We start from the raw sequence: 55,299 nt of genomic DNA, 5'->3' as shown, positions 1-55,299 counted from the left end.
TACGACCTGCCGCGCAGCGCGGAGAAGGTCACGCTGCGTCGCGAGGAATGGACGTTGCCGGCCGAACTGCCGGTCGGCGACACGCCGGTTGTGCCGCTGCGTGGCGGTGAGTCGATCGCCTGGCGCCTGGTTTGAGGTCGCCTTAGATGCAGGTGCGTGACGCGGCGCGGCCAGGCTTCGCCGATATCGACTGGACGGCGCCGTGGTTCGCGCAGTTCGCCGGGCGCGGCCAGCGCTGGCAGCAGGCCGCGCTGACCAGTTACGCGGCCTTGCTCGCCGAAATGAACGCCGATGCCGGCGAGATGCGGCAGACCACCGGGCGCGGGCAGCGGCTTGCGTTCATCGCGCAAGACGATCTGCCGCCCGGCGCCGCATACGAGGCGCATATCGCGGCCACCGGCTGCGTGCCGACACGCCACAATCTGCATGACTTCTTCAACGGTTCGATGTGGTTTGCATTTCCGCGTATCAAGGCGGCGCTGAATGCGCGGCAGTCGGCGGCAATCGACGTGCTGGGCGTCGGTCCGACCCGCGGCGGCGTACGCGACACGCTGACCTTGTTCGACGAGAACGCGTTGCTGTTCGCCTGCGCCGATCCGGCATTGAGCGCCGCGTTACGCGGATTCGACTGGCGGACGCTGCTGGTTGCCCGGCGCGACGCTTGGGGTGCGAGTTGCGAAGTGCGTTGCTTCGGCCACGCGTTGCTGGAAAAGCTGATCGCGCCGTTCAAGGCCTGCACGGGGCATGCGTGGATCGTCGATGTGCCGTCCGACTATTTCCGATGGGACGCCGTGGCGCGCGACGCGTGGCTCGACGAATCCGTGAGCGCGGCGCTCCTGAACACCGACGCCTTGACGAGCCGTATGTTCGCGCCGCTTCCCGTGCTGGGCATTCCCGGCTGGTGGGCGGAGAACGAATCGCCCGCGTTTTACGACGACATTTCCGTGTTTCGGGCAGGCCGGCGCGCCGGCCAGAGGCTTTAAGGGGCTGGCGCCGGATTTCTACTGGATCCACTCATCGACTTGGCCATTCGGCTATTTCAGCGGTTCAAGCGGCTTGCCGGCTACCCAAGTGTTAAAATCCTCGCCAGCAAAGCAGGCTAGGCAGTCGCGGCCTCCGCGGCTTCGGCCAAAGAGGGCGAGGAAAGTCCGGACTCCACAGGGCAGGGTGATGGCTAACGGCCATCCGTGGCGACACGCGGAACAGGGCAACAGAAAGCAAACCGCCGATGGCCCGGCGCAAGCCGGGATCAGGTAAGGGTGAAACGGTGCGGTAAGAGCGCACCGCGGCTGCTGCAAGGCAGACCGGCACGGTAACCTCCACCCGGAGCAATTCCAAGTAGGCAGGCTAGCATCTTCGAGATGCAGGACGGGGCCCCCGTCACGTCTGCGGGTAGGAAGCTCGAGCGTGTCAGTAATGGCGCGCCTAGAGGAATGGCTGCCACGCGCGTCGCGTTTTCGGACGTGGCGCGTGCACAGAATCCGGCTTATCGGCCTGCTTTGCCACCTGATATAACAAAAATGCCGGCGTCCATGCGGACGCCGGCATTTTATTTCGTGCTTATCTTGGGCGGCGGTTAGCAGCGAGCGCGCCGAACCGCGCGCCGCGCGACTCCTTAGCCCGCGACGATGTCGAATGAGTGCGTGAGCTCGGCGGTTTTCGCGATCATGATCGACGCCGAGCAGTATTTGTCGTGCGACAGATTGATCGCACGCTCGACCGTGGCGGGGTTCAGGTTCTTGCCGGTCACGGTGAAATGAAAGTGAACCTTGGTGAACACTTTCGGGTCTTCGCTGGCGCGCTCGGCCTTCAGCGTCACCGAGCAGCCGGCGATTTCCTGGCGGCTTTTCTTCAGGATCATCACGACGTCGTAGGCGGTGCAGCCGCCGGTGCCGAGCAGAACCATTTCCATCGGGCGCGGCGCGAGATTGCGGCCGCCGCCTTCCGGCGCGCCATCCATCGTGACGAGGTGGCCGCTGCCCGTCTCGGCCGCAAACGCCATCCCGTCCTGTCCCATCCAGCTAACTTTGCATTCCATGCTGTGCTCCACCGCGCTTCGCTATGAGAGACGCATTGTAGCCCGGCGTTTGGGTGTCCGCCCGAGGCGACTTTCGCCCGGAATTATGCGAACTAGCTACTTGCGTGTTGCAGTGCGGCATCCGCAGTCGGTTCGGGGAATGCCTGGGGGCTTTAGGGGTTTTACTCTAGACGGCACGTCCGCATGCGCTGGCAAAAAGGCCTTGTACCTTAATTTCAAAGGAAACTCGACGTCCGGCCTGCAACGATAGTGTTTCTCACATTGCGGGATTGCATTTCGCAATGCAAATGTTCTTGCGTTGCACAAGGGCGTCTCATATAATCGATTTCATCGGTTGCAGCAGTTCGCAACCTCCGCTGTCTCCTCCACCTCCTCCTTTGGTGGATTAAACCCGAACCGCTCGTTCGGGTTTTTTTTCGTCCGCGCCTTTTTCCGTGCGAGGCTGATTTCAGTAGGACAGCGGGTTACATAGCGCGCCTTGCCAGCCAGATCACCGCACATCTCGCGCAAACTCCCGCGCCTTTTGACTTGGTGTAGCAAATTCCTTTATAATTCAGGGCTTTTCCGCATCCGCGCCCGCGGAGGAAGAACAGGGAGAGCCTGCACGCGCCTCGATGCGCACACTACAAGCAGGAAAAAACACATTGGGCGCAGCAATTTTTTTGGATCGATCATGAAGACGTTTTCCGCAAAAGCCCATGAGGTGACGCGCGAATGGTACGTGATTGACGCGACGGATAAGGTTCTCGGGCGTGTCGCCAGCGAAGTGGCACACCGTCTTCGCGGCAAGCACAAGCCTGAATTCACTCCCCACGTCGACACCGGTGATTTCATCATCGTTATCAACGCCGGCAAGCTGAAGGTCACGGGCAACAAGGCTACTGACAAGAAGTACTATCGCCACTCGGGTTACCCGGGCGGTATCTATGAAACGACGTTCGGCAAGATGCAGGAACGCTTCCCGGGCCGTGCGCTCGAGAAAGCGGTCAAGGGCATGCTGCCGAAGGGCCCGCTGGGCTACGCGATGATCAAGAAGCTGAAGGTCTACGCTGAAGCAACGCACCCGCATTCGGCACAACAGCCGAAAGCGCTCGAGATCTAAGGGGAGCCCACATGATCGGTAACTGGAATTACGGCACGGGCCGCCGCAAGAGCGCCGTCGCACGCGTCTTCATCAAGGCAGGCAAGGGCGATATCGTTGTGAACGGCAAGCCCATCGCCGATTACTTCTCGCGCGAAACGTCGCTCATGATCGTGCGTCAGCCGCTGGAACTCACGAACCACGCCGCTACGTTCGACATCAAGGTCAACGTCACGGGTGGCGGTGAAACGGGTCAAGCCGGTGCGGTTCGCCACGGCATCACCCGCGCACTGATGGACTACGACGCAACGCTGAAGCCGCAACTGTCGCACGCCGGCTTCGTGACGCGTGATGCTCGTGAAGTCGAACGTAAGAAGGTCGGCTTCCACAAGGCACGTCGCAGGAAGCAATTCTCGAAGCGTTAATCGCTTCGGGTGCGAACCGGCTTTCGGGCTGGAGCGCTGCAAAAGCCGCCAACGCTTTCGCGAAGGCGGCTTTTTTATTGCTCGCGCGGCGTCGCTCTGTCGCGGTGGATTCAGCGCGTGGCCGGCGATTCATCCGCTCGGGCGGGGTGCTGCCGGCAATCGCGCCGCCCGTCGATTTTCGTGGAAGAACCCATTGATTTTGTGGGCTTCGGCACGATATCGAGATCAGCCCTACAATAGCGGTTAGAAGCTTTTTGGAGAGTTCGAATGAACGCAGTCACCGACACACCCGTGACCGAGATGCCCGCCCCCTTCGTTTTTACCGACGCAGCGGCTGACAAGGTCAAGCAACTGATCGAAGAAGAAGGCAATGCGGACCTCAAACTGCGCGTTTTCGTGCAGGGCGGCGGCTGCTCGGGCTTTCAGTACGGTTTTACGTTCGACGAAGCCGTTAATGAAGACGACACCATCATGAACAAGAGCGGTGTCCAGTTGCTGATCGATTCGATGAGCTACCAGTATCTGGTTGGCGCCGAAATCGACTACAAGGACGACATCAACGGCGCGCAGTTCGTCATCAAGAACCCGAACGCCACGACCACCTGCGGTTGCGGCTCGTCGTTCTCGGTTTGATGGCCGGTTAGGCGAACAAGTTGTAAATGGAAACGGGGCTTCGGCCCCGTTTCCATTTGTCAGCGAGGATAAATCGCCCCCAGCACGCGTTCCGCGGCCGCACCGGTGACCGCCGGCAGATTGCCCGGCAGGCGCGCCACGCAGCGCATCGCCAGCCAGGCGAACGCTAGCGCCTCGACCTGGCTCGGCGGCACGCCGAGCGCGTCGGTCGTCATTACCGGAACGCCGCTGACGCCGCTGTCCTCCAGCGCCTGCTGCAGCGCCTTCAGAATCTCCGGGTTGCGCGCGCCGCCCCCACATACGTAGACCGCTCTCGCATCCGACGCATGCCGCTCGATTTCGCGTGCGACCGTCACCGCCGTGAGGGCGACCAGGGTCGCTTGCACATCCGCGGGGGCGAGCGTTGCGAACGGCTGTAGCTTTGCGTCGAGCCATTCCGCATTGAACAGGTCGCGGCCGGTACTTTTCGGCGGCTGCTGCGCGAAAAACGGCTCATCGAGCAAAGCGTTGAGCAGCGTGCGGTCCACCTGGCCGCCCGCCGCGAAATGACCGTTCTCGTCGAAGGGTTTGCCGAGATGGCGTTCGGCCCACTCGTCGAGCAGCGCGTTCGCCGGCCCGCAGTCGAAGCCGCGCACGCTGCCGGTCGCGTTCAGAACCGTGATGTTGCTGATGCCGCCGAGATTGCAGACCACCCGCGTCTCGTCCTTCATGCCGAACACCGTGGCATGAAACGCCGGCACGAGCGGCGCGCCTTGGCCGCCCGCCGCGACGTCGCGGCTGCGGAAATCGGCGATCACGTCGATATGCATCATTTCCGCGAGCAACGCGGGGTTGTTGATCTGCCGCGTGTAGCCTTTTTCCGGCCGATGCCGCACCGTCTGCCCATGCACGCCGATCGCGCGCACCTCCGGGGCGGATAGGCGTCCGCCGCGCAGCAGTTCGTGGCAGCACACCGTGTAACGGGTCGCGAGCGCGTTGGCGGCCAGCGCCTCGCGTTCGATTTCGTTGTCTCCCGGCTGTTGCAAGGCGAACAGCGCTTCGCGCAAGCCCGCCGCGAAGCCGACAAACGCCTCGGCCAGCACCTCCGGCGGTTTCCCTTGGGCAAACCTGACGGCCACACCGTCCACGCCGTCCATGCTCGTGCCTGACATCAATCCGAAGTAGATGCCGTCTGCGGGGTCTTGCGCCACGTTGCTGCTCCTGTCGATGGTTCGTTGCGTTGGTTGTAGCAGATTCTTGGCGCAAGCGCGGCTGAAGAAAAAGCGCGGCCGCGCTCACCGCCACGTCCGCACATGGAAATCGTGCGCCGCCGCGCCCGTTGTGGCCGACTCAGTGGGCGCGGCGGCGTGCATCTATGGGACAATCACCCTTTTTCGCGACTTCAAGTTTCCAGCATGAGCACCGAGTCCACCAAGCCCAGTCCCGCTTTTCCGATCACCGACGAAGTCCGTCATGCGCTCGCCGTCACCAAGCGCGGCGTGGACGAATTGCTGATCGAAGAGGAATTCGCGCAAAAGCTCGCGAAGAGCGCGGCGACCGGCACGCCACTGCGCATCAAGCTCGGGCTCGATCCCACCGCGCCGGACATTCACATCGGCCATACGGTCGTGCTGAACAAGATGCGTCAGTTGCAGGACCTCGGTCACACGGTGATCTTTCTGATCGGCGATTTCACGTCGCTGATCGGCGATCCGTCGGGCCGTAACGCCACGCGGCCGCCGCTCACGCGCGAGCAGATCGAATCGAACGCGAAAACCTATTTCGAGCAGGCCGCGCTCGTGCTCGACCGCGACAAGACCGAGATCCGCTACAACAGCGAGTGGTCGATGCCGCTCGGCGCGGACGGCATGATCAAGCTCGCGTCGCGCTACACGGTCGCGCGGATTCTCGAGCGTGAAGATTTCACCAAGCGTTTTCAGAGCGGCGTGCCGATCTCGATCCACGAGTTCCTGTACCCGCTGATGCAAGGCTACGACTCCGTCGCGCTGAACGCCGACCTCGAACTCGGCGGCACGGATCAAAAATTCAATCTGCTGGTGGGCCGTGAGTTGCAGAAGCAGTACGGCCAGGAACAGCAGTGCATCTTGACGATGCCGCTGCTCGAAGGTCTCGACGGCGTCGAGAAGATGTCGAAGTCGAAGAACAACTACATCGGCATCAGCGAAAAGCCGAACGACATGTTCGGCAAGCTGATGAGTATTTCCGACGTGCTGATGTGGCGTTACTTCGAGCTGCTCTCGTTCCGCCCGATGGAAGAGATCGCCGGCTTCAGGAAAGAGATCGAAGCGGGTCGCAATCCGCGTGATTTCAAGGTGATGCTCGGGCAGGAAATCGTCGCGCGCTTTCACTCGCAAGCCGACGCCGAGCGCGCGCTCGAAGACTTCAACCATCGCGCGAAGGGCGGGGTGCCGGACGATATTCCGTCGCTCACGCTGGCCGGCGCGCCGCTCGCGATCGGCCAGTTGCTCAAGCAGGCCAACCTCGTGCCGTCGACGAGCGAAGCGCTGCGCAACATCGAGCAAGGCGGCGTGAAGATCGACGGCGCGACCGTGTCCGACAAGGGTCTGAAGGTTGAGGCCGGCGAGTACGTCGTGCAGGTCGGCAAGCGCCGTTTTGCGCGCGTCACGCTGACGGCCTGATGAGCCGGGCATTGCATTCGGAGCCGCGCCGATGATCGCGCTGATCCAGCGTGTGCGGCATGCGGAAGTGCGCGTGAACGATCGCGTGACCGGCGCGATCGAAGCGGGGCTGCTGGCGCTCGTCTGCGCGGAGCGCGGCGACACGGAAGCCGCAGCCGACCGGCTGCTCGCCAAGGTGCTCGGCTACCGCGTGTTCAGCGACGCGGCCGGCAAGATGAATCTCTCCGTGCAGAATCTCGACGGCGCGGGCCGCGCAGGCGGTTTGCTGCTCGTTTCGCAGTTCACGCTGGCCGCGGATACGAACAGCGGCTTGCGCCCCAGCTTCACGCCAGCCGCGCCACCGGATGAAGGCAAGCGGCTCTTCGATTACTTCGTTGCGGCGGCCCGCGCGAAGCATCCGATTGTGGAGACAGGCGAATTCGGCGCTGACATGCAGGTGTCGCTCGTCAATGATGGGCCGGTCACCTTCTGGCTCCAGGCGAACGCCTGAAGCGCGCGTCAACACGAGGCGCGCAACGGCGCCCGCGTCTACTCTCCAGCCGGATTTGCGACAATACCGGCTCGGCATAACCGGCGAATAGCGCCCACTTCATCCCATGACCACGCAGATTCTATTCATCCGCCACGGCGAGACCGACTGGAACCGCATCAAGCGCATTCAAGGTCACATCGACATTCCGCTTGCGACGACCGGGCTCGAGCAGGCGCAACGCCTTGCGCGCCGCATCGCGAATGAAGCGAAGCAGGGCGCGCGGCTCGATGCGATTTATTCCAGCGACCTGCAGCGCGCGCGGCAAACCGCGCAGCCGATTGCCGAGATGCTCGGCTTGCCGCTGCAACTGCGCGAGGGTTTGCGCGAGCGCTCCTATGGTGCGTTCCAGGGGCATGACAGCGACGAGATCGCCGCTCGTTTCCCCGATGAACACACGCACTGGCAAACCCGTGATCCGGGTTTCGCGCCGCCGGAAGGTGAGTCGCAACGCGTCTTCTACCATCGCGTGCTGCATGCGGTCGAGCCGCTAGTGGCCGCGCATCCTGGCGGACGAATCGCGTGTGTCGCGCATGGCGGCGTGCTCGATTGCGTGCGCCGGTTCGCATGCGCCTTGCCGCTCGATGCACCGCGTGATTACGCGTTGCTGAATACGAGCGTGAACGTGGTGGATTTTGACGGCGGCAAGGCGTCCATCGTGTCGTGGGCGGACGTGTCGCATCTCGATGCGCCCAGCGCGGACGATAGTTTCAAGAAGGTGCTGTAACCCGTCGATCGGCGCGCCGCTTCCAACTGCATGCGCCTGGCTCAGGTCGCGGCCGAATCCCACAAGCCCGGCAGTCCGCTCGACGAGTCCGGCGCGGCGAGACCGAAATGCCGGTAGGTCAGCAGCGTGGCGACCCGCCCACGCGGCGTGCGCTGCAGGAAGCCTTGCTGGATCAGATACGGTTCGAGCACGTCTTCGATCGTGTCACGCTCTTCGCCGATGGCAGCCGCGAGATTGTCGACGCCGACGGGGCCGCCGTCGAACTTGTGCAGAATCGCCTCGAGCAGCTTGCGGTCCATCAGGTCGAAGCCGACCGCGTCCACGTCGAGCATTTTGAGCGCCGCGTCGGCCACTTGCGCGGTGATGTTGCCGTCGGCTTTCACCTCGGCGAAATCGCGCACGCGCCGCAGCAGCCGGTTGGCGATCCGCGGCGTGCCGCGCGCGCGCTTGGCGATTTCAAACGCGCCGTCCGGATGGATCTGTGCATTCAGCAGCGACGCCGAACGCGTGACGATGCGCGAGAGTTCCTCGGCGTTATAAAACTCCAGCCGCGCCACGATGCCGAAACGGTCACGCAGCGGATTGGTCAGCATGCCCGCACGCGTGGTCGCGCCGACCAGCGTGAACGGCTGCAGGTCCAGCTTCACGCTGCGCGCGGCCGGCCCTTCGCCGATCATGATGTCGATCTGATAGTCCTCCAACGCCGGATACAGAATTTCCTCGACGACCGGCGAGAGCCGGTGGATTTCGTCGATGAACAGCACGTCGTTGGCCTCGAGATTGGTGAGCAGCGCGGCGAGATCGCCGGCGCGTTCGAGCACTGGGCCGGACGTTTGCCGCAGATTCACGCCCATTTCCCGCGCGATGATGTGCGCGAGCGTGGTCTTGCCCAAACCAGGCGGCCCGAACAGCAGGACGTGGTCGAGCGATTCCGAACGGCGCCTGGCGGCCTCGATGAAAATTTCCAACTGGCCGCGCACTTTTTCCTGCCCGACGTATTCCTCGAGCTGGCGCGGGCGCAACGCGCGCTCGAACGCTTCTTCGTTCGGCGAGACGGGCGTGGCCGCGATGATGCGTTCGGCGGCGAGTTTGTCGGTTTCGATCATGGGTTCATTGTACCGCGCGCGCCTGGCTTCAACCCTTGGACAGCGCCTTCAACGCGAGCTTGATGCCCTCGGAAACGCCGGTGCCGGCCGGCACGTTTTTGACGGCCGCCAACGCTTCTTTCTCGGAGTAGCCCAAGGCAAGCAGCGCGTTAAGGATATCGGGGGCGTGGCCGGATGCCGACGCCGCGCCGGCCATCGCGCCGAGATCCGCGCCTAGCTTGCCCTTCAGTTCGAGCAGCAGCCGCTCCGCCGTTTTCTTGCCGATGCCGGGCACGCGCGTGAGACGCGCCGCATCCTGCAGCGTGACGGTCTGCGCGAGTTCGTGCACGCTCATGCCCGAGAGCACCGCCAGCGCCATGCGCGCGCCGATGCCGGAAATTTTCAGCAGTTCGCGGAAGGTCGAGCGTTCCTCGGCCGTGCCGAAGCCATACAGCAGATGCGCGTCCTCGCGCACGATCATTTGCGTGAGCAGCACGACACGTTCGCCGGTCGACGGCAGGTTGTAGAACGTGCTCATCGGCACGTCGACTTCATAACCGACGCCGTTGCAGTCGACGAGCAAATGCGGCGGATTTTTTTCCAGCAGAACGCCGGCAATGCGACCGATCATGGGGAGTTCATTCTTGAGAGAAAGGGCGAGTGTAGCGCAGCGAGCGGGCGGCGCGTCGTGCGCTTTTTCGCTTAGCCGACGAGGCGTCCGCGCCTGACGCGCAGCCCTTTCTTCGCCAGCGAAGGCGCGATGCCGCCGAGCGTGCTCAGCGTCGATCCGCCGTGAGCGTGGCAGATCGCCATGCCGAGCGCGTCGGCGGCGTCGGTGCTGGGTACGCCGGAAAGACTGAGCAGCCGCACCACCATCTGCTGCATCTGCTCCTTGGTTGCGCGCCCGTAGCCCACCACGGCCTGCTTCAACTGCAACGCGGTGTATTCGGCGACCGGCACGCCGCCCGCCACCAGTCCGCAGATTGCCGCGCCGCGTGCCTGGCCGAGCAGCAAAGTGGATTGCGGATTGACGTTGACGAACACTTTTTCAATCGCCGACTGATCCGGCGAATGCTGGCGAATCAGCGTGGAGATGCCTTCGAAAATGGTGCCGAGACGCGACGGCAGATCCGCGTCGGCGGTCTTGATGACGCCGCTCGCGACATAGCTGAGCGTGTGACCGCTTTGATCGATCACGCCGAAGCCGGTCACGCGCAAGCCGGGGTCGATGCCGAGAATTCTCATGGAGTGCCGCACGCGCGGTAAAAAGCTGGTGCCTGCGATACTACAACGAACGTGCCGCGCGGCGGCCGGCATGCGGCGATGTCGGCGGAATAAAAACTGCTGCTGCATGCGTACAGGGAGGTCATCGCGGATGGAGCGCTATCGGAATGTCAGTGGCGATTCGGGCGTCGCGGCGTATGAGATTGGCGACGACTATGTCGCGGTCCGTTTCAAGACCGGCGTCGCGTATTGGTACACGGAGGCGAGCGTCGGTGTGAAGCACGTTGCCGCGCTCAAGCGTCTCGCGCGACGAGGGCAGGGGCTCAGCACTTACATCAGCCAGCATCCCGATGTCAGCGGAGGTTACGAGAGAAAGGACCCGGACGATTGAACGGTGCAGCGCAGAGGGAAGGCAACAAAAAACGGCCTGATGGAAGTCTCCACCAAGCCGTCTCATTCAAGCCAACTGGGTGACCGATGCGCCAATCGAACCGCGCGCCGTGCCCCAAAAGCCGGAATCAATGCCGGAAGTGCCGCACCCCGGTCAACACCATCGCGATGTTGTGCTCGTCCGCCGCGCCGACCACTTCGTCGTCGCGCATGGAGCCGCCCGGCTGGATCACGCAGGTCGCGCCCGCGGCCACCACCACATCCAGACCGTCGCGGAACGGGAAGAACGCGTCCGACGCCACGGCCGAACCGGTCAGCGTCAAACCGGCGTTCTGCGCCTTGATGCTCGCGATGCGCGCGGAATCGACGCGGCTCATCTGGCCCGCGCCGACGCCGAGCGTCATGCCGTTGCCGCAGAACACGATGGCGTTCGACTTCACATACTTCGCGACGCGCCACGCGAACAGCAGATCGTCCATTTCCTTCGGCGTCGGGTGACGCTTCGTGACCACGCGCAATTCACGCGGCTGCACGTTCTTCGAATCGAGCGACTGCACCAGCAGACCGCCGCCGACGCGCTTCAGATCGAACGCGTTATGGCCTTCGCCCAGAGCGATTTCCAGCAGACGCACGTTCTGCTTCGCCGCGAACACTTGCCGAGCCTCGACGCTGAACGACGGCGCGATCAGCACTTCGACGAACTGCTTGGCCACGGCTTGCGCCGCCGCTTCGTCCACTTCGCGGTTGAACGCGATGATGCCGCCGAACGCCGAGGTCGGGTCGGTCTGGAACGCCTTGGCATACGCTTCGTTCGCGTCCGCGCCCACCGCCACGCCGCACGGATTGGCGTGCTTGACGATCACGCAGGCCGGCACGTCGAAGGTCTTCACGCATTCCCACGCCGCGTCGGAATCCGCGATGTTGTTGTACGACAGTTCCTTGCCTTGCAACTGGTTGTAGTTCGCGAGCGCGCCGGCCGGCACGGACAGGTCGCGATAGAACGCGGCGCTCTGGTGCGGGTTTTCGCCGTAGCGCAGGTCCTGCACCTTGTCGAACGCGAGATTGAAGGTGGACGGATACGTGTTGCGCGACGCGTGTTGCAATTCGTCGGTCAGGCTCGTCAGGTAGTTCGTGATCGCGCCGTCGTATCGCGCGGTGTGCGCGAATACCTTGGTGGCGAGGCGGAAGTTCGTCTTGTACGACACCGCGTTGCCGTTCGCGCGCATCTCCTCGAGCACCACCGCGTAGTCCGCCGGGTCGACCACCACCGTCACGTCGCGATGATTCTTCGCAGCCGAGCGCAGCATGGTCGGGCCGCCGATGTCGATGTTCTCGATCGCGTCTTCCAGCGAGCACGCTTCCTTCGACACCGTCTGCACGAACGGGTACAGGTTCACGACCAGCAGGTCGATTGTCGGAATGTCGTGCTTTTCGAGCGCGGCCATGTGCTCCGGCAGATCGCGGCGCGCGAGAATGCCGCCGTGCACCTTGGGGTGCAGCGTTTTCACGCGCCCGTCCAGCATTTCCGGGAAGCCGGTGTAATCCGCGACTTCGGTGACGGAGAGGCCCGCGTCCGCGAGCAGTTTCGCGGTGCCGCCGGTCGACAGGATCTTGACGCCGAGGTCCGACAGCGACTTGGCGAAGTCGACGATGCCGGACTTGTCGGAAACGGAGATGAGCGCTTGCTTGATCATGATGAAGACGAAAAGCCGAAGGGAAACGTGGCAGGGCGCGAAGAAATGACGACGCGCTACAACAAACCGTGCTGTTGCAGCTTCTTGCGCAGCGTATTGCGGTTGATGCCGAGATACTCGGCGGCCAGCGACTGATTGCCGCCGGCCTGCTCGAGCACCACTTCGAGCAAAGGTTTTTCCACACATGAAATGACCATGTCGTAGACGTCGTGCGGATTGGAGCCGTCGAGATCCTGGAAATAGATGCCCAGGCTGTCGCGGACAGATTGTTCGATGTTGTTCTTGCTCATGCTGCTAGTCGGTCGGTATGGTCCGGCTCGCCGTCGTTGTTGTCGAGCGTTTCGTCGACGTAGACGAGGCGCTCGGAGATCGCCTTCTGTGCGTCGAAGAATTCGTTGACGGCGAGGAGTTGTTCGCGCGTGGTGTCCAGCGTATTCATGCGATGCCGGAACACGTTGGCGCCAGAAAGGCCGCGAGTGTACCAGCCGATGTGCTTGCGCGCAGTGCGCACACCGGTAAATTCGCCGTAGAACGCGTAGTGATCCTCGAGATGCTCGTTCATCACCTGCTGGATTTCGTCGATGCGCGGCGGCGGCAGCAACTCACCCGTTTGCAGGAAATGCTCGATCTCGCGGAACAGCCACGGGCGCCCTTGCGCGGCGCGGCCGATCATGATCGCGTCGGCGCCGGTGGCGGCGAGCACTTCGCGCGCTTTTTGCGGCGACGTGATGTCGCCGTTGGCGACCACCGGAATGCGCACCGCCGCCTTCACCGCGGCGATGGTGTCGTACTCGGCCTCGCCGTGATACAGGTCGGCGCGCGTGCGGCCGTGCACGGTCAGCATCGAAATGCCGGCGGCTTCGGCGAGGCGCGCGATGGTGAGCGCGTTCCGGTTGTCGCGATCCCAGCCGGTGCGGATCTTCAGCGTGACGGGCACCGCGTCGGGCCCGACGCCCACCGCGCCCACCACCGCCTCGACGATGCGCTGCACCAGCGGTTCGTTCTGCAACAGCGCCGAACCCGCCGCCACGTTGCACACCTTCTTGGCCGGACAGCCCATGTTGATGTCGATGATCTGCGCGCCGTTCGCCACGTTGTAGCGGGCCGCCTCGGCCATCATGGCCGGATCGGCGCCGGCGATCTGCACGGCGATCGGCTCGACCTCGCCCGCGTGATTGGCGCGGCGCATGGTCTTTTCGCTTTTCCACAACTGCGCGTTCGAGGCGACCATTTCCGACACCGCATAGCCCGCGCCCAGCCGCTTGCAGAGCTGCCGGAACGGCCGGTCGGTCACGCCGGCCATCGGGGCGACGAACAGGTTGTTACGCAGATTGTGGGAGCCGAGAGTGGGCATGACGTGGACGCGCGCGCAACCGATTGTTCAGCTTCGTCAATCGGAGCGTTCGCGAAATGCAAGGGAAAACCGCTATTTTAGCGTTAACAGGTAACCGGGATTCGACATGTGTCGACCGTAACCTATTAAATCTTCTATGAAAGCGGGCCGGTTCATAGAGCCGCCGCCGTTTGCGCCGCTTGCTCCAAGCGCCCGGAAAACCGCGCAAAAAAACCGCGCGGCGCAAGCGGGCGGTGCACTCAGCGGCGCTGTCCGAACATCATCTGACGCGCCAGCGCGGTTTTCACCGGCGGCACGAATTCGAGCGCGGTGAGCGCGAGGCCGCGCATGATCGCGAGCGGCGCAAAGTCGATGGTGAACAGTCGCGCGAGCGTGTCGGTGGCGCCGATCGTCATGCGCCGGTCGAGCGCGCGGCGTTGCGCGAAGGTCGCGAGGGCGAGCGGCGTCGGGCCTTCCGCGGATAGCGCGTCGGCGAGCGCGTGCGCGTCGCGCAGGCCGAGATTCAAACCCTGGCCCGCCACCGGATGCAGCGTCTGCGCCGCGTTGCCGATCGCGACGATGCGGCCCTTCACGAGCGTATCCACCGCGTTCAGTCCGAGCGGAAACGACGCGCGTCCCCGGATCTGCGTGAAGCGGCCCATCCGGTCGCCGAAGGCGGCGCCGAGTTCGCGCAGGAATTCGTCGTCGGAAAGCTGCGTGCGGCGCGCGGCTTCCTCGGGCGCGCAGCACCACACCAGCGCGTAATCCGCGCCGCGCACGCCGCCCATCGGCAGGAGCGCGATCGGCCCTTGGGACGTGAAGCGCTCCCACGCCACGTGCGGCTGCGGCGCCGATGCGCTGACCGTGCCGACCAGCGCGGTTTGCCCGTAGTCGCGCGTGTCGCCCGCCGCCGCGCTCTTGCCGGCTTTCTTCTGATCGCCGAACAGGCCGCCTTCGGCGTTCACCAGAATGCGGCTGCGCAAATGCCGCGTGACGCCCGCGGTTTCGATCGGCAGCGTGACGCCGTCGTGTTCCTGCGTCGGCGCGGCGGCGGAGGTGGAGCGGAACCAGTGCACGGGCGTGGCATGCACCGCTTGCGCGAGACCGTGGACGATCGAGCCGTAGCGCAGCACGTAGCCGAGCGCCGGCAAGCCGTGCTCGCGCTGGTCGATCAGCGTGCGGCCGAAGTGTCCGCGCTGCGACACGTGAATGCGTTCGATCGCGGTGGCGTCGGCGGGCCAGTTCAGCGGCTCCAGAATCATCCGGCTGCCGTGCGACACGGCGATCGCGCGCGGATCGGCGATCGAATCCTCCGGCTCGCGCGCGTCGACGAGCGCGATCTTGAGCGCATGCGTCGCGCTGCGGCGCGACAGCCAGCCGGCGAGCGCCAGTCCGACCGGACCGGCGCCGACGATCGTCACGTCGAAATCGAATGACTGAGCGGAGGCGGCGGGCTTCAGAATCACCGCCGACTGGGAAACGTCGTTCATCGCGGATTACGTCCTCGTTTCATGGGTCGCGCGGGCTTCCTGCATGAGCGCCTCGATCTCGTCGGCGGCCACCGGCACGTCGCGCGTCATCAGCTCGCAGCCGGTCGGCGTGACGATCGCGTCGTCCTCGATGCGGATGCCGATATTCCAGTAGCGCTCCGGCACGCCTTCGGCCGCACGGATGTACAGGCCCGGCTCGACGGTCAGCGTCATCGACGCCTGCAGCGTGCGCCACGGCAGCGCGCCCGCTTCGTCGCGCGGCGCGCCGCGCTCGCGGTAGTCGCCGACATCGTGCACGTCCATGCCGAGCCAGTGGCCGGTGCGGTGCATGTAGAAGGGCGCGTAGGCGCGCTCGGCGATCACGTCGTCGACCGAGGCGAACTTCGTGCGTTCGACGATGCCGGTGTCGAGCAAGCCTTGCGACAGCACGCGCACGGCGGCCTGGTGCGGCTCGTCGAAGCTGGCGCCGGGACGCGTGGCGTCGACGGCGGCCTGCTGCGCGGCCAGCACGATGTCGTAGAGTTCGCGCTGCGCCGGCGTGAAGCGGCCGCTCGCCGGAAAGGTGCGGGTGATGTCGGACGCGTAGCCGTCGAGTTCGCACGCCGCGTCGATCAGGATCAGGTCGCCGTCCCGGGCAATCGCGTTGCCTGCCGGGTAATGCAGCACGCAAGCGTTGGCGCCCGCCGCGACGATCGACGTGTAAGCCGGCGCCTGCGCGCCGAATTTGCGGAACGTGTAGAGCAGCTCGGCTTCGAGTTCGTACTCGCGCACGCCGGGGCGGCACGCGGCCATCGCGCGGCGATGCGCTTGCGCGGAAATCCGCCCCGCGCGGCGCATGACGGCGAGTTCGTGGTCATCCTTGAAGAGCCGCATGTCGTCGAGCAGCGGCATCAGGTCGCGCGCGGCGCCGGGCGCCGCGACGCCGCTGCGGCCCTGCGCGCGCACCGCCTCAAGCCAGCCGCGCACTTGCTCATCCAGTTGCGCCGACGTGCCGAGCGCGTAATGCACCGACGGCTTGTCGGCGAGAAGCCGAGGCAGTTGCGCATCGATTTCGCCGACGGCGAATGCGGCGTCGAAGCCGAACGCCGCGCGCGCGCCTTCCGGGCCGAAGCGGAAGCCTTCCCACGTCTCGCGCTCGACGTTTTTCTCGCGGCAGAACAGGATCGACGCCGGCTCGCCGGTCGCGGCGCTGGCGTCGAGCACCAGCAATGCCTCGGGTTCGGTGAAGCCGGTCAGGTAATAGAAGTAGCTGTCGTGCCGGTACGGATAGTCGGCGTCACGGTTGCGCACCGTTTCGGGCGCGGTGGGGACGATGGCGACGCCGCCGCCCGCGGCGCGCAGCGCGGCGAGTACGCGCTCGCGGCGCGTGCGGTAGACGTCGATGGCGATGGTGGGTTCGGTCGGCTGGTTCATCGTGCGATTGTAGCGCCCAATGCCGCGACCTATTTGGCGGGGCTACTGGCGCGCAGGCCCGTGACGGCGGCCGAGCCCACGACGTGCTGGAGGCCGCCGCCCGGCCCCCGTGGCCGCTGCACCGCGCCAACCGTAAGACAGCGCGATGGCCGCCCGTGCATGCCGTCCGCGCGCCCCTTGCCGCCGCGTTGGCCGTTCGGCCGGCTAGACGCAGCGCGAGCGACGGGGCAATGTTGCAATCCATCCACAGCGAGTCTGCATGCGGCTCGCGAACATGCGGCGTGCTGCTCGGGAATGCCGCCAAGCCCTTATACTTTCGCCGAATTCAAGAAAAGGCAGATGGTCATGATGAAACTCATCGGTTCGCTCGCCAGCCCCTTCGTGCGTAAAGCGCGGATCGTGCTGGCCGACAAGAAGATCGACTACGAACTGGTGCCCGAGAACGTCTGGGCGCCGGACACGAAGATTCACACCTTCAATCCGCTCGGCAAGGTGCCCTGCCTCGTGATGGAAGATGGCGAAGCGGTGTTCGACTCGCGGGTGATCTGTGAATACGTGGACACGCTGTCGCCGGTCGGCAAGCTGATTCCCCAGTCGGGGCGCGAGCGTGTCGAGGTGCGTTGCTGGGAGGCGCTCGCCGACGGCATGCTGGACGCGGCAGTGCTGATTCGTCTCGAAGGCACGCAGCGCGCGCCCGAGCAGCGCGTGGAAGCCTGGGTCGCGCGGCAGCAGCGCAAGATCGACGAAAGCCTGATCGCGATGTCGCAGGGTTTGGGCAGCAAGCCGTGGTGCGCGGGCAATCACTACACGCTCGCGGACATCGCGGTGGGCTGCGCGCTGGGCTACCTCGACTTCCGCATGCCCGAGTTGAACTGGCGTGAACCGTATCCGAATCTGGACAAGCATTTTCAGAAGCTTTCGCTGCGCCAGTCGTTTATCGACACCGTGCCGGCGAATTGAACGGGCGGTTATCGGCGTACACGGGGAATAAGAAGCGAATCAGAACCGCATAAGCAGCGAGTAAGCACCGCGCCAGCGATGCGGCCGTCGTGAACGAATGCTTGCCCGAATTCGCGGCAACTTTGAAAATTGAGGTCACTCAAGCTTGCAAAAGCATGAATAAAACCTTGCATCGTGGTAAAAAACGCCTGCTCGTCAGGCGTTTTTTTTGTCTGCGCGCGTGGCGCAATGGCTGATGCAATCGACATACACTGATTTTATTTGTCGGCAGTAGGCGGCCATTGCGAATGGGGCGGCGCATTAAAAGCGCGTCGCCGAAATCAATAACATCGCAAAGAGACTTCCACGATGAAACAGTATCGCCTCGTCATCGCCGCTTCGGCGTTCGCGTTGCTTGCCGCATGCTCCAGTGTCGGCAATGTCGATCCGTCCGCCTTGATCCAGTCCGGCCAGTTGGCCACCCAGGCCGCCACCTTGAGCGACACCGACGTGCGCGCGCTGAGCGACAAGTCCTGCGCGCAACTGGACAGCGAAAACAAGATCGCCGCGCCGAACAGCAAGTACCAGAAGCGCCTCGACAAGATCGCCGCGCAACTGGGCGACAACATCAACGGCACGCCGGTGAACTACAAGGTGTATCTCACGAAGGACGTCAACGCCTGGGCAATGGCCAACGGCTGTGTGCGCGTCTATAGCGGCCTGATGGACATGATGAACGACAGCGAAGTGCGCGGCGTGGTCGGCCACGAAATGGGCCACGTGGCATTGGGCCATACGAAGAAGGCGATGCAGGTCGCATACGCGACCTCGGCGGTGCGCTCGGTGGCGTCTTCAACGGGCGGCGTGGCGGCGGCGCTGTCCGGTTCGCAGCTCGGCGAGTTTTCCGAGAAGCTGATTAACGCGCAATTCTCGCAAGCGCAGGAAAGCGCGGCCGACGATTATTCGTTCGATTTGCAGAAAAAGAAGAAGCTCGATCCGTCGGGATTGGTGACGGCATTTAACAAACTCGCGCAGGCGGACGGCGGCAAATCGAGCATATTGAGTTCGCATCCCGCTTCACCGGCGCGTGCGCAGCATATTCAGCAGCGGATCGCTTCGAATCAGTAACGCCTGATTTATGGAAAACGCGCGCTGGCGGAATCCCGTCAGCGCGCGTTTTTCTATTGACGGTTGATGTTCGGCGATGAATTCACCGCGCCGCTTTCACGTATAAACGGACGGCGCGGTGACGCAGGATTTACTGCGGCTTATTGTTTCCATTCCGGCGCCGCGTTATCCCCGGCCCGAATGCAAACCCGAACGCCAGCAGCAGCAACGAAACGGCCAGCACCGTATTGTTGCCGCTCGTCACATAGGGCGTGCTGCCCGAAGTGCCTTGCACCGTCAGATCGAGCGAGCCGATCGTGTACGGCGTCAGCCGTCCGAGCACCTTGCCGTTGGCGTCGATCGCGGCGGTCATACCGGTGTTGGTGGCACGCAGCATGGGCCGGCCCGTCTCCAGCGAACGCATGCGCGCGATCTGCAGATGCTGGTCGAGCGCGATGGTGTCGCCGAACCAGGCGAGGTTGGTGGAGTTGATCAGCACGCCGGCCGGCGTGTCGCTCTCGCGGATGGTGCGCGCGATCTCCTCGCCGAAAATGTCCTCGTAGCAGATGTCGACCGCGACCGGCTGGTTATGCACGATGAACGGCTTCTGCACCGGCGCGCCGCGCGCGAAATCGCCAAGCGGGATGCTCATCAGATTGACGAACCAGCGAAAGCCCCACGGCACGAATTCGCCGAACGGCACGAGGTGATGTTTGTCGTAGCGATACACGTCGCGGGTGCCGGGCGTGACGCCGAACAGACTGTTCGTATAGTCGACCACCCGGCCTTCCGGCGTGATGGTGCCGCCGATCGCGCCGAACAGGATCGCGCTGCCGGTCGAATCCGAGAAATCGCGCACCGCCGACGCGAACCGCGGCGGCAACTGCTGCGCGAGCACGGGAATGGCGGTTTCCGGCGTGATGATGAGGTCGGCGGGCTTCGACGTAATCATCTGCTGATACTGCTCGATCGCGGCGCGCATGCCGGATTCCTCGAACTTCATTTCCTGTTTGACGTCGCCTTGCAGGAGGCGCACCGTCAGTGGCGCGTTGGCGGGCACCGTCCATTGCACGAGCGGCAGCAGCAGGCCGGCCGCGATCAGCGCCAAGGCCATGCCGCCGGGAACCGCGATGCGCGCAATGCTGCGTTCAGAGCCGGTGGGCTGACTGCCGCCGCTGTCGGCCAACACGCGCGCGGGCAGCAGCGGCAGCAGCGCCTGCACGATCAGCGCCGCCGTCAGCGCCAATATCCAGCCGACGCCATACACGCCCGCCACCGGCGCGAAACCGGCGAACGGTCCATCCACTTGCGCATAACCGCTCGCGAGCCACGGAAAACCGGTGAATATCAGGCCGCGCAGCCATTCGCTAATCGCCCAGGCGCTCGCGAAGGCGAGCGCGCCGTGCCACGTCGGCGAAAACGGTTTGTCGGAGGCCGACGCGCCGTTGCGCGCGTGGCCGGCGCAAAACGACCATACGCCCGCAGCCAGCGCGGGATAGAGCGCCAGATACAAGGAGAACAGCACCACCGCCGCGCCCGCGAGCGGCGCGGCCATGCCGCCGTAGTCGTGCATGCTGACGTACAGCCACCAGACGCCCGAGACGAAGTTGCCGAAGCCGAAGGCGCCGCCCGTCAGCGCGGCGCTTTTCCAGCCGGTGCTGCGCGTGAGCCACGCGAAAAAGAACGTGAAGATGACGAGTTCGAGCCAGCCGCCATGCGGCGTGGGCGCGAACGACAGCGTGTTCGCCGCACCGGCGGCCAGTGCGACGAGGTAATGCCAGCGGGGGAGTGCGCGGCCGCGGGTGTCGGCGGCAGCGGCGCTCACGCCGCTGCGCGAACGGGTGGTAATCGGGTCGGCCATTATTGCGCGGTCGGCGTGAGGAGTTGGGAAGCGAAGAAACGAAGCCGGTCAGGTCTGAACGTGCTGGGCTTCGCGCTCGCGCTGGCCGGCGAGCGGATCGCGGCGCACCAGCAGCATGTGAATCTGGCGGGCGTCACCGCGCAGAATTTCGAAGATCAGGTCGTCGAGGCGGACCTTTTCGCCGCGATGCGGCACTCGCCCGAAGTGATGCGTGACGAGGCCGCCGATCGTATCGACTTCCTCGTCCGAGTAATGGGTGCCGAAGGCCTCGTTGAACTGCTCGATCTCGGTGAGCGCGCGAACGCGGAAACGCCCGTCCGGCGACGCGATGATGTTGCCGCTTTCCTCGTCGAAATCGTATTCGTCCTCGATGTCGCCGACGATCTGCTCCAGCACGTCCTCGATCGTGATCAGGCCGGCCACGCCGCCGTATTCGTCGACCACCACCGCGAGGTGATTGCGATTCACGCGGAAATCGTGCAGCAGCACGTTCAGGCGCTTCGATTCAGGAATGAAGACGGCGGGGCGCAGCATGCCGCGCACGTCGAATTCCTCTTCGGCGTAATAGCGCAGCAGGTCCTTGGCGAGCAGCACGCCGATGATGTTGTCGCGATTGCCTTCGTAGACCGGATAGCGCGAGTGCGCTTTTTCCAGCACGTAGGGAATGAATTCCGCAGGGCTTTCCGCGATGTTGATCGCGTCCATTTGCGCGCGCGGCACCATGATGTCGCGCGCGCTGAGTTCGGAGACCTGGAATACGCCTTCGATCATCGACAGCGAGTCGGCGTCGATCAGGTTGCGCTCGTGCGCGTCCTGCAGGATTTCCAGAAGTTCGGCGCGCGAGTCGGGCTCGGGCGAAATGAAGTCGGTCAGACGCTCGAGAAGTGAGCGTTTTTCGTGCGGTTTGTCGAGTTGGCGTCGACTGGGATACGTGTCGTTCATGGTAGTGCGCCCGGCAAGACTGGGCGCGCTGTTGCAGAGCATTAAGGATACACCACGCACATGGCAGGACCGTGTCCCGCCTGGCTGGCGATGAGTGAAGCAACGGTGAAACCGCCCCGTCGCGCAGGCGAAGCGTAGGTCAATCCTAACTGATTACGCGGGGAAAAGCGTTCCGAAGCAAAAAAGCGCGGCTGGTTACGCGATGAGCATGCTTGCGGCGGGCGCGTTCCGTTCGGCAGGCGGGCGGCGCATCGGCGGTTACCGCGTTCGGCGACCGCGCAGGGGTTTCACACAGGCCTCACCGGCGGCGCGCCGATGAGCGCGCAAACAACTCACTGGTTCGAGCGGCGGCCGTCCGCTTGCCCGGCCGCCTGACACCGTTCGAGCAGCGCTTCGAGCGCACGGTCGGGCATGCCGCTTTCGCGCAGCGCGTGGACCGTGCGGCTGACATAGTCGAGCGTCGTGCCGTAGCGTCCGCACGCGCAGCCGAATACCGTTTTGACGACCTCGTCTTGCAGCTTGCCGGTGTAACTCGGCACGTCGCGGCGCATCACGAAGGCGAGCGCGTCGACGCGCCGGCCGTCGGCGAGCACGCACGGCAGCCATGCCGGGCGGTACGAACCCATCGCCATTTCGCGGCGCCAAAGCGCTTCCAGATGCGGCATCGCGCCCTCCGCGGCGAGGCGGAACGCGATGCCGGTGCACGAGCCGCCGCGATCGAGCGCGAGCACGAGGCCAGGCTGCTCGGGCGTGCCGCGATTCACGCGCGACCACAAATACAGCCCGCGGTGATAGCCGTGCACCTTGGAGCGGGTGGCTTCGAGCGTCGGCAGGCCGGGGTTCCAGATCAGCGAGCCATAGCCGAACAGCCACAGATCGCTTGCGCGGTCCCAATCGCGCAACGTGCATTCGAGCGACGCGCGCAGTTCCTCGTCCGTCAGGAGCCGCGATTCGCCGAGCGCCGGCGGATAGTCGGGGCAGGGCGTTCGCGTGTCGGCTTCGGGGGAAGAGGTGCTCACGGTCGGTTTGAACGGGGTTGGCGGCGGCTATTGGTACGGATCGGGAAAACCCAGCTTGCCGAGGATTTCCGTTTCGAGCGCTTCCATTTCCTCGGCTTCTTCCTCGACTTCGTGGTCGTAGCCCTGGGCATGGAGCGTGCCGTGCACCAGCAGATGCGCGTAGTGCGCGATCAGCGGCTTGTTCTGCTCGGCGGCTTCCTGTTCGACCACCGGGCAGCACAGGATCAGGTCGCCCGTCACCGGATCGTCTTCCGATTCGGCGTAGGCGAAGGTCAGCACGTTGGTCGGATAGTCCTTGCCGCGATAGGTGCGATTCAGCGTGCGGCCTTCTTCGGCATCGACGAAACGCACGGTCAGCTCGCCGTCCGCGAAAAGCGCCGCCTTGATCCAGCCGGCCACGGCGGCGCGCGGCAGCAGCGCCTTGTGTTCCGGCCAGGCTTTGGCGGCGGGGAATTGCAGATTCAACGTCAGTTTCGGGGCGCGGCTCATGCGTGATGGATTTTGTTGCTCTTGTTGCTTTGTTTTCCGCGGCCTATGCCGTGGCATTCGGCGCGGCTCGACGCAAATGGGCGCGGCTCAGCGCGAATCCGCCGGATTGGCCGTTTTCTGCGAATGCGCATCGTACGCCTCCACAATTCGCGCGACCAGCGGATGCCGCACCACGTCCGCACTGGTGAAGCGCGTGAGCGCAATGCCGCGCACATCCGACAGCACCTGCTGCGCTTCGATCAGCCCGCTCTTCGCGCCGCGCGGCAAGTCGACCTGGGTCGTGTCGCCCGTGACCACCGCCTTCGAGCCGAAGCCGATGCGCGTGAGGAACATCTTCATCTGTTCGGGCGTGGTGTTCTGCGCCTCGTCGAGAATGATGAACGCATGATTCAGCGTGCGCCCGCGCATGTATGCGAGCGGCGCGATTTCGATCATCTGCCGCTCGAACATCTTCGCGGTCTTGTCGAAGCCGAGCAGGTCGTACAGCGCGTCGTAGAGCGGGCGCAGATACGGATCGACCTTCTGCGCCAGATCGCCCGGCAGGAAGCCGAGACGCTCGCCGGCTTCGACAGCCGGCCGCGTCAGCACGATGCGCTTGACCTGATCGCGCTCCAGCGCGTCCACTGCGCAAGCCACCGCCAGATAGGTCTTGCCCGTGCCCGCCGGACCGACGCCGAAGGTCACGTCGTGCGAGATGATCTGCTTCAGATAGTCGCGTTGCGCCGGCGTGCGGCCGCGCAGATCGGCGCGCCGCGTGTACAGCTTCGGGCCCAACTCTTCGAGGTCGTCCTCGCCGTTGTCGGCGGGTTCGTCGAACGGATGATCGGGATTGCCGGGAAAGCGCGGATCGACCGCCGCATCGCCATGGCCGTTGCCGTTGCCGTTCGTGCGATGCCGCGCCGGGTGGCGCACTTCGACGAGCGCGAGCTGGATGTCGTCGACCGACAGCGGCTCGCGCGCGTTGTTGTAGAAGTTTTCGAGCGCGGTGAGCGCGAGTTTCGCGCCGCGCCCGCGGATCGTGATGCGGTGGCCACGGCGTTGCAGCGTCACGTCGAGCGCCTGCTCGATCTGCCGCAGATTTTCGTCGAGCGGGCCGCAGAGGTTGGCGAGCCGCGCGTTGTCGTCGCGCGGTGCGGTGAATTCCAGATGCTGCTGAGTGGTCTTCAAGGCGGAGGATCGATCCTGTCGGTTCGTGACGCTGGCGCGCGTCGCTCAGTGAGTGGTGGCCGCTGCCGCAAGGGCGCTTGCTTCGGGACGAACGTCGTCGTGCACCAGCACGAGTTCGCCGCGCAGCGAATGCGGGTACGCGTGGACGATCTTCACGTCGACCATCTGGCCGATCAGCCGCGCGTGCGAAGCCAGCGGCGCGGGGAAGTTCACCACACGGTTGTTCTCCGTGCGGCCAGCGAGTTCGTTCGGGTCCTTGCGCGCCGGGCGCTCGACCAGAATGCGCTCGATCTTGCCGACCATCGAATCGCTGATGCGCTGCACGTTCTGTTCGATCGTAGCCTGCAAATGTTGCAGGCGCTTGAGCTTCACCTCGCGCGGCGTGTCGTCGTGCAGATTCGCGGCGGGTGTGCCCGGTCGCGGGCTATAGATGAACGAGAAACTGGTGTCGTACTTCATCTCGTGCACCAGCGCCATCATCTTGTCGAAGTCTTCTTCCGTCTCGCCGGGAAAGCCGACGATCATGTCCGTGGACAGCGACAGGTCGGGGCGGATCGCGCGCAGCTTGCGGATCACCGACTTGTATTCGAGCACCGTGTAGCCGCGCTTCATCGCCATCAGAATGCGATCGGAGCCGTGCTGCACCGGCAGATGCAGGTGGCTGACGAGCTTCGGCACCTTTGCGTAGGCGTCGATCAGGCGCTGCGTGAATTCCTTCGGATGCGACGTGGTGTAGCGAATCCGTTCGATGCCCGGAATCTCTGCGACGTATTCGATCAGCGTCGCGAAGTCGGCGATTTCGGCGGCGCCCAACGTGAGCGCGCCGCGATAAGCGTTCACGTTCTGGCCGAGCAGCGTGACTTCGCGCACGCCCTGATCGGCGAGACCGGCGATCTCGGTCAGCACGTCGTCGAGCGGGCGCGACACTTCCTCGCCGCGCGTGTACGGCACGACGCAGTAGCTGCAATACTTGCTGCAGCCTTCCATGATCGACACGAATGCGCTCGGACCTTCCACGCGCGCGGGCGGCAGATGGTCGAACTTTTCGATTTCGGGGAACGAGATGTCGACTTGCGCGCGGCCGGTTTCGCGGCGCTTGTCGATCATTTGCGGCAGACGGTGCAGCGTTTGCGGACCGAACACCAGATCGACATACGGCGCGCGCGACACGATCGACGCGCCTTCCTGGCTCGCCACGCAGCCGCCCACGCCGATGATCAGGTTGGGATTCGCTTCTTTCAGTTCGCGCACGCGGCCCAGGTCGGAGAACACTTTTTCCTGGGCTTTTTCGCGCACCGAGCAGGTGTTGAACAGAATGACGTCCGCGTCTTCCGGCGTGTCGGTCTTGACGAGCCCTTCAGCCGCGCCGAGTACGTCGACCATCTTGTCGGAGTCGTACTCGTTCATCTGGCAGCCAAAGGTCTTTACATAAACTTTCTTGGTCATCGAATTTCGCCGGTCGCAGTGGTTAACCTGGGGGCGTCAATTAAAAGGTGAAGAGGGGCGAAACATGCGGGCGGGCCGCGGAGCGGCGCTGCCGCCTTTTCAATGCAGGTTTGCCGCGTAGCTCAATATTATAGCCCTTCATCGGATGGGGTTTCGGGCGCTCCGTTCGCGCGCGGCCGCTCCGGCGGCAGGCCCAGCAAGCCTTCCAGTTCGTCCGACACCTGCGCGAAGCGCTCGCTCAAGAAATCCAGCAGCGCGCGCACGCGCGGCGCCATGAAGCGGTTGCGATGGTAGAGCGCGTGCAGCGGCGCATCGGGATAGCGCCACTCCGGCAGCAGGGTTTTCAGGCCGTCGGTGCGCAGATCCGCTTCCACGTCCCACATCGACTTGATCGCGATGCCGTAGCCGCGCAGCGCCCATTCGCGGGCGACCGCGCCGTCGTTCGTCTCGCGGGCCGTTTCGAGCGGCACCGTGTAGCTCTGTACTTCATCGCCGCGGGTGAAGCGCCATTCGTTGACCGGGCCGGACGCGGTGCCGAGCACGATGCAGTCGAAATTCGCGAGGTCGTGCGGATCCCTGGGTTCGCCCTTGCGCGCGATGTAGTCGGGCGATGCGCACAGCACGCGCCGGTTCGGCGCCAGCTTGCGCGCGACGAGCGAACTGTCCTGCGGCACGCCGAAGCGGATCGCCAGGTCGATGTCCTCCTGCACCAGATTCGACAGCGAGTCCGACAGCGTGAGCGCGAAGGTCACTTCCGGGTAGAGCGCGTTGAACTCGTCCAGCCAATGCATCAGCAGATTGCGGCCGAAGTCGGACGTCGCGGAGATGCGCACCTTGCCGCGCACCACGCCCTGGCCCGCTTGCAGCGCGGCTTCGGCGTCGTCGAGCGATTGCAGCGCCTGGCGGCAGCAGTTCAGGTACAGGCGGCCTTCGTCGGTGAGCCTGAGTTGCCGGGTGGTGCGCTCGAAGAGCCGGGCTTTCAGGCCGGCTTCCAGCTTGGCGAGGCGTGCGCTCGCCGCGGCGGGCGTCAAACCCAGCTTGCGGCCCGCCGCCGACAGGCTGCCCTGCTGCGCGGCTTCCACGAAGAGGCGGATATCACCGAGGTTATCCATCGTCATCCGACTTTCAATTTGGATTTGATAATGCTTCAAATGCTACGCCAATTATCAAAACCACGCGTGGCGGCGACAATCCAGTCCTCGAAAACCCTGGTGCGGCCAGCCGCTCACGCCATGCAACTCGATCACGCGACGATCGTCACCGCCGAACCCGACGCCGTCCGACGTTTTTTCGTCGGCGTCGTCGGGCTGGCGGACGGCGCGCGTCCGCCGTTTTCGATCGATGGCCATTGGCTGTACGCGAATGGTCGCCCGGTCATCCATCTGATCGAGGCGACGGCGCCCGGGCAAGCGGGACGTTCGACGCCGCGCATCGACCACATCGCATTCCGGCTGGAGGGCGCCGCCGAATGGCAGGCGCTGCTCGACCGTTTGCATGCGGCCGGCGTGGACTATCGGCTCGCGCGAGTGCCTCGGATGCGCGCGCAACCCGCCGAACTGCAACTGTTCGTCGCGCTCGCGCCGGGCGTCGTCATCGAATTCGTGACCGCGCTGCGCCACGGCGATCACGCTCAACTTGAGAACCTGGAGTAGAAGCATGCCCATTCCATTGCTCGCGCTGGCCATCAGCGCATTCGCGATCGGTACGACCGAATTCGTGATCATGGGGTTGTTGCCCGAGGTCGCGCACGACCTGGCCGTGTCGATTCCATCGGCCGGCTTGCTCGTGAGCGGCTACGCGCTGGGCGTCGCGGTCGGCGCGCCGCTGCTCGCGGTGCTCACCAGCAAGATGCCGCGCAAGCTGGCGTTGCAGTTGCTGATGGGCGTGTTCATCGTCGGCAATACGCTGTGCGCGATCGCGTCCAGCTATTCGGTGCTGATGATCGCGCGCGTGGTGACGTCGTTCGCGCACGGCTCGTTCTTCGGCATCGGCGCGGTGGTCGCGGCTTCGCTCGTGCCCGCCGAGAAGCGCGCGAGCGCGATTGCGCTGATGTTCACCGGCCTGACGCTGGCGAATGTGCTGGGCGTGCCGTTCGGCACGTTCATCGGCCAGCAATTCGGCTGGCGCGCGGCGTTCTGGATCGTCAGCGCATTGGGCGTGCTGTCGCTCGCGGGCGTCACGGCGCTGGTGCCGAATCGTCACGATGCCGGGCCGCTCGGTCTCGGTCATGAAGTGCGCGTGCTGAAAGACCCGCAAGTCTGGACCGCGCTCGCGATGACGGTGCTCGGCTTCGGCGGCGTGTTCGTGGTGTTCACCTATATCGCGCCGATTCTCGAACAGGTGAGCGGCTTCTCGCCGCGCGGCGTCACGTTGATTCTGGTGCTGTTCGGCGTGGGCCTCACGATCGGCAATACGGTGGGCGGCAAGCTCGCGGACCGCGCGCTGATGCCTTCGCTGATGGGCATTCTGGTCGCGCTCGCGGTGGTGATGGCGATCTTTGCGCGCACCAGCCATTCGCAGGTGGCCGCGGCGATCACGATCTTCGTGTGGGGCATCGCGGCATTCGCGACGGTGCCGCCGCTGCAGATGCGCGTGGTCGAAAAAGCGGCTGCCGCGCCGAATCTGGCCTCGACGCTGAACATCGGCGCGTTCAATGTGGGCAATGCGGGCGGCGCGTGGCTAGGCGGTTTGGTGATCGATCACGGCCATTCGCTCGATACGTTGCCGTGGGTCGCGGCGGCGGTGAGCGTCGCCGCGTTGCTGCTGACGTGGTTCGCCGCGCGCATGGATTCGCCGGAAGCGGTGGTGACGCAGCGGGCTTGACCGCGCGTGCGCCGCTCAGTCGCGGCGCTCGGCCCATATAAAGAATTCGCACAAGCTTTGCGGGAAGCGTCCTCCGCAATGCTGATAACAGTGTGAAGATAACTTCGTTGGGCGCGGCGGGACCCGATGCTATCTTGCTTCCACTAACCGCTTGCCCGCCGTCCGGCGGCGCTACAGGAGGCAATCATGCATTCCCCGCTTGCGCTGGTTCGCGATCCCGCCGCCGACCCCGGCACGTCGCCGCGTGCATCCGAACCCTTCGATGCACTGGAGCATCTGGTCGGCGTGAATCTCGCGCGTTTGCGCGCCGAGCGGCAACTCTCGCTCGACGCATTGGCTCGCGCTTCCGGCGTGTCGCGCGCGATGCTCGCGCAGATCGAATCGGCGCGCAGCGTGCCGTCCATCAAGGTGCTGTGCAAGGTGGCGGCGGCGCTGAAGGTGTCGGTGGCGGCGTTCTTGCGGCGGCATGCGACGAACGGCTTCGAGCATCTGCCGGCGGAGCGCTCGTCGCGCGTGGTCAGCTCGAACGGGCGCTATTCGGCGCGGCCGCTCTATCCCGACGCCGAACCGACCGCCGCCGAGTTTCACGAGTTGCGCATCGCGCCGTTGCACACCGAAGCCGGCACGCGCCGCGCGCCGGGCACGACGGTGAATCTGGTGGTGAGCGAAGGCACGCTGGAAGTCAGCGTGCACGATCAACGCCAGTTGCTCGCCACGGGTGACGCGATCGTGTTCGACGCCGATCAGCCGCATAGCCTGCGCAATCCCGGCGACACGGAAGCGCGCGCGTTTCGCGTCACGCTGAAGGCGGAGACGCCGCCGCGTTGGGACGTGCCCGCGCCGCACGAGACGACGCGCGAGGCCGCGCCGGTTTGATGGAATGGTGTGGGCGGACGCGGGCGCCGCGGCGCTGCCCTGGCGATGCCCGTCTGTCCAGTAGGGTTGCGCTGCGAGCCGGGCGCGACTGCTGTATGCTTTGCCAGCCGGTCGATTCCGGCAATCAGTGCGTCTTCAGGGCGGGGCGAAATTCCCCACCGGCGGTATGCCGGCAGCGCGAAAGCGTGAGCCGGCGAGCCCGCGAGCGCCCGCGTCGTTCAGGTTCTCAGCGTATCGAAAGCCGTAGCGGGGTCAGCAGATCTGGTGCGAAGCCAGAGCCGACGGTCAGAGTCCGGATGGAAGAAGATGTGCAGATAGTCATCTACGTTTTCCGTGGCGCCGCGAGTCATTCGAGCGGTGCGTGAACGGCGCTTCGGGCGGCGTTCAACGGCGCGTCCTTGTCTGTTTGCAATGCCCTGAAACGTTTCTCGCCCAACTTTTGCGATGAGCGTTTCAACCATGTCTTTTGCTGCTTTTCCCGCACCGTCGACGATTGCACCCGATGCATTCCTCGATCTCCCGCTGCTCGCCACCGAAGCCGTTCCGCCGCGCATCGCCGCCGCCTTGCAAGCCATGCGCGATGGCCGCGCCGTCGTCCTGCAGGACGACCACGACCGCGAGAACGAAGCCGATCTGATCGTGTCCGCCGAGCGTCTTTCCGTCGAAACCATGGCGCTGCTGATCCGCGAATGCAGCGGCATCGTCTGCCTGTGCCTGCCCGACGAGAAGATCCGCGCGCTCGAACTGCCGCCGATGGCCGTCAACAACGAAAGCCGTCACGGCACCGCGTTCACCGTGTCGATCGAGGCGCGCGACGGCGTGACCACCGGCGTATCCGCGCTTGATCGCGTGACGACGATTCGCGCCGCGATCGCCGATACGGCGAAGCCCGCCGACATCGTGCGGCCGGGCCACGTGTTCCCGTTGCGGGCGATGCCCGGCGGCGTGCTCGCGCGTCGCGGCCACACCGAGGGGACGGTCGACCTGGCGATTCTCGCGGGTCGGAAGCCGGCCGGCGTGCTGTGCGAACTGATGAACGCGGACGGCACGATGACGCGCGGCGCGGACGTCGAGCGCTTCGCACGGCAACACGATCTGCCGATGCTGACGATCGCCGAACTGGTGGCGTTTCGCGAGGCGCTGGCGGCGGCGCGGGAATGCGTGGCCGAAGCCTGAAGCGCGGCATGTGCGGCGCCGGATGATCCGGCACGCCGCTCAAACGACAAGGCCGACTGTTGCGCAGTCGGCCTTTTTTGTGGCTCGTGCCGCGAAGCGAAACGGCTACGACTGCACGTCTTTGAACTCGCCGCGCACGCCCGCCTCGATCAGCGCGGGCAGTTGATCCATGTGCTTCATGATGCGCGTCATGCCCATGTTGCGCAGCGCGTCCGCGTACCCGTCGGGAATATGGCTCGCGCCGACGAACGCGATCGTCTTCATGCCCGCCGCGCGCGCCGCGTTCAAACCGGCCACGCTGTCTTCCACGACGATGCATCGCGACGGATCCACGCCCAGCGTCTGCGCGGCGAAGCGATAGACATCGGGATAAGGCTTGGGCCGCGCCACCTGTTCGGCGCTGAAGATCCGCTCGCCGAAAATCTGCTGCAAGCCCGCGCGCCGCACCGAGGCATGCACGCGCGCCATCCGGCTATTCGACACGACCGCGGCCGGCAGCGTGACGCGTTGCAATGCGTCACGCACGCCGTTGATCGGGCTGAGCGATGCGGCGAGCGCGAGTTCGACCTGATGTTCGACGGTCGCGAGAAAGTCCGCGGGCAGCACGATATCGAACGACTTCTCGATGCCTTCGAGAAAGCGCGAGGTTTGCTGGCCAAAGGCCGTCTTGACGACCGCTTCGAAGTCGAGACCGGGGAAGGCGGCGGTCAGCGTTTCGACCATCACGCGGTCGGCGATGATTTCGCTGTCGACGAGCACGCCGTCGCAGTCACAGATGAGGTGGTCGATCATGCCTTGAAACGGAAAGCGGAAAGCGCGTGAGCCAGGCGAAAGCAAGCTCGGGCGCGGATTGAAAAGCGCCATGATACGTGCTTTGGCGCGGGCTGCGCGACGCCGCTGCTTTGCGTTCGCGCGCTTCTTGACCGCGGCTTCGTGCCCGCTCTTTAACTACCGCTTCTTAACCGCATTGCCTGGCCGCAAGGTCAGTGCGTGTGCAGGTACAAATACAGCCCCGCTGCCACCGCGCCGCCCACCAGCGGACCGAACACCGGAATCCACGCATAACGCCAGTCGCTGTCGCGCTTGCCGGGAATCGGCAGCAGCGTGTGCATCAGACGCGGCGACAAGTCGCGCGCCGGGCTCATTGCATAGCCGGTCGGGCCGCCGAGCGAGATGCCGATGCCGAGCACCAGCAGGCCGACCGGCAACGCGTCGAGCGCGCCGAGACCCACTTCGGGCGCAGCCAGATACAGCACGCCGAGAATCAGCACGAAGGTCGCGATCATTTCAGTCAACAGGTTGTGCGGCACGCTGCGAATCGCCGGCGACGTGCAGAACACGCCGAGCTTCACATCGGCATCGCCTTCTTTCGCGAAATGCTGGCGATACGCGACCCACACGAGCAGCGCGCCCGCCATGCCGCCGAGCATCTGCGCCGCGATGTAGCCGGGCACCTTGGCCCAGGCGAACTTGCCGGCCAGTGCGAGACTCACCGTCACGACAGGATTCAGGTGCGCCCCGCTAAACGACGCGGTGACGTAGACGGCGATGAACACGGCCATCGCCCAGCCCATCACGATGACGATCAGGTCCGCGCCTTTGCCTTTGGTGCGCGCGAGCAGCACATTGGCGACGGCGCCGTCGCCGAGCAGCACCACCAGCGCCGTGCCGATGAATTCCGCAATGTAAGGAGACATCGAAGGTTGATCCGAAACAGGGTTGTCAGGAAGCCGCCGGATAAGCGGCTTCGTTGCATCGAGAGGTTGGGGTCAAGCGGGTTTGGGCCGCGCGGGTCGGTCAGGACGCTCAGGACGCGTCGGCCCAGGCCTTGGCGGCGCGGATCGCGCGTTGCCAGCCGTCGAGGCATTGCTTGACGTCGGCGTGCGGCAGCGCGGGTGTGAAGCGGCGCTCCAGCTTCCACTGCTTCTGGAGTTCGTCCACGTCCTTCCAGTAGCCGACCGCGAGGCCGGCCAGATAGGCCGCGCCCAGCGCGGTCGTTTCGGCAACCTTCGGACGTACCGCGTCGACGCCGAGAATGTCGGCCTGGAATTGCATCAGCAGATTATTCGCGCAAGCGCCGCCGTCCACGCGCAATTCGCCGATGCGAATGCCGGAATCGGCTTCCATGGCCTTCAGCACGTCGAGCGATTGATAGGCGATCGAATCGAGCGCGGCGCGTGCGATATGCGCGGAGGTCGTGCCGCGCGTCACGCCGAACAGCGTGCCGCGCGCGCGTGCATTCCAATGCGGCGCGCCGAGCCCGGCGAAGGCCGGCACCAGATACACGCCGTCGCAATGTGGCACGCTGCGCGCCAGCGTTTCGATTTCCGCCGCGCTCTTGATGATGCCGAGGCCGTCGCGCAACCATTGCACCACCGCGCCGGCAATGAAGATGCTGCCTTCGAGCGCGTAGTTGATCTGGTCGCCGATTTGCCAGGCGATCGTGGTGACGAGATTGTTCTTCGACTCGATCGGCTTATCGCCGGTATTCATCACGAGGAAGCAGCCCGTGCCGTAGGTGTTCTTCACCATGCCCGACTGCGTGCACATCTGCCCGAACAGCGCGGCGTGCTGATCGCCGGCGATGCCCGCGAGCGGAATCTTGGAGGCGAACACGGTGGTCCTGGTCGGCCCATAGACTTCCGACGACGCCCGCACTTCCGGCAACATGCTGCGTGGAATGTCGAGCGCGTCGAGCAGTTCGTCGTCCCACTTCAGCGTATGGATGTTGAAGAGCATCGTGCGCGATGCGTTGGTCACGTCGGTGACATGCAGGCCGCCCTTGGTGAAATTCCACACCAGCCAGCTATCGACCGTGCCGAATGCGAGGCGGCCTTGCCTCGCCTTTTCGCGCGCGCCTTCGACGTTGTCGAGAATCCAGCGAATCTTGGTGGCCGAGAAGTACGAGTCGATCGGCAGGCCGGTTTTCGCGCGGACCTTTTCCTCCAGACCTCGCTCCTTGAGCTGGTCGCAGAAGTCGGCGGTGCGGCGGTCTTGCCAGACGATCGCGTTATAGACGGGATGGCCGGTTTCGCGGTCCCACACGACGGTGGTTTCGCGTTGATTGGTGATGCCGATCGCGGCGATGGAGGTGCCGTTCATGCCGGCGCGCGTCACGGCTTCGGCGGCGACGCCGGCTTGCGTCGACCAGATTTCCTGCGCATCGTGCTCGACCCAGCCCGGATGCGGATAGATTTGCTGGAATTCCTTCTGAGCGGTCGACACGATATTGCCGAGCCGGTCGAATAGCATCGCACGCGAACTGGTGGTGCCTTGGTCGAGCGCGAGGATGTACTGATCCTGCATTGTCTCTTCTCCATGCGTTTTATGGATCGCCGGACTGCGGACCGGCGACGGGAACGGCTTGTTGTTTTGAGCGGGCCGCAATGGTTTCGTGCGTGCCGGCTTCGTCTAGCCGAGGGGTGAATCGGTCGGGTTCACGCGAGCCACGAGCGCGGTGGGCTGCGACGGCTGCGCCGAGAGTCTAACTATGCGCTCTGTCGCACCGGTTCGCGTGCGAACCACGCGTCGATGTCGTGCGTGATCGAATCGAGCGTGCCCGGCTCGACATGCAGCCCGAGTTTCGACCGGCGCCACAGCACGTCCTGAGCGCTGCGCGCCCATTCGGTGTCGCGCAGATAAACCAGCTCGGCCTCGTACAGACCCGGCGCGAATGCACGGCCGAGATCGGCCACCGAGCGCGCGTTGCCGATCACGCGCTCGACGCGCGTGCCGTATGCGCGGGCGAGGCGGTAAGCCAGGTCGGCCGGCAGCCACGCATGCTGCTGCTTGAATTCGGTGACGAAGCGCTCGAAGTTCGCGTGCGCGATGTCGCCGCCGGGCAAGGGCGCGCCGGCTGTCCACGAGGGTGCGGCGTTCGCGTTGCCGCCCAGCGCTTGCGCGAGTTTGTCGACGGCTTCTTCAGCGAGCTTGCGAAAGGTGGTGATCTTGCCGCCGAACACCGAGAGCAGCGGCGCTTCGTCCGCGGGCGCGTCGAGTTCGAGCGAGTAATCGCGCGTGACCGCCGACGGATTGTCCGCGCCTTCTTCCTCGAGCAGCGGCCGCACGCCCGAATAGGTCCAGCGCACGTCGGCCGGCGAAATCTTTTCCTTGAAGTAGCGGTTGATCGAATCGCACAGGTACTGGATTTCCTCCGCGTTGATCGCCACCTGCGAGGGGTCGCCGCGATATTCGATATCCGTCGTGCCGATCAGCGTGTAATCGTGCTCGTACGGAATCGCGAAGATGATCCGCTTGTCGGGATTCTGGAAGATGTACGCGTGATCGTGTTCGAACAGGCGCCGCGTGACGATATGGCTGCCTTTCACGAGGCGCACGCTATGCGACGCCTTGCGGCCGAGCGCGCCTTGCAGCAGTTCGCCGACCCACGGGCCCGCGGCGTTGGCGATCGAGGCTGCGCGAACGTCGAGCAGCGTGCCATCCGCGCGCTTGAGTTGCGCGCGCCATTCGCCGCCCGCGCGCACCGCGCTGACGAGCTTCGTGCGCGTGAGGATTTTCGCGCCGCGCTCCTGGGCATCCAGCGCGTTCAGGACGACGAGTCGCGCGTCGTTGACCCAGCCGTCCGAATACACGAAGCCGCGCTTGATCGAATCGACGAGCGGTGCGCCCGCCGGATGATTGCGCATCACGATGCCGCGCGAACCGGGCAGCAGTTCACGCCTGGCGAGGTGATCGTAGAGGAACAGGCCGGCGCGAATCAGCCAGGCCGGCCGCAGATCGGGCATGTGCGGCATCACGAAGCGCAACGGCCACATGATGTGGGGCGCTGCGCGCAGCAGCGTTTCGCGCTCCTGCAGCGCCTTGCGCACGAGACCGAACTCGCGGTACTCGAGATAGCGCAGGCCGCCGTGAATCAGTTTGGTGCTCGCCGACGACGTGTGCGCCGCGAGGTCGTCCTGTTCGCACAGCAGCACCGACAGGCCGCGGCCCGCCGCGTCGCGAGCAATTCCCGCGCCGTTGATCCCGCCGCCCACGACGAGCAAATCGTATCTCGAGCCTTGCGTCACCTGCTGTGTCCCCTAGGTGTTGTCGGAAGTCGTATGGAAAATCTATCGAACCGCTGGTGTTCGTTTTCGAACTTTAATGAACATATTCGAAAAAGTAAAGTTCGGTTTGCCGGGTCACCTCTTTGTCTCGCGGGTGGAGTGGTGGCGCAACGCGCGGCCACGGACGATACTCTGCGCAGTAGCCATTTGGAGGGGAATTCATGCGTGGACTTTTGATGATCGGCGCCGCTGCGCTTCTCACGGGGTGCGTCGGCACGCCAAGCCTGAACGGGACGATGGGCGCGCCGTCGTTCGCGTCGTTGCAGCAGATGTGCAGCGCCGAGCCGGTCGATTACGGCAACGACGCCCAAGGCGTGTATGCGACGTTATTCGATGCTTATGTGGCGAACCGGCGCGGCAAGCTATCGAAAGACCAGTACTGCGCGTTTCAGGCCACGATCGCGCAGCGCTATGCAAGTCAAGGCATGAGCGCGGATCCGCAGGTGCGCAACCAGTGGGTCGCGTTCTTCACCGATCAGCGGGCCAGGGCGCTGAGCTGGCGCGCCGCGGTCGATCCGACCTTGCGCAGCGGTTGAGGCTCGGCTTCGGCCGGGGCCGCGGGGCTTTCGCTCGATAGAGCTCGATAAAATCCACGCGGCATTGCGGCGTGACGGCGCGCGCCTGGCTCGGGGCGCGACGAAGCGGCCGCGCCCCACGGCGGCGGCCGAATCACTTGAAGAAAATAGATGCATCGTCAAGGCGACGCGGGCGCGCCACGTCTGCGGCGCAACCCATGCTCACGCCTCCGGATGTCGGCTGGCGACTCCGGTGGCTGCAGCCATAACCCAGAACGTAGCTAGGAAAAACGTTTGATGGCCCTCAGTGCGCTATCGCCGCTTTCAGTGACGCGCCATTGTTCATTGCCCGATGCGAGCCGTTCGAGTTGCACCAACTGGCGTTCCAGTAGTGCATCGAGTTCTTCCCGCTCCATGTCGACCTGATTGGGAGCGTCCTTGACGAGCAACAGCGTGGCGAATTCATGCGGACTCAGCATCGTTCTCTCCATGTCAAGCAAACGCGGACGGCCTTGCCGGCAACTGGCCAGAGGCCAGTGAGGTCCGCTACAGGATCAGGCGGGAAGTACGGCTTACGCGACGGGTTCACGCAACCGGCGCTACGCGGAATGCGAAACGAACGTCGGGGAACTGGAGTGTAGTCAACCGCACGTTAAACACCAAAGGAGCCCCAGTAAATTTTCCCTTTGACAATCCAGCGCCGTCGAGGCGGTTCAAGGCAGCGGGCAAATCCTTGAATTCACTCGAAGTTTCGCGTGCGCTGCAACATGGCGGAGAACGCCTGGCTTTACCCGGCGACGTACACCTGGCAATTGGCGGCGGTGAGCGTTTCCATCATTTCGGCGGGCGGCGCGGTGTCGGTGAAAAGGGCGTCGATCTGGTCGAGATGACCTTGGCGAACTAGCGCGGGCCGGCCGAACTTCGAGTTGTCGGCAGCGAGAAAGACGGTGCGCGCATGCTGGATGATCGCCTCGGCCACGCGCACTTCGCGGGTGTCGAAATCGCGCAGCGTGCCGTCCGTTTCGATGCTCGACGTGCCGATGATCGCGAAGTCCACCTTGAACTGGCGGATGAAATCGATCGCCAGTTCGCCGACGATCCCTTTGTCCCACGGCCGCACGATGCCGCCCGTCACCAGCACCTCGCAATCCGGATAACCGCTCATCATGCTGGCGACATTCAGATTGTTGGTGATCACGCGCAGGCCGCGATGCCGGTTGAGCGCGCGGGCGACTTCCTCGGTGGTGGTGCCGAGGTTGATGAACAGCGAGGCCTGGTCGGGAATGTGCGTGGCGACCAGCGCCGCGATGCGCCGTTTCTCGTCATGGAACATCCGCTGACGCGCCGTGTAGGACACGTTCTCGGAACTGGTCGGCAAACTGGCGCCACCGTGATAGCGGCGCAGCAGGTTCATGTCGGCGAGCCAGTTGACGTCGCGGCGAATGGTCTGCGGCGTCACGTCGAAGTGAGCCGCGAGGTCGTCCACGGTCACGAAGCCGTCGCGTTGCACCCACTCCAGCAGTTCCTGTTGCCGGGCATTGAGAGTCAGGCGGGGGTCTCGGGTCATGTGTCTCGGGTCGTGGGTTTTTATCGGCGCTGCCCGCCGCCGGCGGGCTCAGCCGGGCCGGAAACGAGCGATGCGTGAACGGGGTGAGCGTATTGTAAGACCATCGCGAGCCGTGTCCGTCATCTCGCGCAACATGCGTGCGATCGGCGACGATGCGTGACGGCATTCAGCCTCGCCATGCATTGATTCATTTCGCAAATGAATTTGTTTTTTGTGCCGGATCGCGCTGCAATCCGGGGTTCCGTTTTTTTTACCCGTTCCTGTGGCTGCGGCGATGTTCACGCGCCGGGCCGCGCTTTCGAGAGTGTTCGACCATGACTGGCTTCAACTGGCAAAACCCTTATCCAACGCCGCGTCTGCCCGTATTCGCGCGCAACATCGTGTCGACGTCGCATCCGCTTGCCGCGCAGGCGGGGCTGCGCATGCTGTGGAAAGGCGGCAATGCCGTCGACGCGGCGATCGCGGCGGCGGCCGCCATCACGGTGGTCGAGCCGGTGTCGTGCGGCTTGGGCGGCGACGCGTTCGCGTTGGTGTGGGACGGCGCGAAGCTGCACGGCTTGAACGCGTCGGGCGTGTCGCCCTCGGCGTGGAACGTCGACTATTTCAAGCGCAAGTACGGCGAGCAAAACGGCCTCGCGAAGCAGCCCGTGCGCGGCTGGGATGCCGTGACGGTGCCCGGCGTGATCGCGGGCTGGGAAGCGCTGCATCAAAAATTCGGCTCGCTGCCGTTCGCCGATCTGATGGAGCCGGCGATCGAAATCGCCGAGCGCGGTCACGCGGTGGCGAGCATCGTCGCCCATAAGTGGGCGGCGGCCGTGCCCGACCTGAAAGACCAGCCGGGCTTCGCGCAAACCTTCATGCCGCGTGGCCGCGCGCCCGAAGTGAGCGAACTGGTGCGCTTTCCGGGCCACGCGAAGACGCTGCGCAAGCTCGCCGAGCAAGGTCCGCGCGCTTACTACGAAGGCGAGATCGCCGAGCGGATCGCCGCATTTTCGCGCGAGGGCGGCGGCGCGCTGACCATCGACGACCTGCGCAACTATCGCGCGGATTGGGTCGAGCCGATCGGCAAGGCGTATCGCGGCTACACCGTGCATGAGATTCCGCCGAACGGGCAGGGCATCGCGGCGCTGATCGCGCTGGGCATCCTCGAAAAATTCGATGTGAAGGCGCTCGCCGTCGACAACGTCGAATCGCAGCATTTGCAGATCGAAGCGATGAAGCTCGCGTTCGCCGACGTCTACCGCTACGTGGCCGATCCGCGTTCGATGGAAGTCACGCCCGAGCAGATGCTCGACGACGCCTACCTCACTTCGCGCGCGAAGCTGATCGACCACAAGCGCGCGACGCCGTTCGACTTCGGCATGCCGAAAGCGGGCGGCACGATCTATATGTCGGTGGCCGACGAGCGCGGCATGATGGTCAGCTTCATCCAGTCGAACTACATGGGTTTCGGTTCGGGCATCGTGGTGCCGGACACCGGCATCTCCATGCAGAATCGCGGCTGCGGTTTCTCGATGGACCCGAAGTCGCCGAACGTCGTGGAAGGCGGCAAGCGGCCGTTCCACACGATCATTCCGTCGTTCCTCACGCAGCAGGTGGACGGCAAGCAGGAAGCGGTGATGAGCTTCGGCGTGATGGGCGGCGACATGCAGCCGCAAGGTCATCTGCAATCGATCGTCAGGATGCTCGACTACGGTCAGCAGCCGCAGGCCGCTTGCGATGCGCCGCGCTGGAAGGTCAACCGCGACTTCACGCTCGACGTCGAAGCGACGCTCGATTCGAACACCGCCGCAGCCTTGCAGAAGCTCGGCCACACGATCAAGTCGGTTGACGATCCGTACATGGACTTCGGCTCCGGCCAGTACATCTGGAAGCTCGATCGCAACGATCCCGAGCGCGGCTATGTGGCGGCGAGCGACAGCCGTCGTGACGGACTGGCCGCCGGGTTCTGAGCGGTTCCATCCGCGAAGCGCGGCGCCGTTCAAAGGGGCGCTTCGCATGCGCAATCCGCGGGGCGCTTCATGCAGGCTCAAGCCAGCTCGCCGAGCTGGCTTTTTTACGCCTCACGCACGGCGCTCCCGTTCGACGGTGTCATCGACTACCCTGGGATTGAACTGCGACGTTCCGGCATGGTCTGTGCTGGGTTATCTGCAGAGTTGCGAAACACCGGCTAAGATGCAAGATACAAGGGGTTAACTCTAATTCACGACGCTGTATCAGACACGGCGGACCACCTGGCGAGAGCGGGCGGTTGCGAGCATGCTCCACGAGTCGATACAGCTTTCGGAGCAAGACACGATGCACACAGAGCCGAACCACGCCATGCCCTGGCGGATCGAGGATATCGACCTCACCCGCATAGATCGCCAGAAGGCTGTCGCCAACGAAGATTTGCTGTTGCTGCTGTGCGCCGCTTCGTTTATCGAAAGCGGCACCGATCTTTACACGAGTAATCTGAGCACGTTCTTCGACGGCGATCCCGAGGTCTCCGCCTGGCTCAACAACGAGTGGGAGCCGGAGGAAATGCAGCACGGCCGGGCGCTCAAGACGTATATCGCTTACGTCTGGCCCGAGTTCGATTGGGACACCGCGTTCCGCAATTTCATGGACGAGTATTCGCTCACGTGTTCGGTGGAAGATTTCGAAAAGACGCGTGCGCTCGAAATGGTCGCGCGCTGCGTGGTCGAAACCGGCACGGCAACGCTGTATCGCGCGATCGGCGAATGCTCGGACGAACCCGTGCTCAAGCAGATTACCGACAACATCCGCATCGACGAAGTCCGTCACTACAAGCACTTTTTCAAATACTTCAAGAAGTACAACAAGATCGAAGGCAACGGCCGTCTCGCCGTGCTCGGCGCGTTGATGCGCCGGGTAATGGAGATCAAGAACGAAGACTCGGAGATCGCGCTGCGCCACGTGTTCGCAATTCGCTATCCGGAGCGTGTGCACGATTCGCTCTACAACCGCGAGCGCGCGGCGCGCATCAATGCGCTGGTGCGGCGCAATCTGTCGGCCGATATGTGCGTGAAGATGCTGCTCAAGCCGCTCGATCTGCCCGCGAGGATTCAGCCGGGCGTGCATTATCCGCTCGCCAAGATCACGCAGCACGTCTTCTTCCGCTGAGTTTTCAGTTGGCTTGCCGCATGAACACCAATGGCCCGCTCGTGCGGGCCATTCGCTCTTCGAGGCATTTTTGAGCCTGACCGACTTACTCGACGGATCGACACGATGAGCGACTCTCCCGCGCCCCCCCGTCCGCTCGAACAGAACGTGTTCGACGAATGGCCCGATGCCGTGCGCGCGCTGTTCGACGGTTCGTCGCTGGCGAGCAAGACGGGGTTCACCGCCTCGCTGCTGAGCGTCGATACGAATGGTCATGTGCGTACGTCGCTGCTCGGCGTCGGCGAACTGTATGCGCCGGATTCGCGCACGCTGTGCATCGCGTTGTGGCCGCAAGCGAGGGCCACGCGCGCGATCGAGCGCAACGGCCGGGCCGCATTGACCTTTGTTTGCGATGAGGCGTTTTATCAGGTGCAGTTGCGGGTCGCGCCGCTGCCTTGCGTTGAAGGCGACGACAGCGGACTGGTCTATCTGATCTGCTCGATCGACTCGGCGGAGACGCAAAGCGTGCGTTATGCGCGCCTGACGAGCGGCATCACGTTCGAACTGGAAGAAGAGGGGAAAGAGGCGGTGCTCGACCGATGGAAACGGCAGATCGAGCACCTGAAGCGAACGGCGGCCAGCCGTTAGTCCCTTGTTGCGCTAAATCAGGACGACGGCTGGCGAGCCTTGAAGTTTACCGGCCGCGCTGGCCGCTGCGTGTCGGCTGGCCGCCGCGCGGCGCGTCGTTGCGCTGCTTGGTGCCGCCGAGCAAAGCGCCGGGGTTGCCGCCTTGCGGTTTATTGGCCTGCGGCTTGCGCGGCGCATGCTGCGCGCCGTTGCCTTCATGCGCGACAGCGCGCGGCCGGTCGTCTTGACGCTGACCGTCGCGGCGCGGCTGGCCGCCGTTGCCGGCCGGCTTTGCGCCTTGCGGCCTCGGTTGCTGCTGACCGTTCGCCGGGCGCTGACCCGAGCGCTGCGCCGGTTTCGCGGACGAAGCGCCATCGCGCTTCGGCGCACCTTGGCCCTGGCGCGGCGAACGTCCGCCGCCACCGCCACCGCCTTGACCGCGGCGCAGGATCGGCTCCGGCTTCGCAGTCGGATCCGGTTCGAAACCGGCGATCACTTCCTGGGGCACCGCGCGCTTGATCAGCTTCTCGATGTCCTTCAGCAATTGCAGTTCGTCGACGCACACCAGCGAAATCGCTTCGCCCGTCGCGCCGGCGCGACCCGTGCGGCCGATGCGGTGCACGTAGTCTTCCGGCACGTTCGGCAAATCGTAGTTGACCACGTGCGGCAACTGGTCGATATCGATGCCGCGTGCGGCGATGTCGGTGGCGACCAGCACCTGCAGCGTGCCGTCCTTGAACTCGGCGAGCGCGCGCGTACGAGCCGACTGGCTCTTGTTGCCGTGAATCGCCAGCGCACTGATGCCGTCTTTCGTGAGCTGCTCGGCGAGGCGGTTCGCGCCGTGCTTGGTGCGCGTGAACACCAGCACCTGGAACCAGTTGTGTTGCTTGATCAGGTGCGTGAGCAGTTCGCGCTTCTTGTCGCGATCCACCGGGTGAATCTTTTGTGCGACCGTCTCGGCGGTCGTATTGCGGCGTGCGACTTCGATCAGCGCCGGCGAGTCGAGCAGGTTGTCGGCGAGCGTTTTGATCTCGTCGGAGAACGTGGCCGAGAACAGCAGGTTCTGACGCTTGGGCGGCAACTTCGCGAGCACGCGCTTGATATCGTGGATGAAGCCCATATCGAGCATGCGGTCGGCCTCGTCGAGCACGAGAATCTCGAGATGCGACAGGTCGATGGTTTTCTGCTGCATGTGGTCGAGCAGACGGCCCGGCGTGGCCACGACGATATCGACGCCGCTCCTCAACGCGCCGATCTGCGGATTGATGCCGACGCCGCCGAACATCACGGTCGACTTCAGCTTCAGGTACTTGCCGTAAGCGCGCACGCTTTCTTCGACCTGGGCCGCAAGCTCGCGCGTGGGCGTGAGGATCAGCGCGCGCACCGCGCGCTTGCCCGAAGCCGTGGCGACTCCCGGCATGGTGTTCAGGCGCTGCAGGATCGGCAGCGTGAAGCCGGCGGTCTTGCCGGTGCCGGTCTGCGCGCCGGCCAGCAGATCGCCGCCGTTGAGTACGGCGGGAATCGCTTGTGTCTGGATCGGAGTCGGCGTGGTGTAGCCGAGTTCGTGTACAGCGCGGACCAAGGGTTCGGACAAGCCGAGGGAATCAAAAGACATAAAAACTCTTTGCAATGCAGTGTCGCGAACGGCACAACGGGGCCCAAGTGGGCAAAACGCGGCATGAATACGCCTTCGTGGCGTATTCGAGGCCAGAGCCCAGTTCCGGTCGCGGAGAAATCGGCGGCACGCGGGAACGCGTGCCGAATGCTTCAACGCGCTATGCAGACACGTTGACTGGCCTTAAGTTGCATTTCGCCGCCGTGGCGTGTCACGCGACGTAGCGCGCGACACTGACGAATTGACACAGACTGCCCGCCAGTACGAACAGGTGCCAGATACCATGTCCGTGCCGGATGCGCTCGTCGTTGATGAAGAAGTAGATGCCGGCGCTGTAAATGACTCCGCCGGCCACGAGCCAGGCGGTACCCGCGGTCGGTAAAGCCGTGACCAGCGGACGGATGGCAACGAGCGCGAGCCATCCCATCAATACATACAGCACCATCGAAACGCTGCGGGTGCGACGCCCGAGCGTCAGTTCCTGCACGATGCCGAGGGCGGCAAGCCCCCAGCTTACGCCGAACAGCGACCAGCCCCACGGCCCACGCAACGTGACAAGCGTGAACGGAGTGTAACTGCCGGCGATCAGCAAATAGATCGCCGAGTGGTCGCATTTCTGCAAGACAGCTTTCACGCGCGGGTTGCGCACGCTGTGGTACAGCGTCGAGATAGCATACAGCACGAACAGCATCGCACCGTACACGCTGAAGCTCACCACCTTGTACGCGTCGCCCGCGAGCGCGCCCATCGTCACGAGCGTAGCCAGCCCCGCCACCGACAGCACGGCGCCGACGAGGTGGGTAATGCTGTTGAAACGCTCACCGACATGCACGGCTCTTTCCTCCTGCGCGGCGTCATCGAGGCCAATGTGGCCCACATGATACCGGTGCTGAAAAAAACGAAGGGCGCGGCCGCGAGTTTCGCCGGCCGCGCCCAGGGTGCATCTCACGCTGCTTAGTCGAGCGGCGCCGAACGCAGTTCAGCCACTTGCTGCGGCGAGACAGCCGTGCCGTGGTTGCCCCACGACATACGGATGTACGTCACGACGGCGGCCACTTCCTGATTCGACAGCGACTGCGCGAACGGCGGCATGCCGTACGGATGCGGGTTGCCTTCCGTGCTCGGCGGATAACCGCCGTTCAGCACCATGCGGATCGGGTTCACCGCCGACGACATCTGAATCGACTGGTTGTTCGCGAGCGGCGGGAAGGCCGGCGGCATGCCGAGGCCGTTCTCCGCGTGACACTTCGCGCAGTTGTCAGCGTAGATCTTCTGACCTTGCTTCAACAGTTCGCCACCGAACTTTTCCGACGTTTCGAACTGCAGCGGTTCCGGCGCTTCGCTCTTCTGCGGGATCGTCTTCAGGTACGTGGACATTGCGTTGATGTCCGCGTCCGTCATGTACTGCAGGCTGTTGTGAACCACCTCAGCCATCGGACCGAATACCGCGCCGCGGTTCGACACACCGGTTTTCAGCAGATCGGCGATGTCTTTGGTTTCCCAGTCGCCGAGGCCGGCTTCCTTGTTCGACGTCAGCGACGGTGCGTACCAGTTCTGCAGCGGGATCAGGCCGCCGGCGAACGCAGCCGAACTGACCGGACCGCCCATCGCGTTGATCGAGGTATGGCACATGCCGCAGTGGCCGAGGCCTTCGATCAGATACGCGCCGCGATTCCATTCGACCGACTTGGTCGGATCAGGCTTGTACTCGCCTTCGCGGAAGAACAGCGTACGCCAGCCGATCAGCATGTTGCGCTGATTGAACGGGAACTTCAATTCGTGCGGACGGCTCGCCACGTTGACCGGCGCGACCGAGCGCAGGTACGCGTAGATCGCATCCGAGTCGGCGCGCGTGACCTTCGTGTAGCTCGTGAACGGGAAGCCCGGATACAGCAGGCTGCCGTCTTTCGAGCGGCCCGTATGCATCGCGCGATAGAAGTCGTCCTGGGTCCACTTGCCGATGCCGTACTGGTCGTCAGGCGTGATGTTCGGCGTGAACATCGTGCCGAACGGCGTGGCCATGGGCAGGCCGCCGGCGAACGGTTTGCCGCCGCGCACCGTATGGCAGGCGATACAGTCGCCGGCGCGGGCGAGATACTCGCCCTTCTTGATCAGCGCTGCCTGGTCGGCGGGCGTTGCCGCGACGGCCGTGCCGTTATGCAGGTTGTCGCCGCCCGACCACAGGACGGGAACGAGTGCGGCAGCCGCAACGACGACGACTGCCGAGAGGGCGAACAAAGACTTGCGTTTCATGTGAGTGTCTCTCCTGGTGCCTTATTGCGGTTCGCTGCCGCAGGCAAGCGGAGTCTTCATCGAGCGGGCCGGAGCCGGCACGGGGTTTTGTGGGGCCTGTTGCGTGGAAAGCCATGCAGCGACGGCGTTCACGTCTTCATCGGTCAGGCGCGTTGCGATGGTCTGCATGCAATCAGGCGCGATGGCGTGGCGCGAACCCGAGCGCCAGGCGCCGAGCTGGGCGCTGATGTAATCGGAGTGCAGGCCGACCAGACCCGGAATAGCGGGTTCCATGCCGGTCAAGCCCTTGCCGTGGCAAGCCGCGCAAGCCGGAATCTGTTTCGATGCGTCGCCCTTCAGCACGATCTGCTGACCGCGCGCAAGCGTGGCCGCCGACACCGTCGGCTTGGCCGGTTGCGGATACGGCGGGCGTTGCTGCGAGAAGTACGTGGCGATCTGATGGAGGTAGTCGTCCGAGAGATACGTGACGAGGTAGTTCATCGGCGGGTACTTGCGGCGACCTTCGCGGAAATTCTGCAACTGGTTGTACAGGTAGTCGGCCGGCTTGCCGGCGAGACGCGGGAAATAGTCGTTATCAGTACCTTGACCATGCGTGCCGTGGCAGGCCGTGCAACCTTGCACGCGCGCTTCCATCGTATCGGGGGCCTTCGGTTGAGTCTGCGCTTTCGCAGCGCTATAGACACCCGCGGAGCCGATCAGCAGAAGGGCAAGCAACGGGCGGAAAATGCGTCTTGAAGACACGCGTAACTCCATCAAAATCGGGGACCTGACCGAACTTCGAGCGGCTCGGTGTGAAGGGCAGCCGGCGCTGCGGCGACGCAGCATTCTATCATCGAAGGCTCATGGTGACTATTTGCCACATTAGAGAAGGTTCCAGTCCTCACAGTCGTGCGACAGTTTGACGCGCAGTGTCGGATCAGGACGAATTTGACGTTGTCGCGGACCAATCCGCGCGATCGCGGACGCCGGCGTTGTACCCGGCGTCTCGCGTGATAAAGCAGGTTGAACCGAGCCGCGAGGGCGGCATCGAAGCGTACACTTGCGGGCTCGCAGTGTCCCCGTGGCTCAGACCGCGCTGGTTCCGCCTCCATCGTTTTCCTGTTTATCCGCTATCGGCCTTACATGAAGCTATCCAATTTCTCCCGCCCGAGGCTGCTTGTGTTGACGCTCGGCGCCACGGCGCTGCTTGCGACGTCCACGGCTTTCGCGCATGCGCATCTGGTGTCGAGCGAGCCCGCGGCGAACGCCGAAGTGGCCGCGCCCACACAAGTGACGATCCGCTTCACCGAGCCGCTCGAACCGGCTTTCAGCAAGATTGCGCTCGCCGACGCGAGCGGCAAGTCGGCCGCACCGGCTGCGTCCCAGGTCGACAGCCAGGATGCGAAGGTTTTGCACCTGCCGCTGCCGCAGTTGAGCGCGGGCCGCTACGCGGTGCATTGGACGGCGGTCGCCACGGACGGCCACCGTACCCAGGGCGACTTTGCGTTTACCGTCAAATGAGCATGGACGGACTCTGGATCGGGCAGGTCGCCATGGCCGCGCTCATGAACGTCGCGTTTGCGTTTGCCGTCGGGTCGGCGTTGTTCGGCGCGTGGCTCGCGAAAGATGCCCAAGCCAAGATCGCACCCGCGCGGCCAGGCTGGTTGCGCGCCCAACGGGCGATGTTGACGGCCACCGTCGTGCTGGTGCTCGCGGATCTGGGCTGGCTGCTGTATCAGGCGGCCTCGATGAGCGGTGTGGGGCTGGCTGCCGCGATCGGCGTGGTGCCGACGGTGCTCACGCAAACGCATGTCGGATATGGCTGGAGTGTTGCGTTCGCGGGTGCCCTCGTATTGCTCGGCACGGCGATGGCGAGTCATACGGGCATGCTGCGCAATGCGCTGCTGTGGCTCGCGGTGGTCGCGATCGCGGCGGGCAAGGCATCGCTCGGTCATGCGGCCGACGCCGGGCTCGCATCGGCGGCAATCGCCATGCAAACACTGCACGTGCTCGTGACGAGCGTGTGGGGCGGGCTCGCGATGGCGGGCGGGCTTTCGGTGATGCCCGCGCTCGGCACGTCGACCGCGCGCGGAATGCTGATCCGCACGGCGACGCAGATGTCGAACGTCTCGGTGGTGGCGGTCGTGCTCGTGCTGTTTTCAGGCGTATTCAATGCGGTGCGCGGGTCGGGCGGCTCGTTCGAAGCGCTCGAATTTAGCGCATGGGGTCACGTGCTGATGCTCAAGCTTGCGCTTGTCGCGCTGGCGCTCGTGCTCGGCGGGCTCAACCGCTTCGTGGCGCTGCCGCGCCTGCGTCGCACGGCCGCGACAATCGACGCGCATACCTTCGCAAACATCCTGTATCTGGAAGCGCTGGCGATCATCGGCGTGTTCGTCGCGGCGGCGGCGTTGTCGCATAGCGTGCCGGCGTTTGCCGCGCTGGGTTGAGGCCGGGCCGATCGCGACGTAAGGGCCTTTGTTGTGTAAGGCTCTGCGGAGCAGGGGCCGCGCGGCGTAACGGCCGGAAAACACGTGTTCCGACCCGTGTTGCGGCGTGTCGCGTGACGGTCGCCGCGCGTGCGTCCCGTCACCGTAACGTGCCCGCTAATACGACAACGCCGCCCGCGGGCGGCGTTGCTTCACACAATCACCATTCGGCGACGCTGCCATCTTCGTGGCGCCACACCGGGTTGCGCCAGCGGTGCCCGACCTTCGCCATCTCGCGCACCTTCTCTTCGTTCACTTCGATGCCGAGACCGGGGCCTTGCGGAATCGACACGAAACCGTCTTCGTATTTGAAGACTTCCGGATTCTTGATGTAGTCGAGCAGATCGTTGCCCTGGTTGTAGTGGATGCCGAGGCTCTGCTCCTGGATGAACGCGTTGTAGCTCACCGCGTCGATCTGCAGACAGGTGGCCAAGGCAATCGGGCCGAGCGGGCAATGCAGCGCGAGCGCGACGTCGTAGGCTTCGGCCATCGACGCGATCTTGCGGCACTCGGTAATGCCGCCCGCGTGCGACGCGTCCGGCTGGATGATGTCGACGTAGCCGCCCGCCAGAATGTGCTTGAAGTCCCAGCGGGAATACAGGCGTTCACCCAGCGCGATCGGCGTGTTGGTCTGATTGACGATGTCGCGCAACGCTTCCGCGTTTTCCGAGAGCACCGGCTCTTCGATAAAGAGCAGCTTGTACGGATCGAGTTCCTTCGCCAGCACCTTGGCCATCGGCTTATGCACGCGGCCATGGAAGTCCACGCCGATGCCGATGTTCGGCCCCACCGCCTCGCGCACCGCCGCGACGTTGTTGATCACGCCTTGCACCTTGTCGAAGGTGTCGATGATCTGCAGCTCTTCCGAGCCGTTCATCTTCACCGCCTTGAAGCCGCGTTCGACCACGGCGCGCGCGTTGTTCGCGACGTCGCTCGGACGGTCGCCGCCGATCCACGAATACACCTTGATCCTGTCGCGCACCTGGCCGCCGAGCAGCGCATGAACCGGCACGCCGTGATGCTTGCCCTTGATGTCCCACAGCGCCTGGTCGACGCCGGCAATCGCGCTCATCGTGATCGGGCCGCCGCGGTAGAAGCCCGCGCGATACATGATCTGCCAGTGGTCTTCGATCAGCAGCGGATCCTTGCCGATCAGATAGTCGGACAGTTCCTCGACGGCTGCCGCGACCGTATGCGCGCGGCCTTCGACCACCGGCTCGCCCCAGCCGACGATGCCTTCGTCGGTCTCGATCTTCAGGAAGCACCAGCGCGGCGGAACGATGAAGGTTTCGAGCTTGGTGATTTTCATGGTGTGCGTCTCCTTGCGGCTTGCGCGTCTGCTGACGATTCGGGGGATCCACATGCTACAACAAAAGCGCGCTTCAGTACTATTAATAGTACTATTTGCCACATAGTGGCGAAGCGCTGGTCGTTGCGGGCACCGGGCCGAAGCAGTGCTGGTGAGCCTCGAAGTGCCGGCTGATCTCGAACGCTCCGCCTGCCGATGTCGATAGAGCCGCAAGGCCGTTTGGAGAAACCTATTCAGCACGATCTGCATGGGCGCGTTGCCCATATGCTGGCGACCGCGATTTTGCGCGGCGACTACGCGCCCGATTCGATCCTGCCGCGCGAAGCGGAATTGATGGACACCTTCGGCGTGAGCCGCACGGTGTTGCGCGAGGCGCTGCGCACGCTGACCTCGAAAGGACTGATCGAATCGCGTCCGCGGGTCGGCACGCGCGTGCGGCCGAAGCACGCGTGGAATCTGCTCGACGTCGATGTGCTCGACTGGTACTCGCGAGTCGCCGAGCCCGTTGCGTTCGCGCTCAAATTGCAGGAGATGCGCGAGATGATCGAGCCGTATGCGGCGGCTCTCGCGGCGGCGTCGCGCACTGACGAGGCTTTCAATGCGCTCGCGGCGGCTCATGCGGCGATGGTGGCGGCGCGCAACGTCGACGAATGGGTGCGTGCCGATCTGCAATTTCATTTGAGCGTGCTGATCGCGTGCAGCAACGAATTGCTGATCCCGCTCGGCACGCTGATCGAGCGCACGCTCGAAGCGCAGTTACGCCTTAATGCCAAGCGCGCGGAGGTGTTCAATGCGTCGCTGAGTGAACATACGGCGGTGTTCGAGGCCATTCGCGATCGCGACGCCGCCGCGGCGCGCGAGGCGATGGCGGGTTTGCTCGGCGTGACGCGCGGGCGGATCGAGGCGTGAGTCTCGGCTTGCGGAAGGTTGAGCGGAGCGCGAGCGTGGGTTGAGCGCGCAACCGCTCTTGCGCCGCTCACGCTGACGCGCTTACTTTGCTTCGGAAGCAGCGGCCGCTCCCGACGGCGGCACCAGTTCGAAGCACCCTGGCGGCGGTGTCGACGGTTTCGCCTTGGCGTCCGGCTGCTGTGAGTCGATACATTTGAAGGCGCTCTGGTCGCGCTGAACGAAGATCGTATCGGCCGGACCGGCAGCGCCTTGCGCGCCGTTGACGACCGCAACGATGCGGTAGCCGTTCTGCAGCAAGGTGGGGAGTGTCATCGAACTCGGACGCCATTGGCTGTCGGACGGCGTCTGCGCGTGAGCCGTAAGCGCGCAAGCACTGCCTGCGAGCGCGATGGAAGCGGTGGCCGCGGCAAGCGCGGCAGTGCGGAACGTCATCAAGAAACCTCCTTGAAGTTGCTGTTTGGAAGGCCAAAACAGGAAAGCCGCTGAACCTTGCGGATCAGCGGCTTTTTCTTGCAACTGGTGGCGAATCAGGGACTCGCGGCAGATGGCCGGTGACCCTTGTCCGGCTTGGCTTCGCGGCTACCATCGTTCTCAAGATAGCAGCTTCGGGTAGCCGTTGCGCCTGGTTTTACAATCGGTTTCAGGGACGGCTCTAGCGCCGCCTCGATTTGATTAGGTGTCTTCGTCGGCTGTAGTGATGTCAGTTCGTCGGACTTCGCGCGCGGTGTCCGCAGCGTTTGTCCACAGCCGCGCGTGAGCGCTACGGGATCGTCCTCGCTGGTCACGGCCCCGCGTCGTGCCAAGGCGTTTTCCGGTCACTCGTTGCGAATCGCAATAGCCGCCTTTGTGCCCCGAGCATGACGCCGACAGGCGTACTCGCCAACTGCTGGTCATGGAGCGCCAGCAGCCGTTCCAGACTTGCCGCATCGTCCGGGCTAACCTGCCAGACATCGGCTGCTGTCGCTCGTGCCGCGCTGCGCTCAAGCGCCTCGGCAGCTTCGTGAAACAGTGCGTGGTCGGCGGTTCCGAAGCCGGCCTCCCGTAGGTACCAGGCCATGTACAGCACGTGTATCAGGTCGCTGAGCAGGTGTCCGTTTCCGTCGCCTGCACGCAATGCCGCGAGCGCCAGGTGATTGCGTAGCGAAACCGAACGGACGGACTCCAGCGTCGCGGGTAAAAGCGTGGCCTTTGCGGATGTCCTATTGGACGCGCAACGAATTCCCTTTCTCTTTCTATTCATTTTGTATAAACGGCAAAATTCGATTGATTCCCGTGCTGGTCCTTGAAATCCGTGTCCGCTGTTTCCGTTTTCAATTTGTGCAGCCTTTGGCTAATGCCAAACCGGAAACGAAGGCAGTATGAAGCGATAACGAGAAGCGGAGCCTTGAATTGCAATATTTAACAATCTGAAGGTGCTGATTGCATGAATACATATGTAATTTAGTGGGCGTCACGTTCGTGAAACGGTATTTCTGGAAGCTACCGATAGAGCAATGAATATTGGTTGGAATATGTAATTCACGTGCCATTCGAAGCGCGGCGCGCACGCAGTATTGTGCGATATTCGCGTTCATCATATGATTTCGGACGCTTCGAGATTTGAACTTTCCGGAGACCAGAAAGATGGGTGCGCAGGACCTTGCTGCGGCAATCAACGCGGGCATCAATCAAACCGAAAGGCTGCTGAGGCTGGACACGCCCCTTGGCGCCGACGTTCTGGTGCCTCAACGGGTTATTGGCAAGTCGCGTATCGGCCGAAACTTTGAATTTATGGTCGATGTGGTCTCATTGCGCGATTCGCTTGAACTGAAAACGCTCATTGCCCAGTCTGTCACGCTCTGGATTCAACAGACCGACAAGACTTATCTGCCTCACCACGGTTATGTGCATACCGCACGGCGGCTTGGGTCTGACGGCGGCCTTGTCGGCTACCAACTGGTTTTCTCTTCGTGGTTGCATTTGCTGCGATTCCGGAAGGACGCACGCATATTTCAGGAAAAGACCGCTGAAGACATTCTGATCGAAGTATTCAACGGCCATCCGCAGGCACAAGGCGCATTCCGCTTCGACCTGCAAACGCAGCTTCCTTCGCGCTCGTTCTGTGTCCAGTATGAAGACGACTGGAACTTCGTTCATCGCCTGATGGAGTCCGAGGGCCTGTACGGATATTTCGAGCAGGCGGCGGACGGCAAGTCGCACATGCTTGTTATCACCGATCGAGTGTTTTCGTTGCCGGCGTTATCACCGCAGAGCGTGCCGTTTTATCGGGCCGGCACAGGCGGCGAGGCGGACGCGTTGGTGCAGTGGAGCGGCACGCGCGCTCTGCAGAGTACGACGCTGACGACTCGTACGTTCGATTACAGGTCACCGCCGACCTCCGGGAACCCGAAAGGTACGAGTGTTCCCACGCTGGACAATCAGGGCAACCTGCCGCAGCAGGCCGAAGTATACGAATACACGGGCGCGTATACCTACGGTGAGCAGCAGCGTGGCGACCAGCTCTCCAAAATCCGCATGGAGGAATGGGAATCGCGGGCAAAGCGTTTTTACGGCGTCGGTGGGTTGCGGCGGGCGGATGCCGGCCGCTGGTTCGAACTGACCGACCATCCGGAACACGACCGGGATAGCGAGCAGGACCGGCAGTTCGTCGTTATCGAGACCGCGTGGTTCATCGAGAACAACTTGCCGGTGTCCAGCCAAACGCCGGATTCCCCGCATAGCCTGAAGCGGGAGCTTGAGACGAAGCGGGCCGTCAAGGCCGCGACGACGGATTCGCGTCTCGTGCCTCATGCGGACGGCAGCGAGGGATTCTTCCTGGTCGAAATCGAAGCCCAACGCCGCGCCGTGCCGTTTCACAGTCCCCTCGAACACCGTAAGCCGGCTATGTATCTGCAGACGGCAACCGTGGTCGGGCCAGCGAACGAGGAGGTTTATACCGACTCGTTGAATCGTATCAAGGTGCGAATGCACTGGGACCGCCTGAACGATGGCGATGAGAAAGCATCTTGCTGGGTGCGGGCGGCCTATTCGGACACCGGTGGCGGATATGGTGCCGTCCACATTCCGCGCATTGGCGAGGAGGTCGTGATCGACTGGGTCGGGGGCGACTGCGACCGCCCGATTGTGACAGGACGCGTGTACAACGGTGCGACCAGGCCGCAATGGCACTCGAACGGACTGCTCTCAGGCTACCGGTCGAAAGAATACCAGGGTAGCGGTTACAACGAGATGGTCATGGATGACGCGACCGGCCAGAATCGCGTCCGCCTATATTCGTCGAGCACCAACGCACACCTGCATCTGGGCTATCTCATCGAGCAGACCGGCAATACGCGGGGCGGCTATCTCGGCAGCGGCTTCGACCTGAAGTCCGACGCCTACGGCGCCATTCGGGCAGCAAAAGGGCTGTATGTCTCGACGCACCCCGGCACGGGGAGCGCGGTTCAGCAGCTTGAAGCGCGGCAGGCGCAACAGCAGTTGGTTAACGCGGAAAGCGTGCTCGAAGCATTGTCGGATGCAAGCACCACCCATCAGGCCGCGAGCCTGAAGGATGGGCGCGACGCGCTGAAGGCATTTACCGAAGCCACGCAGGACAGCGTGTCGGGCGCGACATCGGGCGGCCGGACGGCAGGCGGCGGCACCGGCAATGCGAATGCGTTCAGGCAACCTGTCATGCTGTTCGCCAGCCCGGCCGGCATCGCCCTGTCGACGCAGCAAACCGCCCACATCGCCGCCGACGAACAACTGAATATCGTGAGCGGCCAGAGCGCTCATATTGCGACCGGCAAGTCGCTTATCGCGAGCGTTGCCGAGCGCATCAGTCTTTTTGCACAGCATGCTGGGATGAAGCTCTTTGCCGCGAAGGGCAAGGTCGAGATTCGGGCCCATACCGACAATGTCGAGTTGACCGCGCAGAAGACGGTCAAGCTGTTGTCCGCGACCGAAAAAATCGAAATGGCGGCGAAGCAGGACATCCTGCTGACTTCGGGCGGCGCTTACATCCGCATCTCGGGCGGAAACATCGAAATTCACGCCCCCGGAAAGATTGACATCAAGGGTAGCCAGCATTCGTTCAATGGTCCGACGCAGGGCAATTACGACATGCCTGTGCTGCCGAAGGGGGACTTGCACAACAGGCTTGAACTGAATCTCGCCGACGATTCGCTGAAACCCGTACCGAATGCGCCGTACAAGGTGATGTTCGAAAACGGTGGGGTGATGTCCGGCAAGCTCGATGCGAATGGCTATGCAGTGCTGCACGATGTACCGCCGGGCCCCGTGAAGGCATTCTTCGGTGAGGATGCGCGTCCCTTCACCCGGGCACCGCTTCCGGCGGCAACGGAGCTTGCGCCGGACGACGTTCTGAAGGAACTCCACGCAGCGGGCCATGACGGAATCACTCACGAGAATCTCGCAAGTCTTTTTAACCGTTTCTCTGGCCGGCCGGACGTGCAATGAGCGATAACGACCAACAGGCGATCGAGGACGCGGTCGAGCAGATTGGCCTGTCGATGGCTTCGAATGCGTTTCCGCTCTTCTACGTCGCACAGAACGTGTACGACACGAGCGAGAGTGTCTGGACAGTGTGGAACAGTCGCGACAGCACCGACGAGATGGTCAAGGTCGAGGCGGGCATCGACCTCGTGTTTGCCGTGGTCGGATGGGTGCCGGTGGTCGGCGCCGGCGTGAAGCGCACGTTCCGCCTCGTCAATCACAAGTCCGACATCTACGGACCGCTGCTCTTCGATATCCTCCGGCTGGTGCTGCAGCGCGCGGGCGTTCACACGAGCCCGGAAGAACTGGTCGACAAGCTGTTCGACGCGTCGGGCCTGAAGACCGTGCTGACCGGTGCGCGTGAGCACATCGAGAAATCCTGGTTGTTCAGGGAGATGCCGGTCGCGGCGCAGGCTACGTTCAGGCAGGCGCTCGTATGGGTGGAAACCAACCTGCCGTACTGGCTGACGCAGTTCCTCGAGCGCAAGCTCCTTCATTGGAAGAAGAAGCAGCCGAACTCGTCGGCGCAGACGACGCTCGAGCGTCGCAAGGAAACTGACAAGCCGGGGAAAGTGGGGGTCGAGGCTGAAGAGGGGCATAACCGGCCATCGGCATCGTCGAGTCCGGGTGTGGTGAACGCAAAGCTCGCGGTGGCCGACATCACAAACGGAGTCACCGGCGTCCTCGGCGAGCATATTGCTGACTATTATTGCTATGAGACTCTGGGATGGGGAAAGGGATGGGAAGCGCATGACCAGGGGCTGCTTGGCAAATGGTCGCATGAGCCGGGCGCCGATGTGCCGGGGAAACTGAATGACCACGGCAAGC

55 protein-coding genes, 1 other RNA gene and 1 riboswitch (2 of these 57 running past the window's edge) are annotated in these 55,299 nt (G+C 64.0%); of the genes, 25 read left to right on the top strand and 31 right to left on the bottom strand.

Annotated features, from left to right (window positions below):
• The 3 genes from pyrC to rnpB form a co-directional block, all read left to right on the top strand.
• Nucleotides 1-135 carry the 3' end of a dihydroorotase gene (pyrC, locus tag BUE39_RS13135; protein ID WP_073429101.1) on the top strand. Its footprint begins 927 nt before the window's first position, so the window shows 135 of its 1,062 coding nt (coding positions 928-1,062); the start codon falls outside the window, past its left edge; the stop codon is at nt 133-135.
• 11 nt (nt 136-146) lie between these two features.
• On the top strand, nt 147-983 hold the full coding sequence (locus tag BUE39_RS13130) for a DUF3025 domain-containing protein (protein WP_073429100.1): 837 nt from the start codon (nt 147-149) through the stop codon (nt 981-983).
• A gap of 108 nt (nt 984-1,091) precedes the next feature.
• Nucleotides 1,092-1,505, top strand: an RNA gene (gene rnpB / locus BUE39_RS13125) — RNase P RNA component class A.
• 110 nt (nt 1,506-1,615) lie between these two features.
• Here the strand turns inward: rnpB and BUE39_RS13120 are convergent.
• Nucleotides 1,616-2,038, bottom strand: coding sequence for an OsmC family protein (locus BUE39_RS13120; protein ID WP_073429099.1), 423 nt, complete (start codon nt 2,036-2,038; stop codon nt 1,616-1,618).
• 673 nt (nt 2,039-2,711) lie between these two features.
• Between BUE39_RS13120 and rplM the strand changes: the two genes are divergently transcribed.
• The 3 genes from rplM (at nt 2,712) to erpA (ending at nt 4,177) form a co-directional block, all read left to right on the top strand.
• On the top strand, nt 2,712-3,140 hold the full coding sequence (rplM, locus tag BUE39_RS13115) for a 50S ribosomal protein L13 (protein WP_020069304.1): 429 nt from the start codon (nt 2,712-2,714) through the stop codon (nt 3,138-3,140).
• Nucleotides 3,141-3,151: 11 nt separating this feature from the next.
• A complete protein-coding gene (rpsI, locus tag BUE39_RS13110; RefSeq protein WP_073429098.1) occupies nt 3,152-3,544 on the top strand; it encodes a 30S ribosomal protein S9 in 393 nt (130 codons plus the stop codon).
• A 267-nt stretch (nt 3,545-3,811) separates the two neighbouring features.
• Complete coding sequence (erpA, locus tag BUE39_RS13105) at nt 3,812-4,177, top strand: iron-sulfur cluster insertion protein ErpA (RefSeq protein ID WP_073429097.1); 366 nt, start codon at nt 3,812-3,814, stop codon at nt 4,175-4,177.
• A 59-nt stretch (nt 4,178-4,236) separates the two neighbouring features.
• Here the strand turns inward: erpA and BUE39_RS13100 are convergent, their stop codons facing one another.
• Nucleotides 4,237-5,367, bottom strand: coding sequence for an anhydro-N-acetylmuramic acid kinase (locus tag BUE39_RS13100; RefSeq protein WP_073429096.1), 1,131 nt, complete (start codon nt 5,365-5,367; stop codon nt 4,237-4,239).
• A gap of 204 nt (nt 5,368-5,571) precedes the next feature.
• Between BUE39_RS13100 and tyrS the strand changes: the two genes are divergently transcribed.
• From tyrS to BUE39_RS13085, 3 genes are all read left to right on the top strand, one after another.
• Nucleotides 5,572-6,816 carry a tyrosine--tRNA ligase gene (gene tyrS / locus BUE39_RS13095; RefSeq protein WP_073429095.1) on the top strand — a complete coding sequence of 415 codons (1,245 nt, stop codon included), beginning with the start codon at nt 5,572-5,574 and terminating at the stop codon, nt 6,814-6,816.
• 31 nt (nt 6,817-6,847) lie between these two features.
• Nucleotides 6,848-7,306 (top strand): D-aminoacyl-tRNA deacylase, encoded by a 459-nt coding sequence (gene dtd / locus BUE39_RS13090; protein WP_073429094.1) that lies wholly within the window; start codon nt 6,848-6,850, stop codon nt 7,304-7,306.
• Between the two features lie 106 nt (nt 7,307-7,412).
• On the top strand, nt 7,413-8,072 hold the full coding sequence (locus tag BUE39_RS13085) for a histidine phosphatase family protein (RefSeq protein ID WP_073429093.1): 660 nt from the start codon (nt 7,413-7,415) through the stop codon (nt 8,070-8,072).
• A 41-nt stretch (nt 8,073-8,113) separates the two neighbouring features.
• Here BUE39_RS13085 and ruvB read toward each other — a convergent pair whose 3' ends face one another.
• The 3 genes from ruvB to ruvC all read right to left on the bottom strand — a co-directional run bounded on the left by ruvB (nt 8,114) and on the right by ruvC (nt 10,402).
• Nucleotides 8,114-9,178, bottom strand: coding sequence for a Holliday junction branch migration DNA helicase RuvB (ruvB, locus tag BUE39_RS13080; protein WP_073429092.1), 1,065 nt, complete (start codon nt 9,176-9,178; stop codon nt 8,114-8,116).
• 28 nt (nt 9,179-9,206) lie between these two features.
• Nucleotides 9,207-9,788 carry a Holliday junction branch migration protein RuvA gene (gene ruvA / locus BUE39_RS13075; RefSeq protein WP_073429091.1) on the bottom strand — a complete coding sequence of 194 codons (582 nt, stop codon included), beginning with the start codon at nt 9,786-9,788 and terminating at the stop codon, nt 9,207-9,209.
• A 71-nt stretch (nt 9,789-9,859) separates the two neighbouring features.
• Nucleotides 9,860-10,402: a crossover junction endodeoxyribonuclease RuvC gene (ruvC, locus tag BUE39_RS13070; RefSeq protein ID WP_073429090.1), complete on the bottom strand. Its 543-nt coding sequence runs from the start codon at nt 10,400-10,402 to the stop codon at nt 9,860-9,862.
• Between the two features lie 130 nt (nt 10,403-10,532).
• Between ruvC and BUE39_RS13065 the strand changes: the two genes are divergently transcribed.
• Nucleotides 10,533-10,772 (top strand): hypothetical protein, encoded by a 240-nt coding sequence (locus tag BUE39_RS13065; protein ID WP_073429089.1) that lies wholly within the window; start codon nt 10,533-10,535, stop codon nt 10,770-10,772.
• A gap of 127 nt (nt 10,773-10,899) precedes the next feature.
• Here BUE39_RS13065 and purH read toward each other — a convergent pair whose 3' ends face one another.
• The 5 genes from purH to BUE39_RS13040 form a co-directional block, all read right to left on the bottom strand.
• Nucleotides 10,900-12,465, bottom strand: a complete 1,566-nt coding sequence (purH, locus tag BUE39_RS13060) for a bifunctional phosphoribosylaminoimidazolecarboxamide formyltransferase/IMP cyclohydrolase (RefSeq protein WP_073429088.1) — start codon at nt 12,463-12,465, stop codon at nt 10,900-10,902.
• Between the two features lie 56 nt (nt 12,466-12,521).
• The gene (locus BUE39_RS13055; RefSeq protein ID WP_006049915.1) at nt 12,522-12,755 is read right to left on the bottom strand and encodes a Fis family transcriptional regulator; all 234 of its coding nucleotides are present in this window, start codon (nt 12,753-12,755) and stop codon (nt 12,522-12,524) included.
• Nucleotides 12,752-13,819: a tRNA dihydrouridine synthase DusB gene (gene dusB, locus BUE39_RS13050; RefSeq protein WP_073429087.1), complete on the bottom strand. Its 1,068-nt coding sequence runs from the start codon at nt 13,817-13,819 to the stop codon at nt 12,752-12,754. Before dusB ends, BUE39_RS13055 begins: the two co-directional genes overlap by 4 nt.
• 239 nt (nt 13,820-14,058) lie before the next feature.
• Complete coding sequence (locus tag BUE39_RS13045) at nt 14,059-15,288, bottom strand: UbiH/UbiF/VisC/COQ6 family ubiquinone biosynthesis hydroxylase (protein WP_073429086.1); 1,230 nt, start codon at nt 15,286-15,288, stop codon at nt 14,059-14,061.
• A 6-nt stretch (nt 15,289-15,294) separates the two neighbouring features.
• Complete coding sequence (locus BUE39_RS13040; protein ID WP_073429085.1) at nt 15,295-16,701, bottom strand: aminopeptidase P N-terminal domain-containing protein; 1,407 nt, start codon at nt 16,699-16,701, stop codon at nt 15,295-15,297.
• Between the two features lie 345 nt (nt 16,702-17,046).
• Here BUE39_RS13040 and BUE39_RS13035 point away from each other — a divergent pair, with 345 nt between their 5' ends.
• The gene (locus tag BUE39_RS13035) at nt 17,047-17,661 is read left to right on the top strand and encodes a glutathione S-transferase C-terminal domain-containing protein (protein ID WP_176035726.1); all 615 of its coding nucleotides are present in this window, start codon (nt 17,047-17,049) and stop codon (nt 17,659-17,661) included.
• Between the two features lie 8 nt (nt 17,662-17,669).
• On the opposite strand, the gene BUE39_RS34155 is transcribed toward BUE39_RS13035, so the two are convergent.
• Complete coding sequence (locus BUE39_RS34155; RefSeq protein ID WP_143031933.1) at nt 17,670-17,909, bottom strand: hypothetical protein; 240 nt, start codon at nt 17,907-17,909, stop codon at nt 17,670-17,672.
• Between the two features lie 100 nt (nt 17,910-18,009).
• Between BUE39_RS34155 and loiP the strand changes: the two genes are divergently transcribed.
• Nucleotides 18,010-18,768, top strand: a complete 759-nt coding sequence (loiP, locus tag BUE39_RS13030; protein WP_073429084.1) for a metalloprotease LoiP — start codon at nt 18,010-18,012, stop codon at nt 18,766-18,768.
• A 130-nt stretch (nt 18,769-18,898) separates the two neighbouring features.
• Here the strand turns inward: loiP and lnt are convergent, their stop codons facing one another.
• The 7 genes from lnt to BUE39_RS12995 all read right to left on the bottom strand — a co-directional run bounded on the left by lnt (nt 18,899) and on the right by BUE39_RS12995 (nt 26,783).
• The gene (gene lnt, locus BUE39_RS13025; protein ID WP_073429083.1) at nt 18,899-20,608 is read right to left on the bottom strand and encodes an apolipoprotein N-acyltransferase; all 1,710 of its coding nucleotides are present in this window, start codon (nt 20,606-20,608) and stop codon (nt 18,899-18,901) included.
• Nucleotides 20,609-20,656: 48 nt separating this feature from the next.
• Nucleotides 20,657-21,550 (bottom strand): HlyC/CorC family transporter, encoded by an 894-nt coding sequence (locus tag BUE39_RS13020; protein WP_073429082.1) that lies wholly within the window; start codon nt 21,548-21,550, stop codon nt 20,657-20,659.
• Between the two features lie 332 nt (nt 21,551-21,882).
• Nucleotides 21,883-22,569, bottom strand: a complete 687-nt coding sequence (locus BUE39_RS13015) for a gamma-glutamylcyclotransferase (protein WP_073429081.1) — start codon at nt 22,567-22,569, stop codon at nt 21,883-21,885.
• 27 nt (nt 22,570-22,596) lie between these two features.
• On the bottom strand, nt 22,597-23,058 hold the full coding sequence (gene ybeY / locus BUE39_RS13010; protein ID WP_073429080.1) for an rRNA maturation RNase YbeY: 462 nt from the start codon (nt 23,056-23,058) through the stop codon (nt 22,597-22,599).
• Nucleotides 23,059-23,145: 87 nt separating this feature from the next.
• Entirely contained in the window at nt 23,146-24,225 is a 1,080-nt protein-coding gene (locus BUE39_RS13005) for a PhoH family protein (RefSeq protein WP_073429079.1), read from the bottom strand.
• Between the two features lie 45 nt (nt 24,226-24,270).
• Nucleotides 24,271-25,671 carry a tRNA (N6-isopentenyl adenosine(37)-C2)-methylthiotransferase MiaB gene (gene miaB, locus BUE39_RS13000; protein ID WP_073429078.1) on the bottom strand — a complete coding sequence of 467 codons (1,401 nt, stop codon included), beginning with the start codon at nt 25,669-25,671 and terminating at the stop codon, nt 24,271-24,273.
• Nucleotides 25,672-25,799: 128 nt separating this feature from the next.
• On the bottom strand, nt 25,800-26,783 hold the full coding sequence (locus tag BUE39_RS12995; RefSeq protein WP_176035730.1) for a LysR family transcriptional regulator: 984 nt from the start codon (nt 26,781-26,783) through the stop codon (nt 25,800-25,802).
• A gap of 120 nt (nt 26,784-26,903) precedes the next feature.
• On the opposite strand from BUE39_RS12995, the gene BUE39_RS12990 reads away from it, so the two are divergent.
• The 4 genes from BUE39_RS12990 (at nt 26,904) to ribB (ending at nt 30,546) form a co-directional block, all read left to right on the top strand.
• Nucleotides 26,904-27,323 carry a VOC family protein gene (locus tag BUE39_RS12990; RefSeq protein WP_073429076.1) on the top strand — a complete coding sequence of 140 codons (420 nt, stop codon included), beginning with the start codon at nt 26,904-26,906 and terminating at the stop codon, nt 27,321-27,323.
• Between the two features lie 4 nt (nt 27,324-27,327).
• A complete protein-coding gene (locus tag BUE39_RS12985; RefSeq protein WP_073429075.1) occupies nt 27,328-28,494 on the top strand; it encodes an MFS transporter in 1,167 nt (388 codons plus the stop codon).
• A gap of 186 nt (nt 28,495-28,680) precedes the next feature.
• The gene (locus tag BUE39_RS12980; protein WP_073429074.1) at nt 28,681-29,370 is read left to right on the top strand and encodes a helix-turn-helix domain-containing protein; all 690 of its coding nucleotides are present in this window, start codon (nt 28,681-28,683) and stop codon (nt 29,368-29,370) included.
• 127 nt (nt 29,371-29,497) lie between these two features.
• A riboswitch (FMN riboswitch) is annotated at nt 29,498-29,682 on the top strand.
• 147 nt (nt 29,683-29,829) lie between these two features.
• A complete protein-coding gene (gene ribB, locus BUE39_RS12975) occupies nt 29,830-30,546 on the top strand; it encodes a 3,4-dihydroxy-2-butanone-4-phosphate synthase (protein ID WP_073429073.1) in 717 nt (238 codons plus the stop codon).
• Between the two features lie 105 nt (nt 30,547-30,651).
• Here the strand turns inward: ribB and BUE39_RS12970 are convergent, their stop codons facing one another.
• From BUE39_RS12970 to glpD, 4 genes are all read right to left on the bottom strand, one after another.
• Complete coding sequence (locus BUE39_RS12970) at nt 30,652-31,338, bottom strand: HAD family hydrolase (RefSeq protein ID WP_073429151.1); 687 nt, start codon at nt 31,336-31,338, stop codon at nt 30,652-30,654.
• Nucleotides 31,339-31,529: 191 nt separating this feature from the next.
• Nucleotides 31,530-32,243 carry an MIP/aquaporin family protein gene (locus tag BUE39_RS12965; RefSeq protein WP_073429072.1) on the bottom strand — a complete coding sequence of 238 codons (714 nt, stop codon included), beginning with the start codon at nt 32,241-32,243 and terminating at the stop codon, nt 31,530-31,532.
• 109 nt (nt 32,244-32,352) lie between these two features.
• Nucleotides 32,353-33,852 carry a glycerol kinase GlpK gene (glpK, locus tag BUE39_RS12960; RefSeq protein ID WP_073429071.1) on the bottom strand — a complete coding sequence of 500 codons (1,500 nt, stop codon included), beginning with the start codon at nt 33,850-33,852 and terminating at the stop codon, nt 32,353-32,355.
• Nucleotides 33,853-34,034: 182 nt separating this feature from the next.
• Nucleotides 34,035-35,573 carry a glycerol-3-phosphate dehydrogenase gene (gene glpD, locus BUE39_RS12955; protein WP_073429070.1) on the bottom strand — a complete coding sequence of 513 codons (1,539 nt, stop codon included), beginning with the start codon at nt 35,571-35,573 and terminating at the stop codon, nt 34,035-34,037.
• A 200-nt stretch (nt 35,574-35,773) separates the two neighbouring features.
• On the opposite strand from glpD, the gene BUE39_RS12950 reads away from it, so the two are divergent.
• Nucleotides 35,774-36,148, top strand: a complete 375-nt coding sequence (locus BUE39_RS12950) for a hypothetical protein (RefSeq protein ID WP_176035727.1) — start codon at nt 35,774-35,776, stop codon at nt 36,146-36,148.
• A 260-nt stretch (nt 36,149-36,408) separates the two neighbouring features.
• Here the strand turns inward: BUE39_RS12950 and BUE39_RS12945 are convergent, their stop codons facing one another.
• A complete protein-coding gene (locus BUE39_RS12945; protein ID WP_073429069.1) occupies nt 36,409-36,606 on the bottom strand; it encodes a hypothetical protein in 198 nt (65 codons plus the stop codon).
• A gap of 308 nt (nt 36,607-36,914) precedes the next feature.
• Nucleotides 36,915-37,694: a DeoR/GlpR family DNA-binding transcription regulator gene (locus BUE39_RS12940; protein WP_073429068.1), complete on the bottom strand. Its 780-nt coding sequence runs from the start codon at nt 37,692-37,694 to the stop codon at nt 36,915-36,917.
• 314 nt (nt 37,695-38,008) lie between these two features.
• Between BUE39_RS12940 and BUE39_RS12935 the strand changes: the two genes are divergently transcribed.
• The 3 genes from BUE39_RS12935 to BUE39_RS12925 all read left to right on the top strand — a co-directional run bounded on the left by BUE39_RS12935 (nt 38,009) and on the right by BUE39_RS12925 (nt 41,447).
• A complete protein-coding gene (locus BUE39_RS12935; protein ID WP_073429067.1) occupies nt 38,009-39,646 on the top strand; it encodes a gamma-glutamyltransferase family protein in 1,638 nt (545 codons plus the stop codon).
• A gap of 346 nt (nt 39,647-39,992) precedes the next feature.
• The gene (locus BUE39_RS12930; RefSeq protein ID WP_073429149.1) at nt 39,993-40,820 is read left to right on the top strand and encodes a ferritin-like domain-containing protein; all 828 of its coding nucleotides are present in this window, start codon (nt 39,993-39,995) and stop codon (nt 40,818-40,820) included.
• A 105-nt stretch (nt 40,821-40,925) separates the two neighbouring features.
• Nucleotides 40,926-41,447, top strand: a complete 522-nt coding sequence (locus BUE39_RS12925) for a pyridoxamine 5'-phosphate oxidase family protein (RefSeq protein ID WP_073429066.1) — start codon at nt 40,926-40,928, stop codon at nt 41,445-41,447.
• A gap of 46 nt (nt 41,448-41,493) precedes the next feature.
• Here BUE39_RS12925 and BUE39_RS12920 read toward each other — a convergent pair whose 3' ends face one another.
• The 4 genes from BUE39_RS12920 to BUE39_RS12905 all read right to left on the bottom strand — a co-directional run bounded on the left by BUE39_RS12920 (nt 41,494) and on the right by BUE39_RS12905 (nt 46,047).
• A complete protein-coding gene (locus BUE39_RS12920) occupies nt 41,494-43,041 on the bottom strand; it encodes a DEAD/DEAH box helicase (protein WP_073429065.1) in 1,548 nt (515 codons plus the stop codon).
• 211 nt (nt 43,042-43,252) lie between these two features.
• Complete coding sequence (gene trhA / locus BUE39_RS12915) at nt 43,253-43,873, bottom strand: PAQR family membrane homeostasis protein TrhA (RefSeq protein WP_073429064.1); 621 nt, start codon at nt 43,871-43,873, stop codon at nt 43,253-43,255.
• Between the two features lie 122 nt (nt 43,874-43,995).
• A complete protein-coding gene (locus BUE39_RS12910) occupies nt 43,996-45,294 on the bottom strand; it encodes a c-type cytochrome (protein WP_073429063.1) in 1,299 nt (432 codons plus the stop codon).
• A 21-nt stretch (nt 45,295-45,315) separates the two neighbouring features.
• Nucleotides 45,316-46,047 carry a c-type cytochrome gene (locus BUE39_RS12905; RefSeq protein WP_073429062.1) on the bottom strand — a complete coding sequence of 244 codons (732 nt, stop codon included), beginning with the start codon at nt 46,045-46,047 and terminating at the stop codon, nt 45,316-45,318.
• A 369-nt stretch (nt 46,048-46,416) separates the two neighbouring features.
• Here BUE39_RS12905 and copC point away from each other — a divergent pair, with 369 nt between their 5' ends.
• On the top strand, nt 46,417-46,794 hold the full coding sequence (gene copC / locus BUE39_RS12900; RefSeq protein ID WP_073429061.1) for a copper homeostasis periplasmic binding protein CopC: 378 nt from the start codon (nt 46,417-46,419) through the stop codon (nt 46,792-46,794).
• On the top strand, nt 46,791-47,720 hold the full coding sequence (locus tag BUE39_RS12895) for a CopD family protein (RefSeq protein ID WP_073429060.1): 930 nt from the start codon (nt 46,791-46,793) through the stop codon (nt 47,718-47,720). Before copC ends, BUE39_RS12895 begins: the two co-directional genes overlap by 4 nt.
• Before the next feature lie 199 nt (nt 47,721-47,919).
• Here the strand turns inward: BUE39_RS12895 and dgoD are convergent, their stop codons facing one another.
• The gene (gene dgoD, locus BUE39_RS12890; protein WP_073429059.1) at nt 47,920-49,068 is read right to left on the bottom strand and encodes a galactonate dehydratase; all 1,149 of its coding nucleotides are present in this window, start codon (nt 49,066-49,068) and stop codon (nt 47,920-47,922) included.
• Nucleotides 49,069-49,263: 195 nt separating this feature from the next.
• Between dgoD and BUE39_RS12885 the strand changes: the two genes are divergently transcribed.
• The gene (locus BUE39_RS12885) at nt 49,264-49,977 is read left to right on the top strand and encodes a FadR/GntR family transcriptional regulator (RefSeq protein ID WP_073429058.1); all 714 of its coding nucleotides are present in this window, start codon (nt 49,264-49,266) and stop codon (nt 49,975-49,977) included.
• 81 nt (nt 49,978-50,058) lie between these two features.
• On the opposite strand, the gene BUE39_RS12880 is transcribed toward BUE39_RS12885, so the two are convergent.
• Entirely contained in the window at nt 50,059-50,409 is a 351-nt protein-coding gene (locus BUE39_RS12880; protein ID WP_073429057.1) for a hypothetical protein, read from the bottom strand.
• A 349-nt stretch (nt 50,410-50,758) separates the two neighbouring features.
• Nucleotides 50,759-51,217: a hypothetical protein gene (locus tag BUE39_RS12875; protein ID WP_073429056.1), complete on the bottom strand. Its 459-nt coding sequence runs from the start codon at nt 51,215-51,217 to the stop codon at nt 50,759-50,761.
• Between the two features lie 383 nt (nt 51,218-51,600).
• On the opposite strand from BUE39_RS12875, the gene BUE39_RS12870 reads away from it, so the two are divergent.
• Both BUE39_RS12870 and BUE39_RS12865 read left to right on the top strand, forming a co-directional pair.
• Nucleotides 51,601-54,435, top strand: a complete 2,835-nt coding sequence (locus tag BUE39_RS12870; protein ID WP_073429055.1) for a type VI secretion system Vgr family protein — start codon at nt 51,601-51,603, stop codon at nt 54,433-54,435.
• Nucleotides 54,432-55,299: the 5' portion of a hypothetical protein gene (locus tag BUE39_RS12865; protein ID WP_073429054.1), read on the top strand. 647 nt of this gene lie beyond the right edge of the window; the window shows 868 of its 1,515 coding nt (coding positions 1-868); it begins with the start codon at nt 54,432-54,434; the stop codon falls past the right edge of the window. Before BUE39_RS12870 ends, BUE39_RS12865 begins: the two co-directional genes overlap by 4 nt.

This window comes from Paraburkholderia terricola, from assembly GCF_900142195.1.
Taxonomy (GTDB): domain Bacteria; phylum Pseudomonadota; class Gammaproteobacteria; order Burkholderiales; family Burkholderiaceae; genus Paraburkholderia; species Paraburkholderia terricola.
This window is presented reverse-complemented; position numbering and strand designations above follow the sequence as displayed.

Coding starts and splice junctions, on each gene's coding strand:
- BUE39_RS12940 (WP_073429068.1), bottom strand. CDS start 37,694: ATGACCCGAGACCCCCGCCTGACTCTCAATGCCCGGCAACAGGAACTG.
- BUE39_RS12895 (WP_073429060.1), top strand. CDS start 46,791: ATGAGCATGGACGGACTCTGGATCGGGCAGGTCGCCATGGCCGCGCTC.
- BUE39_RS12925 (WP_073429066.1), top strand. CDS start 40,926: ATGAGCGACTCTCCCGCGCCCCCCCGTCCGCTCGAACAGAACGTGTTC.
- ruvA (WP_073429091.1), bottom strand. CDS start 9,788: ATGATCGGTCGCATTGCCGGCGTTCTGCTGGAAAAAAATCCGCCGCAT.
- ybeY (WP_073429080.1), bottom strand. CDS start 23,058: ATGAGCCGCGCCCCGAAACTGACGTTGAATCTGCAATTCCCCGCCGCC.
- BUE39_RS12920 (WP_073429065.1), bottom strand. CDS start 43,041: ATGTCTTTTGATTCCCTCGGCTTGTCCGAACCCTTGGTCCGCGCTGTA.
- erpA (WP_073429097.1), top strand. CDS start 3,812: ATGAACGCAGTCACCGACACACCCGTGACCGAGATGCCCGCCCCCTTC.
- ribB (WP_073429073.1), top strand. CDS start 29,830: ATGTCTTTTGCTGCTTTTCCCGCACCGTCGACGATTGCACCCGATGCA.
- BUE39_RS12870 (WP_073429055.1), top strand. CDS start 51,601: ATGGGTGCGCAGGACCTTGCTGCGGCAATCAACGCGGGCATCAATCAA.
- tyrS (WP_073429095.1), top strand. CDS start 5,572: ATGAGCACCGAGTCCACCAAGCCCAGTCCCGCTTTTCCGATCACCGAC.
- BUE39_RS13065 (WP_073429089.1), top strand. CDS start 10,533: ATGGAGCGCTATCGGAATGTCAGTGGCGATTCGGGCGTCGCGGCGTAT.
- BUE39_RS12980 (WP_073429074.1), top strand. CDS start 28,681: ATGCATTCCCCGCTTGCGCTGGTTCGCGATCCCGCCGCCGACCCCGGC.
- rplM (WP_020069304.1), top strand. CDS start 2,712: ATGAAGACGTTTTCCGCAAAAGCCCATGAGGTGACGCGCGAATGGTAC.
- BUE39_RS13055 (WP_006049915.1), bottom strand. CDS start 12,755: ATGAGCAAGAACAACATCGAACAATCTGTCCGCGACAGCCTGGGCATC.
- BUE39_RS12930 (WP_073429149.1), top strand. CDS start 39,993: ATGCACACAGAGCCGAACCACGCCATGCCCTGGCGGATCGAGGATATC.
- lnt (WP_073429083.1), bottom strand. CDS start 20,608: ATGGCCGACCCGATTACCACCCGTTCGCGCAGCGGCGTGAGCGCCGCT.
- BUE39_RS13035 (WP_176035726.1), top strand. CDS start 17,047: ATGATGAAACTCATCGGTTCGCTCGCCAGCCCCTTCGTGCGTAAAGCG.
- dgoD (WP_073429059.1), bottom strand. CDS start 49,068: ATGAAAATCACCAAGCTCGAAACCTTCATCGTTCCGCCGCGCTGGTGC.
- dusB (WP_073429087.1), bottom strand. CDS start 13,819: ATGCCCACTCTCGGCTCCCACAATCTGCGTAACAACCTGTTCGTCGCC.
- BUE39_RS12880 (WP_073429057.1), bottom strand. CDS start 50,409: ATGACGTTCCGCACTGCCGCGCTTGCCGCGGCCACCGCTTCCATCGCG.
- copC (WP_073429061.1), top strand. CDS start 46,417: ATGAAGCTATCCAATTTCTCCCGCCCGAGGCTGCTTGTGTTGACGCTC.
- BUE39_RS34155 (WP_143031933.1), bottom strand. CDS start 17,909: ATGTCGATTGCATCAGCCATTGCGCCACGCGCGCAGACAAAAAAAACG.
- BUE39_RS12990 (WP_073429076.1), top strand. CDS start 26,904: ATGCAACTCGATCACGCGACGATCGTCACCGCCGAACCCGACGCCGTC.
- BUE39_RS12885 (WP_073429058.1), top strand. CDS start 49,264: ATGTCGATAGAGCCGCAAGGCCGTTTGGAGAAACCTATTCAGCACGAT.
- BUE39_RS13045 (WP_073429086.1), bottom strand. CDS start 15,288: ATGAACGACGTTTCCCAGTCGGCGGTGATTCTGAAGCCCGCCGCCTCC.
- dtd (WP_073429094.1), top strand. CDS start 6,848: ATGATCGCGCTGATCCAGCGTGTGCGGCATGCGGAAGTGCGCGTGAAC.
- glpK (WP_073429071.1), bottom strand. CDS start 33,852: ATGCAGGATCAGTACATCCTCGCGCTCGACCAAGGCACCACCAGTTCG.
- BUE39_RS13085 (WP_073429093.1), top strand. CDS start 7,413: ATGACCACGCAGATTCTATTCATCCGCCACGGCGAGACCGACTGGAAC.
- BUE39_RS12970 (WP_073429151.1), bottom strand. CDS start 31,338: ATGATCGACCACCTCATCTGTGACTGCGACGGCGTGCTCGTCGACAGC.
- rpsI (WP_073429098.1), top strand. CDS start 3,152: ATGATCGGTAACTGGAATTACGGCACGGGCCGCCGCAAGAGCGCCGTC.
- BUE39_RS12905 (WP_073429062.1), bottom strand. CDS start 46,047: ATGGAGTTACGCGTGTCTTCAAGACGCATTTTCCGCCCGTTGCTTGCC.
- ruvC (WP_073429090.1), bottom strand. CDS start 10,402: ATGAGAATTCTCGGCATCGACCCCGGCTTGCGCGTGACCGGCTTCGGC.
- BUE39_RS12950 (WP_176035727.1), top strand. CDS start 35,774: ATGCGTGGACTTTTGATGATCGGCGCCGCTGCGCTTCTCACGGGGTGC.
- purH (WP_073429088.1), bottom strand. CDS start 12,465: ATGATCAAGCAAGCGCTCATCTCCGTTTCCGACAAGTCCGGCATCGTC.
- BUE39_RS13130 (WP_073429100.1), top strand. CDS start 147: ATGCAGGTGCGTGACGCGGCGCGGCCAGGCTTCGCCGATATCGACTGG.
- BUE39_RS12985 (WP_073429075.1), top strand. CDS start 27,328: ATGCCCATTCCATTGCTCGCGCTGGCCATCAGCGCATTCGCGATCGGT.
- BUE39_RS13120 (WP_073429099.1), bottom strand. CDS start 2,038: ATGGAATGCAAAGTTAGCTGGATGGGACAGGACGGGATGGCGTTTGCG.
- ruvB (WP_073429092.1), bottom strand. CDS start 9,178: ATGATCGAAACCGACAAACTCGCCGCCGAACGCATCATCGCGGCCACG.
- loiP (WP_073429084.1), top strand. CDS start 18,010: ATGAAACAGTATCGCCTCGTCATCGCCGCTTCGGCGTTCGCGTTGCTT.
- BUE39_RS12875 (WP_073429056.1), bottom strand. CDS start 51,217: ATGAATAGAAAGAGAAAGGGAATTCGTTGCGCGTCCAATAGGACATCC.
- BUE39_RS13020 (WP_073429082.1), bottom strand. CDS start 21,550: ATGAACGACACGTATCCCAGTCGACGCCAACTCGACAAACCGCACGAA.
- BUE39_RS13040 (WP_073429085.1), bottom strand. CDS start 16,701: ATGAACCAGCCGACCGAACCCACCATCGCCATCGACGTCTACCGCACG.
- BUE39_RS12935 (WP_073429067.1), top strand. CDS start 38,009: ATGACTGGCTTCAACTGGCAAAACCCTTATCCAACGCCGCGTCTGCCC.
- BUE39_RS12910 (WP_073429063.1), bottom strand. CDS start 45,294: ATGAAACGCAAGTCTTTGTTCGCCCTCTCGGCAGTCGTCGTCGTTGCG.
- miaB (WP_073429078.1), bottom strand. CDS start 25,671: ATGACCAAGAAAGTTTATGTAAAGACCTTTGGCTGCCAGATGAACGAG.
- BUE39_RS12965 (WP_073429072.1), bottom strand. CDS start 32,243: ATGTCTCCTTACATTGCGGAATTCATCGGCACGGCGCTGGTGGTGCTG.
- BUE39_RS12945 (WP_073429069.1), bottom strand. CDS start 36,606: ATGCTGAGTCCGCATGAATTCGCCACGCTGTTGCTCGTCAAGGACGCT.
- BUE39_RS12995 (WP_176035730.1), bottom strand. CDS start 26,783: ATGGATAACCTCGGTGATATCCGCCTCTTCGTGGAAGCCGCGCAGCAG.